Genomic DNA, 56,789 nt, shown 5'->3' with positions numbered 1-56,789 from the left:
TTCTCGAACTTGATGTAGAGCTCGCAGCCGGCGATGCGGGACAGGGTGTGCGAGAGCAGGCAGGGAGTACGCTCCACGCTGCCACGGATGCGTTCGGCGGCGGTGCGAATATCATCGAGAGTGACGCTCATGGCCAGGGTGGCTCCTGTTTCTTGTCCGGTTTTCATGATGCGGTCTCAGGGGGAGGATGTCGAAAGGCATGTCGAAATGGATAGCGAAACGGATGTTGCAAGGTCGATGTCTGGGATAGAGTCGACCCATGCCCCCTTGGGGCGAGTGATCAGCCATGAGGAGAGCGCGATGAATGCCAGCAGAATACTCGAGCAGCTGATGAAGCAGGCCGGTGGTTCCGGCAGTCGGTCGAACGAGGGCGGCCAGGGCCTGGATATCAAGGGGATGCTCGACGGCCTCTCCCGTCAGTTTGGCGGTGGCCAGGGCGGTGATCGTCAGGAGGACGATAATCGGGGCAGTGGCACGGGAATCGATGTCAAGAGCCTGCTGGGCGGTGGCGCCCTGGGGCTGCTGGTGGGCTCCAAGCGGGGCCGCAAGCTGGGCGGCAAGGCGCTCAAGTACGGCGCCATCGCCGGCGTGGGAGCGCTGGCCTGGAAGGCGTGGCAGAGCTCGCGCGACGGCTCCTCCCCGTCGAGCGGGCAGGGCAGTGCTGCGCCCGCCGAGGGTGAGCCGGTGGAGCAGCTGGGGGGAGAGGCGCGCGAGCGGCGCAGCCTGGAGCTGCTGCAGGCGATGATCATGGCCGCCCGCGCCGACGGTCATATCGACGAGCAGGAGCGGGAACTGATCGCCGGCCAGATCGATGCCCTGGGGGCCGACCAGGAGTTGCATGCCTGGGTGGAGCGTCAGCTCCAGGCGCCGCTGGACGCCGAGGCGCTGGCGGCGCAGGTCGATTCACCCCAGGCGGCCCGCGAGATGTACCTGATCAGCGTGGCGGTGGTCGACGAGCAGAACGCCATGGAGCGCGCCTGGCTCGACCAGCTGGGTCGTGCGCTGTCGCTGCCGGGGGAGGTGACCGCGGAGCTCGAGCACCAGGCCCGGGAGGCCGGTTGATGATCGACCCCTTGATGACCCTGGCCACCGGCTTGGGCCTGGGGCTCTCGCCCTGGGCCTCGGGCACGTTGGGCTCGCTGCTCGGCTTGCCGCTGGCCTGGTGGCTGCTGGGACGCACCCGGCGGATACAGGTCGTGGTCACGCTGGCGCTGCTGCTGGCCGCGGTGCCGGTATGTCACCTGGCCGAGCAGGCGCTGGGCGACAAGGATGACGGTCGTATCGTGCTCGACGAGATCGTCGCCTTACCGGTGGCGGTAGTGGGCCAGGCGGCGGCGCGTCAGCCCCTGGCGCTGGCGTCCGCCTTCGTGGTCTATCGTGTGTTCGACGCCACCAAGCCGCCGCCGGTGAGCCTGGTCGAGGCCATGCCCGGTGGTGTCGGCATCGTGCTCGACGACGTGATCGCCGCGGCCATGACCTGGCTGGTGATGGCCGGCGGCTTGATGCTCTGGCGGAGGCGTCAGGCTTCCTGCTGAGATCCCGGTGGAAAGTGCACCTCGAAGCCGCGGGCATCGAGCTGGCGGATGTCGCGGGGACGGCCCCGTTCATCGAAGTCGACCAGGCCGATCCCGCTGCCGTTCCAGAGCCGCTCGCCGGCGCGGGCGCGATCCGGGTCGCGTGGTGTGATCGCCAGACGCCTGCGCTTGGTGAACCAGTTGAGCGGCGACCAGGGGGCATAGAGCCAGCGATTCAGGCGGTCGAACCAGTCGAGCAGGGTATCGGGGAAGGCGTTCTTGATGCCGCTGGAGGTGATCTGCCAGAGCCGCGGTCCGTGGCTGCGCTGGCGGATGCGGATGTCGTAGGCGAACGAGTAATGCACGTCGCCGGAGAGGATGACGTAGTTTCCCGGGGTGCGCGAGTGGCGGAAGATATTGAGCAGCACGCTGGCGGCGCCGCGATGGGCCATCCAGTTCTCGGCATCGACCACCAGTGGCTTGCCGGCCAGGGTAAAGAGCTTCTGGATCACCTCGATCAGCTTGACGCCGAACATCGGCGCTGGCGAGACGATGATCGTCGAGGGGTGGCCCAGTAACGCCTGCTGGAAGTCGCTGAGCGCCTCCCAGTCCATCAGCCCCGAGGGGCGTTTGGGACTGCGCTCGCTGCGCCAGCGCCGGGTTCGGGTATCGAGCACCACCAGGGGTGGCTCCCCCGGCACCTGGTACTCCCACCCCTCGAAGCGCAGCAGACGCTGGATCAGGGCATCCAGGGCCTCGCCGTCGAGCCAGCCGTCATTCGCCCTGGCAGCCCTGAGCACACGCGTGCACTCATCAAGTGGCTCGGCCAGGCGTTCGGGGTCGTTGCCCCAGCCCTGGCACAGCAGGTAGCCCAGCAGGGCGTTGCCGATGATGCGCCGCGAGAAGGGGTGGCCGTAGGCGGTGTGTTCCCAGTCGGCGGTGAGGTTCCAGTCGTCGGTGATATCGTGATCATCGAAGATCATCAGGGTGGGCAGCCGCGCGAGCAGGCGCGCACAGGCCGGCAGTCCCGCTACAAAGCGCTCGATCACCGTCTGTTGTTCGCAAAACAGCGCCGTCTGCTCGACGTCGAGCGTCGGCGGTCCCATCTCGACCAGTTCCCATGGCGTCGGCGACCACACCAGCAGATACATGGCGATCATCTCGGCGAAGGTGGCCAGGTGGTTGTGAGCATTGGCCGAGGTGAATATCGGCTTGCGCACGCCGCCGAAGAAGCGCTCTCGCAGGTTCTCCGAACTCTCGACATCGGGCAGCAGCGACTCGCGGTCGTAGTAGTAAGCGGCGTCGCCATGCAACGCCCGGCTATCGGCCACCACGGCACCCTTCAGCGGCTCGTCGAACAGTTCCAGGCGATGAATCAGTGCATGAATCGCCACCAGCATGGGGCCGGCGACATCATCGGCATAGACCTGGTCGCCGGTCATCAGCAGCCAGGCGGGGCGCTCCTCGGGTGTCGCGAGACGCTCGGCCAGCCAGGCCTCGGCGCGCACCAGGCCGTCGCCGCCGTCGTGGTGGGGCTTGCGACAGGAGCCATGCAGCAGCCGGTGGTGGCGACTGGCGAGCACGAAGGTGGGCAGTTCGCCATCGGCATCGAGCAGATGTGGGCCCCAGTCGGCGATGCCGTGCTCCTGACCACCCTTATGCAGGCGAAGGTCGTAGGCGATCAGGGTATCCCGAGGCAGCGGGTCCTCCAGCGGCAGGTCGATCAGATACAGCCAGGCGAGTCGCCCCACCGGCACTCGGCGGCAATGCTCTTCGGCAATGGCTAGCCGGCGAGGCGGCTCATTCGTTGGAGCCAGCTCGAGCGATAGCGACAGGGAGCGGCTGGTGGCCAGCCACAGTACCAGGCGGTCGGGAGCCAGGCGGCGTAGCAGAGGGCCGGCGAGCACATCGGGCAGGGGAGTCGAATCTTGCGGCATGGCCATCCTTTGCTGATGTCAGTCTGTTCGGTGAGCCCCGGCGATCGATGTCCCTGGCCCCAGCCAAGTCAACCGACTACGCTGGCTGCGGCTTTGTTCCACGCCGCCCCTTTTTCATTGATGGAGATACGACCATGACAGTGCTGCTGATCGGCCTGTTGATCTTTCTCGGGACGCACTCGGTGCGCATTCTGGCCGATGACTGGCGAGGCGCCCGGATACGGCGAATGGGTGAGCTGCCCTGGAAGGCGGCCTACTCGGTAGTTTCGATTCTTGGTCTGGCCCTGGTGATCTGGGGCTATGGGCAGACGCGCCTGGATCCAGTGTGGATCTGGCAGCCGCCGGTGGCGCTGCGCCATGTGGTGGCGCTGTTCATGATACCCGCCTTCGTGCTGCTGGCGGCGGCGTATGTGCCGCGCAATCACCTCAAGGCGAGGCTGGGTCACCCGATGATCCTGGCGGTGAAGCTGTGGGCCTTCGCCCATCTGCTGGCCAACGGGCGGCTGGGGGATATCGTGCTGTTCGGCGCCTTTCTGGTATGGGCGATCGTCGATTTTCGGTCGGCTCGTCGTCGCCCACATGCAGAGGTGCCAGCCCCGAGTACGACCGGCACCGTCACGACCGTGGTGGTCGGCCTGGTGGCCTATCTCGTGTTCGCGTTCTACCTGCACACCTGGCTGATCGGCGTGCCGGTGATGTAAGGCGTTCAGCCGCTCTCGTGCAGAGCGCTGCCGGGGAGCCAGAGTCGGGCACGTAGACCACCCTGTTCGGCAACATCGAGGGTTAACCTGCCGCCGTGGAGTTCCGTCAGGTCCTTGACGATGGCCAGACCCAGGCCGCTTTTCGAGCGCTGCTCGTCGAGGCGCACACCACGCGCCATGGCGGCACGGCGCTGGGTGGGAACCATGCCCGGGCCGTCGTCCTCCACCGACAGCCATACACCCCCGGCTTCCTCTCCGCCGCTTAGCCGGACGCACGTTTCGGCCCAGCGCAGGGCGTTGTCGAGCAGGTTGCCGACCAGTTCCTGGAGGTCCTGGGCATCCATGCGCAGAGACAGCGGTGCCGGCAGCTCGGCATGCAGGGCGATGCCGCGACGCTCGGCCAGTCGGCCCAGGCCTTCGATGATCGGAGCCAGCACCTCCCCCACCATGATTCGCGGTGCCAGGCCGGCATCACCCGCTGCCGTGGCCCGGGCCAGATGGTGATGCACGGCGGTATCGATGCGCAGGAGCTCGGCGCGGAGGCGACTGCGGCGGGGCTCCTCGATGCCGTCGGTGAGCGTCATCAGCGTACTGACCGGGGTCTTGAGGGCGTGGGCCAGGTTGCCTGCCGCATGGCGGGCATGGGTCATCAGCCGTCGGTCGCGTTCCAGCACGCCATTCATGGCCGTTGCCAGGCGTGAGAGTTCTGCGGGCAAGCGGGTGTCGAGACGCTCGGTCTCACCATCCTCCACTCGGCGGAGGTTTCGGCGCAGGCGACGCAGCGGGGCCAGCCCCCAGTGGATCTGCAGCGCCAGGGCGACCAGCAGCAGCGCACCCAGGCCCGTCAGGGAGAGCGCTACCAGGCGGTCGAAGCGGGCCAGCTCGGCATCCAGTGGCTCACGCGAGATTGCCACGGCGACGTGCAGCGGTGAGGCCAGCGGGGCGAGCCGGATATCGCGCTCGATGGCGCGCAGCGAGCCATCGCGCGGCCCCTGGATATCACGCAGGAGAACCTCGTGATGGGGGGCGGTGGCGAGGCGCTGATCCCATAGCGAGCGCGAGGTGAGAGTGTGTTCTCCTCCGTCGCTTACTTGCCAGTACCAGCCCGAGAAGACGCGGGTGAAGCGCGGCTCGCCCAGGGTGCGCTGCTGGACCAGCATGCCCGCGACGTCATCCCAGGCAAGGCCGGCGATCACCACCTGCAGCAGCGATTCGAGTCGCTGGTCGAAGGCCGTGGTGGTGGTCGCCTGGAAGTGGCGGGAGAGGCCGATGCCGGCCAGGGGCAGTGACAGGATCAGGATCAGCAGGCTGGCCAGCATCAGCCGGGTGGCCAGGGAGAGGCGCCGCAGGTTCATGGGGCCGGAGCGTCGCCGACCAGACGATAGCCCTGGCCGCGCAGGGTCTCGATGCGCGGTGCGCCCAGCTTGCGACGCAGTCGACTGATCTGCACATCGATAACATTGGAGTCGGGCTCGTGGTCACGGTCGTAGACGTGTTCGGCGAGCTCGCTGCGACTGACCACCCGGGGGGCGGCATGGGCCAGGTAGGCGAGCAGGCGTGACTCCTGGGCGGTGAGGCTGATGGGGCGACCGGCCAGAGTGACGCTGCCGCTATGGGTATCGAAGGTGAGCTCGCCGATTCTCAGCACCGGGTGGGCATGGCCATGGCTGCGCCGGACCAGGGCGCGTAGCCGGAACAGCACCTCGGCGGTCTCGAAGGGCTTGGTCACATAGTCGTCGGCACCGGCCGAGAAGCCGGCGGCCTTGTCGGCCCAGCGGGTGCGTGCGGTCAGCACCAGCACCGGCAGCTCGATGCCATCCTCGCGCCATTCGGCGAGCCAGCGACTGCCGTCACCGTCGGGCAGGCCCAGGTCGAGAATCACCGCGTCATAGGCTTCGGTGCGCACCAGAAAGTCCGCCTCGCTGCCGTTCTCGGCACGCTCGAGCAGCAGCCCGGCGTCGCCCAGTGCCTCACCCAGGGCAGCGCTCAGGGCGCGATCGTCCTCCACCAGCAGCACCTTCATGGCGTCTCCGCCCGGCGGCGCATGGCATCGATCTTCACCCCCTCCATGCCCACCAGCTCGCCGCTCTTGGCGTCGAACTCGAACTCCACCACCTGGCCCTGGGGGCCCAGCATCTCGATCTCGTAGGTGAGGCGGCCGTCGTCGCGCTCCAGCTCTATCTCCAGTACCTGGCCCATATAGCGTGCCTCCAGCCAGTCGAGCAGCGAGGGGAGTGGCACGATTCGCTGCTCGCGTACCGCCTTGTGGAGATCCTGCCAGTGGTTATCCGCCGCTGCAGGGGCAGCGCCCTGGAGGAGCAGTAGGGCGACCAGCATCGGCAAGCCAGGGCGATGGGGGAAGGAAAAGGGCAGAGAGAGCGTCATCATGCTGACAGGGTGCCAGGCGGAACATGAACAGAGCATGAACGCTGGCGTCACCCTGGGGCAAGGTCACAGGGTGTTTAATAGTTCGGCAACCCGCAGAGAGGAGGTATCTATCATGCAACGCACCATGCAACACGCTATGCAACGAACCATGCAACGCCCCCTGATCCTGGCCGGCTCCCTGGCCGTCCTTATGAGTGCCGCCGGCCTGGTGCAGGCCGCGGGAGATCGTCTGGCGGCAGAGCGCCTCGATAAGGTGCTGGCCCAGGCCACTGATTTCGGTTTTCAGACCTTTGAGGAGATCGAGGCCAAGCGCGACGGCCGCTTCGAGGTGGAGGGCTGGCTCGACGACGAGTGGCAGGCCGAGGTGCGCTTCGATCTTGCCAGCGGCGAGAGCCTCAAGGAGGAGCGCAGGCGGCATGACAGCGGTGCCTGGGGGCTCAGTGAGGCCGAGGTGCGCGATGCCATGGCGCTGGCCGTGGCCGAGGGCCTGGTCGAGTTCGATGAGCTCCAGGCCGACCGTGATGGTCGCATCGAGATCGAGGGCTATGACGCCGATGGTCGTGAGCTGGAGGTCAAGATCCTCGATGGCGAGGTGCTCGAGATAGAACGCGACTGAACCTCCGTCGGGGAGCCGCCCGACAACCAAAGCAGGCATGCAGAAGAGGGCCCGGCGCATCAGGCGTCGGGCCCTCCTGTCGGATGGTGGAGTGGGCTAGTAGAGCTTGCTGTCGCGCAGCTTCGCCAGCGCCTCGGGTGGGGCGAAGCTATCGGCGCTGGCACTCTCCCAGTAGTCGCGAAATACCGGGTGGCGTTCGGCACCGCCCACCAGCAGCTCGCCCGGGGTCAGGAAGTCGTGGAGCTCGGCGAAGCTCTTTACCTCGTGGCGAGTGAGGCGGTGTGAGATGTGCTCGGGCCCCAGCTCGGAGGAGTGGTGAAGCCCCGCGGCGCCGAGCATCTCGGCCAGGGCGGCAACGGTGTTGGCATGGAAGCTTGCTACCCGGTGCGCCTTGGTCGGCACGTCCAGGCGGCTGCCGCGCAGGGTATCCTGGGTGGCCACGCCGCTGGGGCAGCGGTCGGTGTGGCAGCTGCGGGCCTGGATGCAGCCCAGGGCAAACATGAAGCCCCGGGCAGCGTTGCACCAGTCGGCTCCCAGCGCCATGGCGCGGGCGATATCGAAGGCATTGACCAGCTTGCCGGCCGCGGCCAGGCATACGCGATCTCTCAGGCCGGCCCCCACCAGGGTGTTGTGGACCAGCAGCAGGGCCTCGTCCAGCGGCATTCCCAGGCGGTTGATGAACTCCAGGGGGGCGGCGCCGGTGCCGCCTTCACCGCCGTCGACCACCACGAAGTCGGGGTGCTCGCCGGTGTCGAGCATCGCCTTGACGATGGCGAACCACTCCCAGGGGTGGCCGATGGCCAGCTTGATGCCCACCGGCTTGTCGCCGGCCAGTTCACGCAACCGCACGATAAAGTCGATCAGCTCGCGAGGGGTGGTGAAGGCAGTGTGAGCCGCCGGGGAGATGACGTCGCGCCCCGGGGGGACGCCACGGGTGCTGGCGATCTCCTCGGTGACCTTGGCGCCGGGCAGGATACCGCCGTGACCCGGCTTGGCGCCCTGGGAGAGCTTGATCTCGATCATCCTGACGGCGTTGTCTCGGGCGTTCTCGCGGAAGCGCTCGGGGTCGAAGTCGCCGGCCTCGTTGCGGCAGCCGAAGTAACCCGATCCGATCTCCCACACCAGGTCGCCGCCGCGACGATGATAGGGCGAGATGGCCCCTTCGCCGGTGTCGTGATAGAAGCCGCCTTCGCAGGCGCCATCGTTGAGGGCGCTGATGGCGTTGGCGGACAGCGCGCCGAAGCTCATCGCCGAGATATTGAACACGCTGGCCGAGTAGGGCTTGGCGCGTTCTGCTCCCACGGTGAGACGCAGGCTGGAAGGGTCGATATGAGCCGGCGCCAGGGAGGGACTCATCCATTCGTAGCCGGGGTGGCGCATATGGTGAAGCGAGCCGAAGGGGCGCTTGTCGCTGACATTCTTGGCGCGCTGGTAGATCAGCCGGCGCTGTTCGCGAGAGAAGGGCACCTCCTCGGTATCACTCTGGATAAAGTACTGGCGTATCTCGGGGCCGAACGACTCCAGGTTGTAGCGCAGATGGGCCAGGATCGGGTAGTTACGGCTGACCGTGCGGCCGCGCTGGCACACATCATAGGTGCCCAGCGCCGTGAGCAGACCGAAGACGAGCACGCCCCATCCCCAGTCGGCGTCGGCGGAGGTCAGGCCGATCAGGCTGACGATCAGGCCCAGCAGGCTGAGTGCGTAGGCGCTGAAACGCAGGGGAAACGATGCGAGAGGTGACAGGCGGAACATGACGCACTCCGGTTTTCGGTGATTCGGTGAGGGAGCTCACTGCAGGGGGCGTGCAGGGCAACATGAAGGGCAGCGTCAATCGGCCGGAGGCAGACGAGCGGCCAGGGCGAAGACGTGCTCATCCTCGACCTCGAGCTCGCGCAGTGCCGCGGCCAGGTTGACCAGGTAGTCGCGGTTGGGGCCACTGGGGCCATGAGAGGCGGCGATCTGTTCGGCGATGGCATCCAGTGGCGCCTCGCCGAGATAGGCGGCGTTGTCGGCGCCGGCCAGGTAGACCAGCCCCTGGGTGCTGCCGCCGAGCTCATCGTCGAAGCACAGCGTGGTGACCTCGCGCAGGTAGCCGTTCTTCTCGCGCACATCGAGCGGCGCGAGCACCTCCGGGGTGATGCGGTAGGCCATGCCGTGGCAGACCGCCTCCGGTTCGCGCACCAGGGTGGCCACGCGGCCCGGGGCCGCCTGGGTACCGCGATGGTCGTGGGAGCCTTGCCAGAAGCGTCGCACCCAGCCGTGAATATGTGCCGGGCGCCGCTCCAGATAGGGGAAGCCGGCCTTCCAGATCAGTGAGCCATAGCCAAACAGCCAGATGGCCTCGTGGCCGGCGAAGTGGTTTCGTTCGCGGTTAAGTCGGGTGGTGTCGTGACTCATTGCGCTCCTTATGGTTTGCTTAATTGCCTAACAATGACCACAACATATTGCGACAACTCACGCCATGGCTGAACAAGAATTCGACTATATCGTAGTAGGCGCCGGCACCGCCGGATGCCTGATGGCCAACCGCCTGAGCGCCGACCCCACCAACCGGGTGCTGTTGATCGAAGCGGGAGGGCGCGACAACTACCACTGGATCCATATCCCGGTGGGCTATCTCTACTGTATCGACAACCCGCGAACCGACTGGCGTTTTCGCACCGAGCCCGATGCCGGCCTCAATGGCCGTTCACTGATCTATCCGCGCGGCAGGACACTGGGCGGCTGCTCGAGCATCAACGGCATGATTTATATGCGCGGCCAGGCCCGAGACTATGATGGCTGGGCCGAGCTGACCGGCGAGCCAGAGTGGAGCTGGGAGAGCTGCCTGGAGGACTTCAAGCGCCACGAACACCACTACCGCCTGGACAGTGGCGGCGACGCCGATGCCGAACATGCCGATTATCATGGCCATGGTGGTGAGTGGCGTGTGGAGAAGCAGCGCTTGAGCTGGCAGGTACTGGACGACTTCGCGACCGCGGCGGTGGAGGCCGGCATCCCCCGCACCCGGGACTTCAACCGGGGTGACAATGAGGGTGTCGCCTACTTCGACGTCAATCAGCGCCGAGGCTGGCGCTGGAACACCGCCAAGGCCTTCCTGCACGGGGTCGAGAAGCGCAGCAATCTGAGCGTCTGGCACTCCAGTCAGGTGTTGGAGCTGGAGATTGCCCGCGACGCGGGGCAGCCGCGGGCCAGTGGAGTGCGCGTGCAGCGGGGCGGCAAGGAGCAGCTGGCCCGCGCCGCACGCGAGGTGATCCTGTGTGCCGGTGCGATCGGCTCACCCCAGCTGCTGCAACTCTCCGGTATCGGGCCGGCGAGCCTTCTCGCCGAGCACGATATCCCCGTGGTGGCCGATCTGCCCGGGGTGGGCGAGAACCTGCAGGATCATCTGCAGATCCGTTCGGTCTATCGCGTCAGCGGCGCCAGGACCCTCAACACCATGGCCACCTCGCTGATGGGCAAGGCAAGGATCGGGTTGGAGTACATGCTCAAGCGCTCTGGCCCCATGAGCATGGCACCCTCGCAGCTGGGCGCCTTCACGCGTAGCAGCGACGAGTACGCGCACCCCAATCTCGAGTACCATGTGCAGCCGTTGAGCCTGCCGGCGTTCGGTCAGCCCCTGGATGACTTCCCCGCGATCACCGCCAGTGTGTGCAACCTCAATCCCACCAGCCGTGGCACGGTGCGCATCAGGAATGCCGATCCGCGTCAGGCACCGGCCATCGCCCCCAACTACCTGAGCACACCCGAGGATCGCAAGGTGGCGGCGGACTCGCTGCGTGTCACGCGACGAATCGCCGCTCAGCCAGCCTTTGCCAGGTATTCACCGGAGGAGGTCAAGCCAGGGGTGGAGTATCAGAGTGACGATGATCTGGTGCGCCTGGCCGGCGATATCGGCACAACCATCTTTCACCCGGTGGGCACCGCGAAGATGGGGCGTGACGACGACCCTATGGCGGTGGTGGATGCCCACCTGCGGGTGCGCGGCGTGGCCGGGCTACGGGTGGTGGATGCCAGCGTGATGCCTACCATTACCAGCGGTAACACCAATTCGCCGACCCTGATGATTGCCGAGAAGGCCGCCCGCTGGGTTCTGAGAGGCGAATAAACGGGCCGCTCTCTGGTGAGCCAAGGCAAATAGTGTTTGACCTTCTCTCGCCAAGAGCGCATGCTGGGGGCAGTTGGTTAGCAAGTCGTAACACCCCAGGTAGGCATCGAACGCTCTAGCGCGACTCGATTTTCCCGGGAACGTTTCTTGTTTTACCCACTGCAACTCGGGTATTACCCGGCAAAATCAAAGTGCTATTAGAGGAATTCGATAATGGCTACCGGTACTGTCAAGTGGTTCAACGACACCAAGGGCTACGGCTTCATCTCTCCGGACGACAGCGGCGACGACCTGTTCGCGCACTTCTCCGAAATCCAGGCCGACGGCTTCAAGACCCTGCAGGACGGCCAGAAGGTATCCTTCGAGGTCACTCAGGGCAAGAAGGGCCTCCAGGCCTCCAACATCAAGGTCATCGACTGATCTGATGTAACTGCCCGGGCAGAGATGCCTGCAGTACGATGAAAGGCTCGCTTCGGCGGGCCTTTCTGCTGTCTGGGGCACCGACCCCACCATGGCCAGCCCGTGCACATTGCGCTAGGGTGAGCCTTTTTCCGCTGGAGACCCCTGACCATGAGCGAGCCCGGTGAGCTGATCATCGACCCCAAGGGCGGCAAGCCCGCCGACGCCTGCGTCTTTATCCTGCACGGCCTGGGCGCCGATGGGCGCGACTTCGAGCCGCTGGTGCCGGCGCTGTCGTTGCCGGCCGATGCCAGTGTGCGTTTTATTCTGCCCCACGCACCACGCCTCCCGGTGACCATCAATGGTGGCATGGTGATGCCGGCCTGGTATGACATCAAGGAGATGAGCCTCGACCGTCGTGTCGACGAGGCGCAGTTGATACATTCGGCCGAGCGCATTCAGGGGCTGGTGCGTGAGCAGATCGATCTCGGTATCGAGAGTCGGCGCATCATCCTGGCCGGCTTCTCCCAGGGGGGCGCGGTCGCCTATCAGGCGGCGCTCTCCTTCGAGCGGCCTCTAGGGGGGCTACTGGCGCTCTCCACCTACTTCGCGACCGCCGAGAGCATCTCCCTGGCCGAGGCCAACCGCGAGCTGGCCATTGAGGTGCATCACGGCAGTTTCGACCCGGTGGTGCCCGAGGCGCTGGGGCGCGCAGGCTTCGAGAAGGTCAAGTCACTGGGCTATCCCGCCCATTACCGTCAGTACCCCATGGCGCATGCCGTCTGCCCTCAGCAGGTGACGGATATTGGCCACTGGCTAAGCAAGCGGCTGGTGAACTGAGAGCCACTCTCTCACATCGGGCGTCGCCAAAGGTCGCCTCGACAGCCTGATCCCCTGCGGGCAGGATATCGGTAACGATTCCCATGCCCGCAGGACCCACACCATGAATGCTTCCCCCTATGCCAACCTTCCCGATGCACAGGGTTATTTCGGTCGCTTCGGCGGTCAGCTGATTCCGCCGGATCTCAAGGTCGTGATGGACGAGATCGATGCGGCCTACGAGGAGATCCGCCTGCGCGATGATTTTCGCCAGGAGCTGGCCGAGCTCTTCGCCGATTATGTGGGGCGACCTAGCCCGATCTTCCATGCCCGACGACTCTCCGCCACGCTGGGCGGTGCCCAGGTACACCTCAAGCGTGAGGATCTAAATCACACCGGCGCCCACAAGATCAATCACTGCCTGGGTGAGGCGCTGCTTGCCAGGTTCATGGGCAAGACCAAGGTGATTGCCGAGACCGGCGCCGGTCAGCATGGCGTGGCCCTGGCCACCGCCTGTGCCCTGGTGGGGATTCCCTGCGAGATCCACATGGGACAGGTGGATATCGAGAAGGAGCACCCCAACGTCACCAAGATGAAGATTCTTGGGGCCACCCTGGTACCGGTGACGCGCGGTACGGCGACTCTCAAGGATGCCGTGGACAGCGCCTTCGAGGAGTACCTCAAGGATCCTCAGAATTTCATCTACGCCATTGGTTCGGTGGTGGGGCCGCACCCCTTCCCGAAGATGGTACGTGATTTCCAGTCGATCATCGGCCGCGAGGCGCGTGACCAGTTCCTCCAGCGGCATGGTCACCTGCCCGAGCATGTAGTGGCCTGCGTGGGCGGTGGCTCCAATGCCATCGGCATGTTCACCGCCTTTCTCGAGGATGAAGGGGTGCATCTGGTAGGCGTGGAGCCCGCCGGTGAAGGACTCGACACCCAGCGCCACTCGGCCACCCTGACCCTGGGCAAGCCGGGTGAGCTGCATGGCATGGCCTGCTATGTGCTGGAGGACGAGACGGGCAACCCGATGCCGGTCCACTCCATCGCCTCGGGCCTCGACTACCCCGGGGTAGGGCCCCAGCACAGCTACCTCAAGGAGCTGGGGCGCGTCGACTACCAGAGCGTCAGCGACGACGAGTGCCTGGAGGCCTTCCTGACGCTTTCTCGAGTGGAGGGCATCATTCCCGCACTGGAGAGTGCTCATGCGGTAGCCTGGGCCATGCGTGTGGCACCGAGCCTGCCGGCCGATCAACATATCCTGGTGAATCTCTCCGGTCGGGGAGACAAGGATGCCGACTATGTGGCCGGGCGGCTAGGGCTCTAGCCACATTAAGCATTGCCGAGAGGGGGCGCCATGCTTGCCGATATGGCAAGGGGCGTGCCTGCCCAGGGGAAACTGGGCTAGGCTGGTAAAGGGCATGGAAAAGCCCGTTTAGCGTACAAGGAACATCGTGGGGTGATGAGATGGCAGCAACCGGGTCGAGATGGCGGCAGTGGTGGCGTGACAGACGCGGCAGGGAGCCTGCGATTGATGCTCTACTACTGGAGTACTATCCGGGAAGCGTCATGCTACTCGACGAGCAGGGAGTGGTGCGCCAGGTCAACCCTGACTTCGAGCGCCATGCCGGCTTCCCTCCCAGGCAGCTTCTCGGCAGGCGCGCCGTGACGCTCGACCTCGATCCATTGCATGGTGATTTTGCACAGGCCATCGAGCAGAGCATGACGACTCTGAAGCCTTGGCGAGGCCTGCTGCTGTGTCGGCGTGCCGATGGTTCACTGCGTCATCAGACTACGCTGATCCAACCACTGGTGCGCGATCATGCCCCCCTGCGGCTGCTGGTCATTCAGTATGATGTCACCGGCATGCGCCAGCGGGCGTTTTATGATCGTCAGCTGCTGGAGCGCCTTGAAGGTACTGCCTCCAGGGTGCCGGGCGTGCTGTTTCGTCTTCGACAGGATAGCGATGGTCGGCTCGAGTTCCTCTACTTCAGTGCGGCACTTCGTGTACAGTTCGGCTTGATACCGGAACAGTGCCTGGACGACCCCGAATCCCTGCTCGGCCGTTTGCCTGTGGATGATCGACAGCGCCTGGAGACCAGTCTGGCCCAGTCCACGGTATCACTTAAGCCCTGGCAACTTGAATTTCGCATTACGTTACCCCATGGGGAGCGTTGGGTTGAGGCTCGTGCTACGCCCCAGGTACGTGGCGATGGCGACGTGATGTGGGATGGTCTGCTGATCGATATCGATGAGCGCAAGCAGGTCGAGCATCGTGTGCAGCGGCTGGTGGCTACCGATATGTTGACCGGAGCCCTCAACCGGCGTGCCTTTTTCGAGCAGGGCGAGGCGGCGCTGGCCCGTGTCGCCCGCCACGGTGAGACGCTCTCGCTGGCCATGCTTGATATCGATCATTTCAAGAACCTGAACGACACCTACGGTCATGGTCTGGGGGACCTGGCGCTGCAGGCCTTCGCCACGACCTGTCGTGAATCGCTGCGCCCCTATGACCTTTTTGCCCGTATCGGTGGAGAGGAGTTTGCCGTGGTTCTGGTGGATAGTCAGCCGAAAGAGGCCTGGAACATGCTGGAGCGCGTGCGGCAAGCGGTGGCCGCCATTGCGCTGGAGACGGAGAGTGAGACGGTACGCTTTACCGTCAGCGTGGGGCTTGCGGTGTTCGGTGGCGATACCTCGCTGGAGTCGGGACTCGCCCAGGCGGATCGCGCGCTTTACCGCGCCAAGCGTGCCGGTCGAAATCGAATCTGCGGACCAGAGACGCTCGTACAGGCTCCCGAAGCTCAGTAAGAAAACGAAGGAGAGTTGGCAATGCGAATGCCACCTGGGCACGGTGGCATTACACCAGTCCCAGACAGAGGGAGAGCATTAGCATGACCGGACTATCCGAAGATCTGCGCCTGCCGGTGCCCTGTCCGAGCTGCGGCAGCCATTTGATGCGTGTCTCTCGGGTAAAGAATCCCGATGACAAGGTGCACTGTGCCTCCTGCGGCAAGATGATCTGCCTGTGGCATGAGGCCCAGACGGTACTCCGGCAAGGACCCGGCAGCCAGAGCGAGGCGCTGATCGAATCAGCCGTCAATCGCAACCGCTGAACACTGCTCTTGATGTAAGCACAGCTTCCGCGGTCACTCCACTATGAAGTGGAAGCGAGGCTTGCTGCACGAAGGTTAGATCTCCCGCCCTTATTGCCCCTCCCTCCGCGAACTTGAATTCGCGGAGAGAGAGCAGGCACTTATTTACGGCTCACGGCTTACAGTTTCCGGCATAGCCGGGCTAAAGCAGCTCCTCCCCGGCCAGTGCCAGGCGAGAGCGCTCCACGCTCTTGAGGGTTACGTGGCCCGCATGGGGCCAGTCGCGGAAGCGCTGCACCAGCGCCGCCATGCCACAGGTATTGGCGGTGAGATAAGGCGTATCGATCTGTCCCACGTTGCCCAGGCAGACAATCTTGGTGTTACGCCCGGCTCGAGTAACCAGTGACTTGAGCTGCTTGGGCGTAAAGTTCTGTGCCTCGTCGATGATCAGGAAGGTGTCGTTGAGGGTCCGTCCGCGCATGAAGCCGGGAGCCCGGATCTGAACACGGGCGCCAAGCAGCTGGCGAGTGGCGCCGTTGTCCCAGCTGGACTCGCCGTCTTCATTGCGCAGCAGGTTATCCATGTTGTCATGGAAGGCCCCCATCCAGGGCGACATCTTCTCCTCCTCGGTGCCCGGCAGGAAACCGATATCTTCGCTCATCGAGATGGGGGCGCGGGTAAAGACCATGCGCTCGAACCGCTTGCTGTCCAGGGTCTGTTGAAAGGCCGCGGCCAGGGTCATGAAGGTCTTGCCGGTGCCGGCGCTTCCGGCGATGGTGACGAGGTCGATGTCATCGTCCATCAGCAGGTTGAAGGCGAAGTTCTGGCGGCAATCACTGGCATGCACTCCCCAGACGCTGGCGCCGTGTCGATAGTTGGTCAACAGCTCCAGGCGAGCGTGCCTGTCGCCTACCTCGCGCACCACGGCCTCGAAGCCGGCCTCGTCTTCGGCGACCAGCATGCCAGGATGCCAGGCGACGGGGATCTGGCCGCTCAGATGGTAGGTGAGGTGTTGGTGATCGCGCTCCACCGTGACATCAAGGGCGAGGTCGTTCCATAGTTCACTTCCGGTATTGGAGTAGATCTTGACCCCTTCCAGCATGGCGTCGCTATCGGTGAAGACGCGATCGGTGAGGTAATCCTCCACTGGTACGCCGAGGGCAGCGGCCTTGACCCGCAGGTTGATGTCCTTGGTGATCAGGATCACCGAGGCGTCACTGCGTTCGCCATGTAGTCGGCAGGTTTCGGCGAGGATGCGGTTGTCGGGGCTGTCGTCCAGTGTTTCGAGGGTGGTCAGGTCGGTATAGCAGAGCAGGCGCAGCCGGCCCTCGGGGCCATTGAGGCGCGGTATGGGGATGCCATCGCGGATCTGGTCGAGACCGACATTGGCGGTGAGCTCTGACAGGGTGCGACTGACCTGACGAGCCGAGCGGGCGATCTCGCGAATGCCGTTCTTGTGCTTGTCGAGCTCTTCGAGCACGGTCATGGGGATGACGACTTCATGCTCATCGAATTGGTAGATGGCGGCGGGGTCGTGCAGCAGCACGTTGGTGTCCAGCACGTACAGCCGGGTGGCCTTCTTGTCGATGCGTACCATCGGCGCAGCTCTCCTGAATGTCGCTAGACGGGCGTCATGTGACACCCCGATGTCGACACTGTCAGCGCGCGATGTCAGGAAGGTGACAGCGGCCTGACGGTGTCAGTAGCGCTGAGATATCCCTCCTCTGGCCTGGACTGTGGCGGGGCGAGTGGTGCCCCCGCATTGCTGAGCATGGTGGGCCGTTCCGGTGCTGGCAAGGTGGGGGGCTTGCGGAGAGTCAACGCAGATCACGGCTCCTCAGTCTGATAGACCTGCTCCACATCCAGGGTGGAGTGGTGCCCGAGGGCTGAAAAGTGCTCTGCAAGCCACGCCTCGGCGGTCTTGCGTCCCGCGTCACGCAGATGACAGAGAAAGGGCCACTCCGCATTCATCTTGCTCGAGACGGAGAGCTCGTCCAGCACCTCATCGCCGATGATGCGGTGAAAGAGGGTGCCGGCATAGCAGCCGATATCCACCCCCTGGTCGCCCAGCAGGCGTTGGAGCATGGCGATCATTCGCACCTCCTTGATCAGCGAGGCGTTGAAGGTGATCTCGTTGAGACGGTTCATTATTGCCGCGGCGCTGGTGGGAAGTGCTTCCCGATAGATCGGGTTGATCTGCACGATGACGATATCCCGGGATTTGCAGCTCTCCATCAGTGGCATCAGCGAAGGGTTACCCATGTAGCCACCATCCCAGTAGGCCTCACCGTCGATCTCCACGGCCTTGAAGACCGTGGGCAGGCAGGCCGAGGCCATCACCGCATCGAGACTCATCTCCTCGCGCTTGAAGATGCGCTGCTTGCCGCTACGCACATTGGTGGCGGTGACGAAGAGATAGAGATCCTGGCAGCGGCGTACTCGCTCGAAGTCGACGCGCTCGGCGACGATGTCACGCAGAGGGTTGAGGTCGAAGGGATTGAGCTGATAGGGCGAGAGCAGCCGGCTCATCAGATCCATGGCCACATAGCCCGGCGAGTGGTCCAGGCTCCAGTTGTCGGTCAATATGTCCAGTGGGCCACGGCGGATAGGGCTGGCCATGCCGGCTCGGCTGACCGCCTGCCAGAAGTCATGCAGTGCCTGGCGGGCGGTGTCACGGTCGCCGCGGGTCAGGGCGTCGGCCATGACCACACCGTTCATGGCACCGGCGCTGGTACCACTGATCCCCTCGATCTCGATGCGGGGATCCTCCAGCAGGCGGTCCATGACGCCCCAGGTAAAGGCGCCATGGGCGCCGCCACCCTGTAGTGCCAGATCGATGCGTTTGGTCTCTTTCATGCTTCTCCTCGTCGGGTGTCGATAATGCGGCGATGTATCGCCGCAGCATAGCGGTAGCGATCGGCGAGGAACAGGCGGCTACGACATGGCCTGTGTACGAAGGTAAATCCCGATCTGGTGACCAATCTGCGGGAGCCAGAATGTTGTCATGTGTAGTGGCAAATGAGATCGACTGAAAAGTTAGTGATACTGCCTAATTGTCTTATAAATGCGGCACTTTTCAGAGTCTCCCAGAACCCTAAGTGGTGCGGGAAGTATCCAGATATAGGCCAATGTAGCCTCCGACTGTCTCATCAATTGGACAGTTTCTGTTCGTCTTGGCCAGGAGCAATGCCGCTATTGGCCAGGACGAACAGAGAAAAGTTTCTTTGTGTTGTCATGTGTTACAGGTCATGGCCGATTAGATGGCATGGTGGTTGCTTAATGATTGGTGACTGCGAACGCGAGCGTCATTCAGGGGACCGGAATGTATGTGGGTCAGAGCGGTGGCGCGGGTTCGTAGGCTGCAGCAGCAACAACCAATGGAGACATGATCATGAAAAAGCATCTTGTACTCGCGGGTACGCCTCTGCTGGCCCTGGTAATGGCCATTTCAGCGGCGCATGCCAACCCGACTGCCACCTTCTCTGATGGAGCTGATCAGGACGTGAACTCTACCGCCACTGCTGTGGGAGGCTCTAGCGGTAGTTCTACAGGAGGAGCAGGACTCGGCTTGGGCGCTGGTGGTGCTGGTACCGGCGGCAGTGCCGATGGCGGAGACGACAACGACAGCGGCCTGCTGGGCGGTGGCGGTTCCGGTGGAGCCGGTGGTACCGGCGGCGCAGGTTCGGGCGGCTATGGTAGTGGTACCGGCATGGGTGGCATGGGCGGCTCTACCGGCCGTGGCGGCGACGCCTGGGCCATGAGCGAGTCCTACAACACCTCCACCAGTGTGATCTCTCGCCAGGATATGACGTCAACCGTCACCGGAGCTCGCATCAATATCAATGGTGGTGCCGGTGCTGCCGGTGCTGCCGGGGGCGCTGGCGGAGGGGCATTCTCCCTCAACGTCGGGCTGGGTGTCGGCGGTAATGGCGGTAATGGAAATGGCGCTAGCGGTGGCAATGCCGGTGCGCTAGGTCTTGGCGGCGGTACCGGTGGTGCCGGTACCGGTACCGGTACAGGTACCGGAACAGGAACCGGCACTGGCTTCGGCGTAGGCGGTAGTGCCGATGCTGGCAGTGGCGCTCTTGCTGCCTCCAATGCCGACAACGACCAGAACGGTGATGGCGGCTCAGGCGGCTTCCTCGCTCCCGGTGGTGCGGGTGGTTCCCAGAATGCCAACTCCTCGGCGGGTGCCTCTTCCGGGGCGACGGCCGGCACTGGAGGTGCAGGCAGCGGCACCGGCAACGGTAGCGGTAGCGGCAGCGGCACTGGTTCCGGTACTGGCGGCGACGGCACCGGTACCGGCTGGGCCAGCGCAGTGGCCGGCGCCGGCGGCGACGGCTACGGCGGCGGCGGCGGTGGCGGCAGTGCTGCCACAGGTGACGCCTACGCTTATGCAGGTGGTGGCGGTGCCGGCGGCAACGGCGGTAACGGCGGTGCGGCATTCCTGACCACAGGCGCGGCCAACGTCGCCGTGGGAGGCGGGGTGTTCGGTGGCATCAACAACATGAACGTGTCCACCGGCCTCTATAACTCGCAGCTGTCCGGTACCAGCGTGGCGGCTCACAGCAACGTGAGCATCGGCAACTGATCCGGAGCGCGTGACGCGCTGCAACGACGCAAGAGTCGGGAGCCGGTGGAGGAACCTCCACTGGCTCCTTGATGAAGCGCCCTGGGGATTGGAGTTCGAGAGTTCACGGAGTTCGGGAGTTCGCACCATGAAAAGCTTGATTGTCAGTTCATACCCCGGCAGGTGGCGTCATCGCCATATGGTCACAGCACCATTACTCCTTTCGGTGCTGTTGGTGGTGGGTGCGCCGAACAGCCACGCGGAGACAGGCATCAATATCTATCAAGAGATCTTTGTGTCTGGTTCTGGTGGGGACGTTAGTCAGAGCCTGTCACAGGGCTTTTCCGCCATGGAACATCTGGATCGCACATCAATGGAGCAGGCCAGGGCCCGTGAAGGGCAGATGACCGTCAACGTCAACACGGTCAAGAGCGTTCAGAAGATGAAGGCATCGGTAAACGACACCTCCTTCGATATCGGAGGCAACATGGTGTCGGGAAACATTACCTTCGCGCCGGACGCGCTGGGCAGCTATAGCGGTACGGGCATCTTCAGTGCCGTGTCCGGCAACGGAAACTCTATCAATAACGCGGTGGGGATCAGCGTGTTCATCGCTAATTGACGCTATGACATAAACCGTCATATGACACGCCCATCAAGGGATGATTCGCCATGAACGTGTTTCGGAACCTCTGCTGTGGTATGGCATCACTGTTGCTCATCCTGAGCAGCATGAACGTCATTGCCGGCCAGGTGACCATCGCCAGTCGATTTGGAAACTTCCAGGTAGAGGCCAAGAGTCTTCAGGAGAAAGGCTGGGACAGGGTGGTCCGGCAAGAGTATGACTTCAGTTGCGGATCGGCCGCCGTGGCAACGCTACTGACCTATCACTACCAGCGTGACACGACAGAGGCCGAAGTCTTCGAGACCATGATTCGCGCCGGTGACGCAGAGAAGATTCAGCGTTACGGCTTTTCCATGCTGGACATGAAACACTATCTGGATGGACGTGGACTCAATGCCGACGGGTTTCGGATCACGCTGGATGACTTCATTCGCATCGGTGTTCCGGCCATCACCATGGTGAACACCGCCGGCTACAAGCACTTCGTCGTCGTCAAGGGGATAGATGACGATAATATCCTGGTGGGAGACCCTGCCGCCGGTACCCTGGTGGTGACTCGTGAGCAGTTCGAGCAGTTGTGGAGCGGCACGGTCCTCGGTGCCCGCGCCGAGCTCGAAGTGGCCCGCCAGCACTTCAACCATGATCAGGACTGGGCCGTGCGCCCCGAATCTCCGCTCTCCAGAGGCGTGAACCGCTCGAGCGTCGGTGCCAGCCTGCTGACCCTGCCCGCCTATAATGAGCTGGGTCGGTAGCGAGGAGATAATACGATGAACTCTCGGGCTTTTCGACAAGGTACGGCAAGCCGGCTTGGGTGGGGGTGTGCGGCCGCGCTATTCCTGGCGGCTGGCTCTCAGGCCGCAACGCTTTCTACAGAACTTTCTACAGAGGTGCTGGCAGAGGCCTCCGGGACGACTACCTATCAGCGCCTCGAGTCTGCATCACTCCTCGATGGGGACAGGCTCTATGCCGAGGTATCGCAGTCCCGTGCCGCTCACGACGGATTTTATCGCGGTGACGTGATCGCGGATGGGGAAATGGGCCAGATGCGCGCCGGCTTCAATATTGGTGGGCTCGATGTGGACTTCGGCGCCCGCCTGCAGACACAGATCGACGACAGGGTAGAGCTGGTCTCAGTGGTCAACTTCACTCCGGCAGGCCCCAATCTCGTCTCGCAGACCCTGCGCGACCCCGGCGGGATGGCGGCTCAGGTTGGTAACGGTACGTTATCGGTGACCGACGTGACACCGGGTGGTGTAGACCTGGCAGGCCTCGCCGACTTTTCGGGTATTGCCTTGAACGATGCCAAGGGTTTTACCTCCGCCCTGCATAATATTACCAGGGGGGCCATCGTCAGCGGCGTGGTCAGCAATGCATCGAGCCGGAACATCCAGCAGAGAATCGATATCAGTGTTCGTCTCAACAATATCGGTGCCCTGGATGCGGCCAGAAAACGGGCCGCGATCCTGGATTCATTCTCCGGTATTCTGCGCTGACACCGGTTTTTCCACCGCTCTCGCATCGATCATCTCCATAACGAGAAGTCATAAACCATAAACCATAAGGAGTGAGGCTGCCTGTAAGTGGCAGCCTCACTCTTTTATACCTGTTAGGTGTTTTCGGTCTCTGGTCTCTGGTTTCTTGGCGTCGTGCCACACGCGTCAGCCTAGAAAACATTCATGCCGATAGGCATGCGAAAGGTCAAGGTGGTATCCGGGGCGTCTTCTGTGATACCCAGCTCGAGCCCCACGTTGATATTGACATCCGGGTTCAACGAGTAATTCCAGCCCAGCAGGAGAGAGCCGACGTTCAACGTCTGTGACTGTACCGAGGTGGTGGTGCCAGTGTCGACATTGACATAGTCGGTCTTGGTCTTGCCGATAAAGTCGTTCTTGTAGCCCAGGGTAAAGGAGGTGCGCGGGTTGATCGAGTACGCCATGCCGAAGCTGAGGCGTACGGCATCGCCTGGATCGACGTCGCCGACAACGACATTGAGTGGGTTACCACCATCATCATTAACGTTGGATAGACTCTGATTCACACTATCCTCCAGGTGAAAGACATAGCCAAGATTGGCGAAGTAGACCGCCGGTGCCGAGGGCAGCAGCATGGTGATGCTGGGCTCGATCGAGTGGAAGCCCGTGCCCGTCGAGAGTTCCAGTGGGTTACCTTCGCTATTGCGGTCGATGTCGAAGGGCCCATTGCCGGTGGTGGTCTTGTAGCGCAGGTTGCCGATAAAGAAGGGCATGCCGTTCTGCCCACGGTTAAGCTGATAGTGGGCGGCCAGCTCGATATCCCCCAGACTGTCGCCGGAGAGCTCTCGGTCTAGGCTGAAGACACCGTCCTCGCCATCCTCGATGGGAACGTTGACCCTCTCGTTCTCGTCCCGGTAGACATAGGGCACCTTCATCTCGAGTTCCAGGCGATCGGTCACGCCCAGGCGACCGGTCAGTGAGGCGGTGTAGTTGTCGCGATCGACATCCTGAGCCGTGAATACGCCGATCAGCAGTGTACTGAGTACACTGACCCCTTCGAAGGTCATTCGGTTGATGCTTTCGTGGGAGTATTGGAACTCTGGCTCGAGTATCAGGCGTCCACGCGGGGTGAGGACACCGCCATACTCCGCCATGGACTGAACATTGAACTGAGGCTCGGCTTCCGGTGGCTGCTGACCGACTGGCTGAGTGGCTTCCTGGGCCATGAGAGGCGAGACGCTGATGAACAGAAAGGGGGTTGTAACACCAATAAGTACACGCTGATATGAAGTCATGGGTGCATTTCCTGTGGTGGTTAGGCTCGGCTATCGAGCGGTCGAGGAACGCAGTGCTTGTCTATCAGGCGGTACAGGGTGGCTCGAGAGATGCCGAGATCCTGTGCAGCGTGCAGCGCATGGTTCCTGTTGCGAGCCAGTGCGGCAGCAATGGCCTCACGTTCGGCGCAGTTCCGAATATCCTCCAGGGAAGGGCGTGTTCTGACGAGGTCCTTGCGTCTTTCCAGGCCAAGGTCATCAGGCGTGATCAGTCGCTCCTCACACATCACCATGGCACGACGGATTCGGTTGACCAGCTCTCGCACATTGCCTGGCCAGTGATGCTGACGCATGGTGACAAGACTGTCATGGCTGAAGCCGCGTACCCGGCAGGGTGACTCGGCTCGAAACTTCTGAAAGTAGTGAGAGGCCAGGGCCTCGATATCCTCTGGCCTTTCACGTAGTGGTGGCATTCTGGCTTGCAGAACGTTGATGCGATGATAGAGGTCCTCTCGAAAGTCGCCCGACTGTATGGCGTGCTCCAGGTCGACATGGGTCGCGGTGAGTATCCTGACATCCACCGCTATTTCGCGCAGACTGCCGAGCCGTTGGATACGGTGATCTTCCAGGAAGCGTAGCAGGTTGACCTGAAGTTCCAGCGGGAGGTCGCCGATCTCGTCGAGAAACAGGGTGCCACCCGATGTCGACTCGATGATTCCTACCTTGCACTTGCCTGCGCCGGTGAAAGCTCCTTTCTCATGGCCGAAGAGCTCAGACTGGATAAGACCGGAAGGTAAGGCGCCGCAGTTAACGGCGTTGAAGGGGCCTCCATGCCTGGGCGAATTCTCATGAATTAGTCTAGCCGTCAGCTCCTTCCCAGTACCAGATTCACCAGTAATAAGTACCGGTGCATCTACCAAGGCAATTTTCTCGATATCCTTGAGCAGTTTCTGGATAGCATGGGACCTGCCGATCATCTGCGCCCTATGACCGGGCGCTGCAGGGGAGTTACAGTCCCCAAAATGGGCTGAAAGCACCTCCGAAATGGTGAGCGTGCTCTCCAGCACATGGTTGGCTTTCCCGGGATCCAGGGGCAGCAGGAGACAGGCATGGCAGTGCCTGGCGACAAATGCACGCATTTGATATTCCTGCAGGCTGTCAGTGCTTAACAGTGCTACCCAGAGGGTGTATGGCACCAGGCTGACCAGCCTCTCCAGTTCAAGGGAGGGCCTGGTATAGGCCGGCTCCATAAGAATGATTCCGAGTGGAGGGGGAGATGTAAGAAGAAGCTGCTCAGCCTCTACCGGGCAGCTGGTCCGTTGAAACTGCCATGCATATTGCTTCAGTGATAGTGCTGCGCTGGCCGTAAAGCGCTGGTCACCTATCATTAGAACATGGCGTGATTTATCCATCATCACCCTTTAGATGTTGCTTATTATTTGATATTGGCCGCCTCGACGATCAATATCACCCGCCATGGGAGCCATGTTTCTGTATTACTCAGCATTTCTCAGCATTCCATACTGTCAAAATGTCGCCATTTGGCGTCATTGGTCTGACAGGAGTGAGGCCCTATGACGTTGAAATCGTAGAATAGAGAAAGTGTTGTTGGTAGATTGATTTTTGTAAAGGATAAGGACCAAAAGGTTGCTTTGTGTGTTTGTCAGCGCGATAGCGAGATGCCCTTGTTCGGGCGATCTCACGCCTTGCTTACCTTCTATTCGTCGCAGGCCCTGGCTGGGTTAGCCTCAAGTCATGTTCCGAGCATCATCCATGGCCGACAAGCTCCATAGAGCTTAGTCAATCCGCGTTGCTGCTGCGTCTTCCAATTTTCGTTAGCCGCAACGGCTAACGCTTGTCATATGACTGCATGGCCAGCCGTCGTCCTTGATCGCGGTCGCAGCCGAGGTAGGCGGAGCTCGTTAACCACTCCGGATCGGGATAGTAGGCGAACAGGTACTGCTCCTCCTTGAGGCTGTCGATCAGTGGGTAGGTAACTTCCTGGCGTACGGCCGGGCAACCAAGGCTACGCCCTAGTCGGCCGGTCTGTTCGATAAAGGACTCGCTAACATAGTCAGCGCCGTGCATCACGATGGCGCGTTCAAAGGCCAGGTGGTTGACGCCTGGCTCGAGGCCCTCGAGTCGAAGCGAATAGCCGTTGCTCCCGTAATAGGTGTTCATGGTGCGAAATAGACCGAGGCTCGATTGGTGGCTCTCCGGTGTATTTGAGAAATGCGTGGCCAGTGCATCGCCAGATCCCCGGCCATGGGAGACCAGTTCCTCGAAGAGCAACTGCTTGCGACGCAGATCGAAGACCCACAGGCGTGGCTCGTTTGAGGGCAGCGAATAATCGATCACCGCCAGACGCTCGGCATCAGGATCGGCACACGATAGAGCATTGGCGGCCAGTGTAAGCATCTCGCGATTGGCATTCGGTGCCAGGCGCGTCAGAACCCGGGCCAGGGGGACCCCATCCACCATGCGTGGGCTTGCATCCTGGGTGGCGGGAGTGTCGGCGCAGGCGCTGGCTAACAGGCCGCTCGCGCAGAGCAACCAGACGGTAAGGGTTGATCGCATCATCACATCGAGTCTCATGGTTTCTCGCTATGATGTAAGGACGAGCCAGCTTGATCAAGTTAGCAATTAGCGATAATGGAGGTGAACATGCGGCGATCTGTCGCGATAGCTGGGTTGATGCTGATTATCTTGTCGATGTCTGGCACGGCCATCGGACAGCCGTCGGCGCCGCAGGAGCGCAGCATGACCGCGGTGGAGCAGGTCCTGGTGCCGCGGGGGGGAAGCCTGGAGGCTTTCTATGCGGCGCGCGCATTCCAGGTGGCCTGGATGCGAGAGGAGCAGGTGCAGGGGCTGGTCGAGGCGTTGAAGGGGGTGGCCAGTGATGGCCTGAATCCCGGCGACTATGGTGCCGACCGTCTGCTGGCAGGGTATCGCCAGGCTCTGATCAGCGATGAGCATGCACAGGCACGCTTCGATATCCGGGCGACCCGCGCCCTATATACGGCGTTGCGTCACCTCCATCATGGCAAGGTGGACCCGCACAGCATCGACCCGCAATGGGAGGTGCCCATCAATGAGCGGCTTCCTCCTCTGGACAGGATCATCCAGGCGGTGGAAACAGGGCAGTTGGCGGCACTGTTCGACTCGGTGCGTCCGGCCTATGCCCCCTATCAGCGGCTGCGCCAGGGGCTGACCCGCTATCGGAACATCCAGCGCCTGGGGGGGTGGCCCATGCTTCCCGATACTGGGCCCGTCCTCGAACGTGGTGTGACTCATCCGGATGTGGCGATTCTGCGTAAACGACTGGCCCAGATAGGCGAACTGGAGGTCATGGCGGCGGATATCACGATCCTGCCGGAGGCCAAGCTTGAGGCGCCTGATCCGCAGTATTTCGATGCCAGTCTCGAGGCGGCGGTAAGGCGTTTCCAGGATCATCATCTGCTTGAGATGGATGGCATTGTCGGTCCGCGTACCCGTGAAGCGTTGAATGTGCCGGTGGACAGGCGCATCGACCAGATTCGTCTTAATCTTGAGCGCGCTCGCTGGCTGATGCATGGCTTGCCCGAGGCATTTGTGCTGGTGGATATCGCCGGCTACCGTGTCAGTTACTTTCGTCCCAATGGTGATGTCTGGCGGTCACGTATCGTGGTGGGTCAGCCCTATCGACGGACGCCCTCGCTGCGCTCTGAGATCACTCACCTGACCGTCAACCCGACCTGGACGGTGCCGCCGACCATCCTGCGTGAAGATGTGATTCCCAGTGTGCGTCGAGACCCGAACTACCTGGATAGGCGCAATATGCAGGTGCTGACGCCGTCGGGTCAGCGCCTCAGCCCGGGCCAGGTCAACTGGTCAAACCCGGGTAATGTGATGATTCGTCAGGCCGCGGGGCCGGGCAATGCCCTGGGTCAGGTGGTGATCCGCTTTCCCAACGACCATCTTGTCTACCTGCACGATACTCCGGCTCAGGGGCTATTCGCTCGTCAGCGTCGCGCCTTCAGCTCGGGGTGTATTCGAGTGCAGGGGGTGCTGGAGCTCGCCCAGCTTCTCCTGGATGATACTGGCAGCGATCGCGATCTTCGCGCTTTGCTGGCGGATGGTCGTACTCGAAATGTGTCGCTGGTCGAGCCGATGCCGGTCATCCTGCACTACTGGACGGTGCATCCGGGTGCCGGCGGTCGACTGGTCTTCCGCCCCGATATCTACGCGCGTGACGACGCCCTGCTGCGTGCACTGGACCGTCCGCTGGCATCCTTGTAGGTGCGCGATCTGGACTATTCGTATCCCTTGGCCTGGAGCCTGAACAACCTGGCATAACGGCCGTTGGCGGCCATCAGACTGGAATGATCGCCCTGTTCGAGGATCTCGCCGCCATCAATCACCAGAATCTGGTCGGCGGCGCGCACCGTGGAGAAGCGATGTGAGATGAGGATGGTCATCTTGCCCTGGCTATGATCGCGAAAGTCGGCGTATACGGCCGCTTCGGCAGCGGCATCCATGGCCGCGGTGGGCTCGTCGAGTACCAGGATGTCGGCACTCTGGCGCATATAGGCACGCGCTAGCGCGACCTTCTGCCACTGGCCACCGGAGAGCTCCTGCCCCCCCTTGAACCAGCGTCCCAGCTGGGTGTGATAGCCGTCTGGCATGGTGGTGATGAAGTCGTCGGCCAGTCCGCGGCGGGCGGCTTCCTGCCAGCGAATCTCATCCTCGAAGGCGGTCACGTCACCGGCCCCCAGGTTCTCGCCGACCTTCATCTGGTAGCGCACGAAGTCCTGGAAGATCACTCCGATGCGGCGGCGCAGTGTCTGGATATCCCAGTCGCGCAGGTCGTTGCCATCGAGCAGGATCCGCCCCGCGCTCGGCTCATAGAGGCGGGTCAACAGCTTGATCAGGGTGGTCTTGCCCGAGCCGTTGGCGCCCACCAGCGCCAGACTCTGGCTAGGGCATAGGTGCAGCGAAATGTTCGAGAGGGCGGGCGTTTTCGCACCGGGGTAGGTGAAGCTCACGCCCTCGAAGCGAATGCCGTCGCCAGGGCGGGAGCCTGTGGTCAGCTTGCCCGCCTCCGGTGCCACCGGCTGCTCGAGGTACTCGTAGAGGTTGGAGAGGTAGAGGTTGTCCTCGTACATGCCGCTGATCGAGGTCAGACTCGCCGAGAGCGCCGCCTGTCCTTGCTTGAAGACCATCAGGTACATGGTCATCTGGCCCAGGCTCAGGGTGCCAGTGATGGTCTCCACCACGACCCAGGCGTAGGCGCCGTAAAAGGCCAGAGTACCGAGCAGACCGAGCGCGAAGCCCCAGCTCTCTCGGCGCAGGGTAAGGCGACGGTCCTCCGCGTAGAGGGTGTCGAAGATCCTCCGATAGCGCTCCAGCAGCAGCGGCTCCAGGCCGAACAGCTTGACCTCCTTGATGCTGTCCTCGCGGGCCAGCACGGTCTCCAGGTACATCTGCATGCGGGTCTGGGGCGAGCGCCAGCGGAACAGCCGGAAGGCATCGCCGGAGAACTTGGCCTCGGAGATAAACACCGGCAGGGCCCCGATCACCAGCACCAGCAATGCCCAGGGGGAAAACTGCACCAGCAGGACGCCGAAGCTGATCAGCGAAATGCCATTCTGGGCCAGGGCGAAGGTCTTGTTGACCAGCCCCAGGGGACGGGTCGATGCCTCGCGACGGGCCCGGGTGAGCTTGTCGTAGAACTCGGAGTCCTCGAACTGGGCCAGGCTCAGGGTGCCGGCCTTCTCGAGGATCATCACGTTGACCTTCTGACCGAGCAGGGCTCTCAGCAGTGACTGCTGAGCGGAGAGCGCGCGTTGCGCCAGGGCGATGGCGGCGATCACTCCGCCTTCGGCAATCACGTAGCGCAGCACCGGCCACCATGCCACGCTGCCCGTCTCGGCGTGCTGCTCCATGGCGGCCACCACGGCATCGACGATCAGCTGACCGAGCCAGGCCGCCACCGCCGGCAGTACGCCGGCGACCAGAGTGGCAATCGCCAGGCCCACGGTGAGGGCTCGCGAGGTCTGCCACACCAGAGCAAGTGCGCGACGGCTATAGCGAAATACGTTCAGAAAGGCCGTCAGGCGGTTTTCAGGCGGAGGGGCGGGTTGGGGTGAGCGCGATGACACGAGGCTCTCCGTCAGGGAACAGAATCGAGACGCCCCGCACAATGGCGGGGCGCAGTGGCGTCAAGAAGGAAGAACCAGGCGTGGTCAGCCCTCGTTTGACTCCTGCTTGGCATCACGCTCGCCGGTGCTGGCGACGACCGGACCGACCTCGCCGGACTGCAGAGCGGCCAAGAGCGGTTCGGCTTCGCGCTGAAACGCCACCAGTCGGTCGCCCGAGAGGCTCTTGTTTTCGGGCAGCTTGACCTGCATGGCGTCGACCTGGTTGTCGTTGACCAGCACCTCGTAATGCAGATGAGGCCCGGTACTGCGGCCGGTATTGCCGGAGAGAGCGATTCGTTGCCCCATGGTCACGCGCTCGCCACGGCTGACCAGCGGTCTGGAAAGGTGCAGATAGCGAGTGCGGTAGCCGTTGTCGTGGCGGATCACGATGTAGCGGCCAGCCGCGTAGTGGCTGCGCACCGACTCGACCACACCGTCGGAGGGGGCGGTGATCGGCGTGCCGATCGGCATCGCGAAATCGGTCCCCTTGTGTGGACTGATGCGCCCGGTCACCGGGTGCTTGCGGCGGGGATTGAAGTTGGAACTCAGTCGATAACGCCCCTCGAAGGGATAACGATTGAAGGCGGGGTCGAGGCTTTCCCCCTCCGGGGTGTAGAAGTTGTTGTCCGCACTGTTGCGGACCAGGGTCAGGCTGGCGCGCTCTCCCTCATACTGCACCGCAAGAACACGTGGGTCGAAGCTTTCCCCGTTGATCACGTCGGACTCGACCAGCACCTGAAAGCGATCGCCGCGACGGGTGTCGCGGCGAAAGTCGAGTTTCTTGCCGAGCACGTGTACCAGTCGCGAAACTTCGGCACTGGAGAGGCCGGTAGCCTGAGCGGAGCGAGTGAAACTGCCGCTGACGGTGCCGGCAAACAGCCTCTGGGCGGCCTCACCGGTATACTCGATGCTGGCGACCTCGAAGGCGCCACCGTCGCGCTCTGCCACGAAGCCGCTACGGGCGTTGCGCATCATGCGCAGCGAGATCAGCTTGCCATCCTCGTCAAGCTTGTAGTCTAGCCGGCTGCCGACCTGCCAACGCTCGAGCATGTCACGGTCGGGTAGTTGCTCAAGCAGTGCCAGGGCTTCGCTGTAGCCCAATCCCAGGTGCTCCTGGGCCATACGTGTGAAGGCATCTCCCGGCTCCACGGTGTAGGTTTCCCACTCAGGAACATAGGGGTCGCGAGCGGCGATTTCTCGCTCGAGCAGCACCGGGCCATCGTCGAGCAGAGTCAGCTCACTTTCGGGGATATCCTCATAGGAGGTGGCATCCGCTACCAGGCTGCCGTCGTGATCGAGCATGCCGCTGCCGATGGTGCCGATAAGTGTGGCGATGTGTACGGCGTCGCGGTTCAGCGTCTTGGCGTCAGGGGCCGTGATCTCCGTAGCCACCGTTATTGCCTGTTCATTCAAGGAGCTGCTGGCCGGGTTCTTGGCCACCAGCGGTGGCCGCTCGCCTGGTGGCGTCGTGTCGTCGCTGAGACGGGCCAACAGGGGCGGTGCCGTCTCGGCGCTGCCGGCATTGGCCTTGTCGATCAGCTCCAGGTCGACCACTTCGCTGACCTTCAGCTGAGTAATGGGCACACGCTGTCGTGTGGCGTCCAGCGCCTGGTTAGCCATCTCGATGGCATCTCCGACGGGCCCACGCTGAAGATCCAGCGAAGGCAGTCGGGAGGTGGCGTCGGCGGCGAGGGGAATGACGACAGTTTCCAGCGATCGAGAATCGCGCTGGATATCGTGATAGGTAGTGACGATCTTCTGAGTGCCCAGCACGGTGACCATGGTGGCGACCGGTAACAGCAATAGCTTGTGCGCGCGGGGCAGCGAATGTAGGACTCGCAGCATGGGTAAAAGGCCGATGAAAAAGAAAAAAGGCGAATAAAGTCGTACGAACGATAGCGCAAGACCAGGATGTTGCCTAGGCTGTATGGATGCACAGCATTACAGCCCCGGGCGACCTTTTACCAGTATCGCAGGGTAGGTGGGAGATAGGTGAACGCTGTTTGGTAACAGTTTGTCTATTGGAACCAAGACGCCTCGGGATTTCAACCCCCCTGCGGCTTGAGGGTCACATGGATTGCCCTTTCCTCGCCGACGCTATTCCACTGTTCCGCCCTCCCCAGCGAGAGAAGTTTGCCGCGATAGAAGCTCCCTGCCTGGCCCTGCTGACCCTGTTTATGGCATCTTTCCCTCGCTCACCTGCTTCGGAGGAAGGGTGGTATTTTGTGCGATTTTTTCGGATATTGGACCGCTTACTAGCGTTCTGTGTTCGAGGGTTTCGAAATGTCTCGTGTCACCCTGAATCAATGGCAGATGTTGGCGGCAGTCGTCGATCATGGCGGTTTCGCGCGAGCCGCCGAGGCCATCCACAAGAGTCCCTCCACCCTCAATCATGCGGTCCACAAGCTTGAGGAGCAGCTGGGGGTCCAGGTCCTGGAGCCGGCCGGGCGCCGGGTGCGCTTGACCGAGGCCGGCGCGATGCTGTTGCGGCGAGCGCGACAGCTGATCGAGAGTGCCGAAGCCCTGGAGGAGGTGGCGGGTAGCCTTGCCGAAGGGCTCGAGGCCGAGGTGGTGCTGGCGGTGGACCAGGTGTTTCCCCCCGACGCCCTGGCCAGCGCCCTGGCGACCTTCTCCGAGACCTACCCCCATGTGCGCGTGCAGCTTCATGAGACGGTGCTCAACGGCGGCATCGAGATGCTTTACGACGGCAGTGCCGACCTGGTGATCTCGGGGGTCGCCGCTCAGGGATTCCTGGGCGAGCCACTGGCCAGCATACGCTTCGTGGCAGTTGCCCACCCTGACCACCCGCTGCATCGGCTGGAGCGACCGCTGGATCTGCGCGACCTGGTGCAGCACCGTCAGCTGGTGGTGCGTGACTCGGCACTACGCCAGACCATGGACGAGGGGTGGCTCAAGGCCGAGCAGCGCTGGACCCTGAGTCATCTGGAGACCTCCATCGACATGGTGGAGCGGGGTCTCGGCTTCGCCTGGCTGCCCGAGACACGGATTCGTCAGGCACTCGACGCCAAGCGTCTTGTCCCGCTTCCGCTTACCGCCGGCGGCATCCGCGAGACCCCAGTGCAGCTGATCCATCGTGACCGCGATCGTGCCGGACCGGCGACCCGGGCGCTGGCCGAGGCCCTGACGACAGAGGCCCTGGCGACAGAGGCCCTGGCGGCAGAGGTGGAGGGTGACAGAGGAGCAGGGTGACCCAATTAAAGATTATTTCGATTTTATCGAATTAAACTGCCCATAATATGCGCTGAAGAGTCGACAGCTTAATACTATGCTGGAAGCGAATTTATCAATCGGCGGTGTCGCCCGCCTTTTCGAGGAGGACTTCCATGGGGCTGTTGATCGACGGCAGATGGCACGACCAGTGGTACGACACCGACAAGCATGGCGGCGAGTTCGTGCGCGAGTCCGCGCAGCTTCGCGACTGGGTCACCCGCGAGGGGGAGAACGGTCCCGATGGCCAGCCGGGTCTGCCTGCCGAGGCCGGACGCTACCATCTCTACGTCTCTCTGGCTTGCCCCTGGGCTCATCGGGTAATGATCATGCGCAAGCTGAAGGGCCTCGAGGATCTTGTCGGCCTCTCCCATGTCAGTCCGCTGATGCTCGATCAGGGGTGGAGCTATCATCAGGACGAGGGGGCGAGCGGCGATCCGGTCAACGGCGTGACCTATCATCGTGAGCTCTACACCCTGACCGACCCCCACTACACCGGACGAGTCACGGTGCCGGCGCTGTGGGACAAGCAGGCAGGGCGAATCGTCAACAACGAGTCGGCCGAGTTGCTGCGGATGTTCAACGGGGCCTTCGATGAGCTCACCGGCAACCGTCTGGACTTCTATCCGGCCGAGCTGCGCGAGACCATCGATGCGATCAATGCCGATGTCTATGACCATATCAACAACGGCGTCTACAAGTCGGGCTTCGCCACCGATCAGCGGGTCTATGAGAAGCACGTGGTGGCTCTGTTCGAAGCGCTGGATCGCATGGAGGCACGCCTGGCAGAGCACCGCTATCTGGCCGGTGAGTGGCTGACCGAGGCCGATATCCGGCTGTTCACCACCCTGGTGCGTTTCGATGCCGTCTATCACGGCCACTTCAAGTGCAACCTGCGGCGCATCGAGGACTACCCCAATCTCTCCCACTATCTGCGCGAGATCTACCAGTGGCCGGGAGTGAAGGAGACGGTGGACTTCGATCATATCAAGCGTCACTACTACTGCAGTCACGAGACCATCAACCCCACCCGAATCGTGCCCCATGGCCCCATTCTGGACCTGGAGCGCCCTCACGACCGTGAGCGCCTGCCGGGGCAGGGAATAAGAGGCAATGATTCCCAGTAAAGTGAGAAGCGCTGGGGGCAGGCCGTAGAGGAGGTCCGAGGACCAAGGATGGCCGAGGTAGCGTACAAGGAGGTATTCACAGCGCCTCCTCGAAGGCCTACCGCCGGAAAAGCTTCGAACGTTTTTTGCTAGAATGCCCCCAACTTCCCGACCCGATACGAGACCCATGACCGACCAGATCCAGCGCTTCCTGTTCGACAACACCAATGTGCGCGGCGAGCTCGTGACCCTCGAGCAGGCCTACGCCGAGGTTCTCGACCGCCACGATTACCCCGCCGCGGTGAATCGCCTGCTCGGCGAGCTGCTCGCCGCGGTGGCCCTGCTGACCGATACCGTCAAGCTCGACGGCACCCTGAGCATCGAGGTGCGCGGCAACGGCGCCCTGGCCCTGCTGATGGCCGAGTCCAATCCGGGTGGTGAGCTGCGTGCCATTGCCCGCATGGCCGAGGGCGCGATGGCCGTCGACGAGCAGGCCGGGTTTCGTGAGCTGGTGGGAGAGGGTCAGGTCATGATCACCCTGGACCCTCGCGAAGGGCACCGCTACCAGGGCATCGTCGCCCTGGATCGCGATAGCCTGGCCGACTGCCTGGCCGACTACTTCGCCCAGTCCGAGCAGCTGCCTACTCGACTGTGGCTGGCCGCCGATGGTCGGTGCGCCGGTGGCCTTTTGCTGCAGCGCATGCCCGACGAATCGCAGAACCAGGATGTCGACGCCTGGGATCGCACCGTGCATCTGGCCGCGACCATCAAGGACGCAGAGCTGCTGCATCTTGACCCTCACGAGATTCTTCAGCGTCTCTATCATGAGGAGACGGTGCGGGTCTTTGATCCCAAGGCGCTACGCTTCGGCTGCACCTGCTCCCGAGAGCGTATCGCCGACGCCCTGGTGGGCCTGGGCGCCCAGGAGCTGCGCGAGGTACTGGCGGAGCAGGGCGGCATCGAGACCCTGTGCCACTTCTGTCATACCCGCTACGCCTTCTCCATCGCGGAGGTCGAGGCGCTGCTGACGGAGGGTGACGAGCCGCCCCCGGTAGTGCACTAGCCGCTCGATGAGGCCGCTGCTCGCGACAAGGATACGCCGGCAGCGGCTCATGCCTGGAGGATTCTGAACTTCCCTTGGTGTGGTGATGTTGCGATGCGATGTTGCGATGCAGTGTTGGTGTGTAGCGAATTTTCTTCATGTTGTAGAAAAACTACATGAATTTCGCCTAAAAAGGGCGTTCCCCGCCGAGATGCTTTTTGCCATAATGGCGCCGCCTTTCAGAGGCGATCAAGACCAGTAGTCGGGTAACCGCACGTCATGATCGCCACAGCCCCCTTGCTCTTCGCGTCACCGCCGACGCCAGGCACACGAGAGAATCGGCCGACGGCCCAGGAAACGACATGACCACACCCCAAGCTTCTCACGCCCACGTCAACCTCAGCAGCGCCGAACTGATCGAACGGTCGGTGGCCAGCGGCGAAGGCCGGCTGGCCGCCAACGGCGCCCTGGTGGTGAGCACCGGCGTCCGCACCGGTCGCTCGCCCAAGGATCGCTATATCGTTGACGAGCCGACCACCAGCGCGAAGATCGACTGGGGTAGCGTCAATCGCCCCTTCGACGCCGAGAAGTTTGCCGCGCTCTGGGCGCGCGTCGAAACCTACCTGACCGGCAAGGAGCACTATGTCTCCGAGCTGCATGTGGGCAGCGATCCGGACTACTATCTGCCGGTTCGTGTGCAGACCGAGACCGCCTGGCAGAACCTCTTTGGCCGCACCATGTTCGTTCGCCCCGAGGCCTATAACCCCTCCGCCAAGGAGGAGTGGACCATCCTCAATGCCGCCAGCTTCGAGTGTGACCCGGCTCGTGACGGCACCAACTCCGATGGCTGCGTGATCATCAACTTCGCCGAGAAGAAGGTGCTGATCGCCGGCATGCGTTACGCCGGCGAGATGAAGAAGGCGATGTTCTCGGTACAGAACTTCCTGCTGCCGGGCTTCGACGTGCTGCCGATGCACTGCTCCGCCAACGTCGGCGAGGATGGCGAGACCTGCCTGTTCTTCGGTCTCTCCGGCACCGGCAAGACCACGCTCTCCGCCGACCAGGCGCGCTACCTGATCGGTGATGACGAACATGCCTGGGGGCCGGGCACCGTCTTCAACATCGAGGGGGGCTGCTACGCCAAGTGCATCGACCTCTCCGAGAAGAACGAGCCGGTGATCTGGAACGCCATCAAGTTCGGCACCGTGCTGGAAAATGTGGTGCTCGACGACCGTCGCGAGCCCGACTACGCCGACGACAGCCTGACCCAGAACTCGCGTGCCGCCTACCCGCTGGAGCACGTCGATAAGCGGGTGCCCGAGAATCGCGCCGGCGAGCCCAATGCCATCGTCTTCCTGACCTGCGACATGTCCGGCGTGCTGCCCCCGGTCTCGGTACTCTCCAAGGAGGCGGCGGCCTATCACTTCCTCTCCGGATACACCGCCAAGGTAGGCTCCACTGAGATGGGCTCCTCCGAGGGGCTGTCCGCCACCTTCTCCACCTGCTTCGGTGCCCCCTTCTTCCCGCGTCCGGCTCGCGAGTATGCCGATCTGCTGATCAAGCGCGTGGCCGAGAAGGATGCCCAGGTCTATCTGGTCAACACCGGCTGGACCGGTGGTGCCTATGGCGAGGGTGGTGCGCGTTTCTCGATTCCGACGACCCGCGCCATCATCAGCGCCATTCAGTCCGGTATCCTGCGCGAGGTCGAGACCCAGCATCTCGACGGTCTCAACCTCGATGTGCCCACCGCGGTGCCGGGTGTCGACTCCAGCCTGCTCAACCCGCGCGACACCTGGGAAGACAAGGATGCCTACGACCGTCAGCGCCAGGAGCTGGCCGCCAAGTTTGTCGACAACTTCAAGAAGTTTGATGGCGTCAGCGATGAGATCGTCAAGGCCGGTCCCAGCCTGACCTGACCGCCTTGGCAGGGCCAGCTTCCGGCTCAATGTCATGACCAACAAGAACCCGGCACCGCCAAGGCGGTGCCGGGTTCTTTGAATCGCGCGATAAATCGCGCTCCTACGGTGTGCGATGGCATCCGTTCTACGGTGCGCGATGGCTTCCATCGCTGGTATGCCGGACCACGCATAAACCCGGCCCCTACGGCGGGCTCACACCTTCCGCTAGCCCTTCAAATCCGGAAAATCATCCTCGAAGAATTCCAGTTCACCTCGCTGATCGCTGGCCTTGTCGGCTTCGGCCTGACGCAGCTCCACACGACGAATCTTGCCCGAGATCGTCTTGGGCAGATCGGCAAACTCCAGGCGCCGGATACGCTTGTAGGGCGCCAGGCGCTCACGGGTGAAGGCGAAGATATCCCGGGCCAGCTCGGCACTGGGCTCATGGCCGGCGGCGGGAATGATATAGGCCTTGGGTATCGAGGTGCGCACCGGGTCCGGACTCGGCACGATGGCCGCTTCCCCCACCGCCGGATGCTCGATCAGCACGCTCTCCAGCTCAAAGGGGCTGATACGGTAGTCGGAGGCCTTGAAGACATCGTCGGCTCGGCCCACGTAGGTGATATAGCCCTGCTCATCGATGCTGGCGACATCGCCGGTGCGGTAGTAGCCCCCCTGCATGGCGGCGGCGGTGCGCTCCGGGTCGTTGGCATAGCCCACCATCAGGCCGGCGGGGCGATCCTCGCCCAGCGCCAGGGCGACTTCCCCTTCGCCGGCCGGCTTGCCCTCGGCGTCGAGCATCGCCACCCGGTAACCGGGAAGCGGGCGCCCCATGGAGCCAGACTTGAGGGGCTGGCCGGGCGAGTTGCCGATCTGGGCGGTGGTCTCGGTCTGGCCGAAGCCGTCGCGGATGGTCAGCCCCCAGGCCCGACGCACCTGCTCGATGACCTCGGGGTTGAGCGGCTCACCGGCGGCGACCGCTTCGCGCAGGGCGACCCGATGGGCCGCCAGATCCTGCTGGATCAACAGGCGCCAGACGGTGGGCGGGGCGCACAGGGTGGTGATCTCGTAGCGCGCCAGCACATCGAGCAGGGCGGGGGCGTCGAAGCGGCTGTAGTTGTACAGGAAGACGCAGGCGCCGGCGTTCCAGGGCGCGAAGAAACAGCTCCAGGCGTGCTTGGCCCAGCCGGGGGAGCTGATGTTTAGGTGACGGTCCCCCGGCTGCAGGCCAATCCAGTAGAGGGTTGAGAGATGCCCCACCGGATAGGATTGGTGGGTATGGGTGACCAGCTTGGGCTGCGAGGTGGTGCCGGAGGTGAAGTAGAGCAGCATGGGGTCGTCGGCGGGCGTCGGGCCGTCAGGCGTGAAGGCCTCACTGCTCTGGTGCGAGTCGGCAAAATCATGCCAGCCGGGTTCGGCGCCACCCACCGCAATACGCGTCAGATCTCGATGCCGGCCCTCGAACTTGGCGAGGTGCTCGGTGCCGATGACCAGGTGCTTGACCTCGCCGCGGACGATACGGTCGTCGAGATCCTCGGCAGTCAGCATGGGGGTGGCGGGAATGATCACGGCGCCCAGCTTGATGGCGGCCAGCATCACCTCCCATAGCGGCACCTCGTTGCCCAGCATCAGCAACGCCCGCTCGCCGCGCCTCACCCCAAGCGAACGCAGCCAGTTGGCGACCTGGTTGGAGCGGCTGGCCAGTTCGGCGAAGCTCAGGCGTGCCTCGCGGCCATCCTCCTCGACGATCCACAGCGCCGGGGCATCGTTGTCGCGGGCCATGACATCGAAGTAGTCCAGCGCCCAGTTGAATTCGGTGAAGCGTGGCCAGCGAAAATCGCGGCAGGCGGTGGTGTAGTCCTCGCGGTGCTCGATCAGGAAGTCGCGGGCGGCAAGAAAGCTGGCAAGGTTGGACGCGCTATCGGCGGTCGGCATGGCACGGCTCCTTTATTGTGATGGTTGAGCTGCAGTGATGGTTGAGCTGTTGAGCTGTTGAGCTGTTGAGCTGTTGAGCTGTTGAGCTGTTGAGCTGTTGTGGTGTTGGCGTGGACGTTGGCGTTTATCGTTTTTCTGGTCCGTCGAAGGGGGCTCCCCCGCGGTGAGTCGTTGCTTTCCTCAGGCGTCTCAAGAATCTAGCCGGATTCGATGCCGGCTGTCCAAGAACCAAGCGAACGCTTGGACTAAAGTCGTTGGGCGACCCATGCGTGGCTCGCTTCGGCGTTTGTGATACCTTGTCGCGATTGATTATCGAGCATCAGTGAAGGGGTTACATGGACGCCACCAAACGCATTACCGCGCGCCTCGCCGAAGAGTTATCCATTCGTCCACAGCAGGTCTCCGCCACGCTGGAGCTGCTCGACGGCGGGGCGACCGTGCCCTTCATTGCCCGCTATCGCAAGGAGGTCACCGGTGGTCTCGACGATACCCAGCTGCGCCACCTCCATGAGCGTCTGAGTTATCTGCGCGAGCTGGAGGAGCGCCGGGCCACGGTGCTGGCGACCATCGACGAGCAGGGCAAGCTGACCGACGAGCTGGCCGGGTTGATCGAGGCCGCCGATACCAAGCAGCGCCTCGAAGACCTCTACCTGCCCTACAAGAAGAAGCGCCGCACCAAGGCCCAGATCGCTCGGGAGGCCGGGCTCGAGCCACTGGCCGATACCCTGCTGAGTGATCCGACCCTCGACCCCGAGGCCGAGGCGGCGGGCTATCTGCGCCCCGCGGAGGGTGATACCCCTGCAGTGGAGGACACCAAGGCGGCCCTGGACGGCGCCCGCCAGATCCTGATGGAGCGCTTCGCCGAGGATGCCGAACTGGTCGGCCGACTGCGCGAGCGGCTGTGGAGCGAAGGCGAGCTCAGTGCCCGAGTGATTCCGGGCAAGGAGCGTGAGGGCGCCAAGTTCTCCGACTACTTCGAGCATGATGAGCGTCTGGCCAAGGTGCCGTCGCACCGGGCCCTGGCCATGTTCCGCGGCCGCAACGAGGGCGTGTTGACGCTGGCGATCCGCCTGCCGGGTGAGGAGGAGGCACCGATCCATCCCGCCCAGGTGGCCATTGCCAAACACTTTTCCATCCATGATGAGGGGCGTGCCGCCGACAAGTGGCTGCGCGACGTGGTGCGCTGGACCTGGCGGGTCAAGCTCTATACCCATCTCGAGACCGAGCTGCTGGGCCGGCTGCGTGAGCGGGCCGAGCTCGAGGCCATCGAGGTCTTCGCGGCCAACCTCAAGGACCTGTTGCTGGCGGCTCCGGCGGGCCAGAAGGCCACCCTTGCCATCGACCCCGGCCTGCGTACCGGCTGCAAGGTGGCGGTGGTGGATGCCACCGGTCAGTTCCTGGCTCACACCACCATCTATCCCCATGCGCCCCGTAATGCCTGGGACGCCTCGCTGGCCGAGCTGGCCCAGCTGGTGGAGCGCCACGATGTGGCGCTGATTGCCGTGGGTAACGGTACTGCCAGCCGCGAGACCGACCGTCTGGCGGGCGACCTGGTCAAGCAGCTGGCCGGCAGGCGCTCACTCGCCAAGGTGATGGTCAGTGAGGCCGGTGCCTCGGTCTATTCGGCCTCGGAGTATGCCGCCCGGGAGCTGCCCGATCTGGATGTCACCATCCGCGGTGCGGTCTCCATCGCCCGGCGCCTGCAGGATCCCCTGGCCGAACTGGTCAAGATCGAGCCCAAGTCCATCGGGGTGGGCCAGTACCAGCATGATGTCTCCCAGGTGCAGCTGTCGCGTAGCCTGGAGGCGGTGATCGAGGACTGCGTCAACGCCATCGGGGTCGATCTCAACACCGCCTCCAGTGCGCTGCTCTCCCGGGTGGCGGGCCTCTCTCCGGCACTGGCCGAGGCCATCGTCGCGCGGCGTAATGCCGAGGGCCCCTTCGCTAGCCGCAAGCAGTTGCTCGATGTCAGCCGCCTGGGCCCCAAGACCTTCGAGCAGTGCGCCGGTTTCCTGCGCATCATGAACGGCGATAACCCGCTGGATGCCAGCGCCGTGCACCCTGAGGCCTATCCCCTGGTCGAGCGCATCGCCGAAAGAAGTGGCCGCGAGCTGGGTAGCCTGATCGGCGACAGCGCTACCCTGAAGGCCGTCAGGCCTGCCGACTTCGCCGACGAGCGCTTCGGGCTGCCCACGGTCACCGATATTCTCGTTGAACTCGACAAGCCGGGCCGTGACCCGCGGCCCGAGTTCAAGGCCGCCGAGTTCCGCGAGGGGGTCGAGACCCTCAAGGACCTGGAGCCCGGCATGGTGCTCGAGGGCAGCGTCACCAACGTGACCCACTTCGGTGCCTTCGTGGATATCGGTGTCCACCAGGATGGCCTGGTGCATATCTCGGCGCTCTCCGACAAGTTTGTCGAGGACCCGCGCACGGTGGTCAAGGCCGGCGATATCGTCAAGGTCAAGGTGATGAGCGTCGATCTGGAGCGCGCGCGCATCGGCCTCACCATGCGCCTCGATGACCAGCCGGAGGAGCAGGGCGCCGGCCGCCGCGGCGGTGAGCGGGCCCGGCAGGATGCCAGGCCCGGTGGCCACAAGCCGCCTCGCAAGGGCGGGCGCGGCAAGGGAGGGAACCCCCGTGACGACGACAAGGGGCAGATGGGGGCCCTGGGGGCCGCACTGCTCAAGGCCAAGCAGAAGCAATGATGATCCATCATGCCTGACTCAGAAGCCGGCTAACCTTTGCATGGCAGCGTTCAGGTACCATAATCAGCATATTGACGGGCGCCGCACGGGCGCCCGTCTCACTATCCGCGTTACTATCCGCGTGGCATGCCGCCTCGGCGCCTTCCACCGCGCCTTTCCAACACAAGGGGTGTTACCTTGTCCGATACACTCACCAGTCTCGTTTCCCGCCTGGAGGGTCCCGCCCGCCAGGGTGAGTTCAGCCGACTGCGCCGTGGCCTCGAGAAGGAGGGGCTGCGCGTCGACCGCGAGGGGCACGTCGCCCAGTCGCAGCACCCCCATGCGCTGGGCTCCAAGCTGACTCATCCGCATATCACCACGGACTACTCCGAGGCGCTGCTGGAGTACATCACGCCGGTGACCAGCCGGCCCGCCGATGCCATGGCGTTTCTCGGCGACCTGCACCGCTTCAGCTATCGCTACCTGGGCGACGAGCTGATCTGGCCGGCCAGCATGCCGGCGCGTCTCGACGGCAACGACAGCATCCCGATCGCCGACTACGGCAGCTCCAATGTGGGCACCATGAAGCGGGTCTATCGTCAGGGGCTCGACGTACGTTACGGGCGCATCATGCAGGCCATCGCCGGGGTGCACTACAACGTCTCGCTGCCCGACGACCTCTGGACGCTGCTGCGTGATATCGATGGTGCCGGCGACACCCCGTTCAACGACTATCGGTCGCAGCGCTACTTCGGCCTGATCCGCAACTTCCGGCGCCACAGCTGGCTGCTGCTCTATCTGTTTGGTGCCTCGCCGGCCATCGACCGCAGCTTCCTGCCCGACGGCAGGGTACCCGACAAGCTCGAGGCCCATGGTCAGGAGACATTGATCTCGCGCTACGCCACCAGCCTGCGCATGTCGGATCTGGGGTACCAGAACAAGGTGCAGCAGCAGCTCAAGATCTGTTTCAACTCCCTCTCCAATTACGTCAACACCCTGCGCCATGCCATCTCCACGCCATGGCCCGCCTACGAGGCCCTTGGCGTCAATGAAAATGGCGAGTGGCGCCAGCTCAACGCCAATATCCTGCAGATCGAAAACGAGTACTACAGCGATATCCGCCCCAAGCGGGTAGCCCGTCACGACGAGACCCCGAGCCAGGCACTGGAGGCCCGTGGCGTGGAGTATATCGAGGTTCGCTGCCTCGACCTCAACCCGCTGCTGACCCTGGGCGTGGACGAGACACAGATCCACTTCATCGACACCTTCGTGATGTGGTGCCTGCTCTCCGAGAGCCCATGGATCCCCGATGCCGAGTGCGAGGCGCTCGACGATAATCGACAGCTGGTGGTGGAACGCGGCCGTGATCCTGCGCTACGCCTCTGTCACGCCGGCAAGCCGCGCAGCGTGGCCGACTGGGGGGGCGAGATTCTCGACGAGATGCGCGGGGTCGCCGAGCTGCTCGACCGGCTGGAGGAGGACACGCCGCATGCCGACGCCGTAGCCGCCATGGCCCCACGCCTGGCTGACCCGACGCTGACCCCTTCCGGCCAGCTGCTGGCGCGCCTGGAGGAGAGTGGCGAGGAGCTCTCCGATGTCATCCTGGCGATCGCTCGGGATCAGGCCGAGCAGCTGCGCCATGAACCCATGGCCTCCGGTCGTGAAAGACTCCTTGCCGAGCTGATCGAGACCTCCCATCAACAGCAGGCCCAGATCGAAGCCGCGGACCGCGTCTCCTTCGCCGACTTCCTGAGCGGCTATTTCAAGCGGGCGCGGGAGTCACGGGTGACCGATGGGGCCGGCCGATGAGCGTACTTTCACGGCTCGAGGTACGCCACTGGAGCCTCGTCGGGTTGGCCTTCTGTGTAGTGATGATGGCGGTAGCGCTGGGCCTCGAGCATCTTGTCGGTCTCGAGCCCTGCCCGTTGTGCATCTTCCAGCGGGTGGCGGTCATTGCCGCAGGGCTGGTGTTCGCCGTGGCGGCCATCCATAACCCCGTCGGTCGCCTCGGGGCGGCACTCTACGGCCTGCTGGGCCTGGGGGCGGTCGGCGCCGGCATCGGGGTGGCCTGGCGACATCTGTGGCTGCAGTCGCTGCCTGCCGATGAGGTGCCCAGCTGCGGCCCGGGCCTCGACTACATGCTGGATATCCTGCCGCTGCAGGAGGTGGTCAACATGGTGCTCTCGGGCTCCGGCGAGTGCGCCGATATCGACTTCCTGTTCCTGGGCGTCTCGCTGCCGGGCTGGACGCTGGTGGGCTTTATCGTGCTGGCGCTGGCGCCACTCGGCCTGCTGTTCAGGGCCTTCCGCGAGCGATAATCCTCAGCGATAACCTTCAGTGAGAACCGTCATGCTCTACCGGGACTTCGCCACCCAGGAAACCATCGACGCCGCCTATGATCCCATGCGTGGTCGCGACGGGGCGGCGCTGGTCGCCGACTGGCGGGCGCGCAGCGAGGCTTCACGGGTCCGCCACCGCGTCTCCCTCGATGTGCCCTATGGGCCGAGCCTGGCCGAACGGCTGGATATCTACCATGCCGAGGGGCTCAGGCAGGGCGAGAGGGCGCCGCTGCATCTCTTCTTCCACGGTGGCTACTGGCGCTCGCTCGACAGCCATGAGTTCGGCTTTATCGTCGATGACCTGGTGGCGTCCGGCATCACGGTCGGCGTGGTCAACTACGCGCTCTGCCCGACGGTGCGCTTCGGCGAGCTGGTGCGTCAGGCACGGGCCGCGCTGGTCTGGGCCTGGCGCCATGCGGATGAATTGAACTGTGACCCCGCCGAGATCAGCGTCTCCGGCCACTCCGCCGGTGGCCACCTCAGTGCCATGCTGCTGGCCACCGACTGGGCAGGGGAGTATGGCCTGCCGGAAAGCCCGCTGCGCGGGGCACTCTGCATCAGTGGTCTCTATGATTTGAGGCCATTTCCCTGGTCGTGGTTGCAGCCCAAGCTACAGCTCGATGGGCGCGACGTCGCGGAATTCAGCCCCACCTTCCTGCCCTGCCGGGTACCCACACGGGTCAGCCTCATCGCGGGCGGCGAGGAGTCCACCGAGTTTGCCCGCCAGATGGAAGCGTATGCCACCCATCTGGAGAGACAGGGCATCGGTGTGGAGCACGCCGTGCTGCCCGACGACGACCACTTCTCGATCCTCGAGCACTATCTCGATGGCGGGTGCCTGGCCGAGACGATCAAGAGATTCCATCGTTAGCGGGTGCAAGGGGTGCCTCCCAATGCTCACTGCCGAACGGTTTCACGGCGCGATGCGATGGACCCGAGAAAGGGTGTGCGAGTTATCACACCCCCAGATAGCGGTCGCGAAGCGACTCGGTGAGTGCTTCGGGCGCGCCACTCCAGGCGCTGCGCCCCTTCTCCAGCAGCACGCAGTGATCGGCCATTGGCAGCAGCTCCGACAGTGTCTTGTCGACAATCAGGATCGCCTGGCCCTGAGCCTTGAGGCGCCGGATGGCGTGCCAGATCTCCTGACGAATCACCGGGGCGAGTCCCTCGGTGGCCTCGTCGAGCACCAGCAGGCGTGGGTTGGTCATCAACGCTCGGCCAATGGCCAGCATCTGCTGCTCGCCGCCGGAGAGGGTCGCGGCGGATTGACGGTCGCGTTCGCCCAGGCGCGGGAAGAGCCCTTCGACCCTCGCCAGCGTCCACTCACCGGGGCGCGCGGCCACCAGCAGATTTTCGCGCACCGTCAGGTTGGGAAAGCAGCGTCGCCCCTCTGGCACCAGCCCCAGTCCCAGGCGAGCGATCCGCTGGGGCGGTAGCCGGCGCAGATCATGCCCCTCGAACAGGATGTTCCCGGCATGGGCCGGGGTCAGGCCGAAGAGCGAACGGATGGTGGTGGTCTTGCCCATGCCGTTGCGCCCCATCAGCGCTACCATCTGGCCGGCCCGAACCTCCAGGTCCACGCCGAACAGGGCCTGGGCGGGGCCGTAACGGGTCTCGATGGCCTCCATCTTGAGCATCAGGGTCACTCTCCCAGATAGGCGTCGCGGACCCGCGGGTCGCGACGGATGGTATCGACATTGCCATGGGCGATGACCCGGCCCGCGACCAGCACCGAGAGGCGTTCGGCGAGCCGAAATACCGCCTGCATATCATGCTCGATCAAGAGGATGGGCACCTCCTGCTTCAACGACTCGAGTAGTTCGGTGAGCCGGGCCGAGCCCTCGGGTCCCAGGCCGGCCATGGGCTCGTCCAGCAGCAGGGCGCGGGGCTCGAGGGCCAGGGCGCAGGCGACCTCCAGGGCGCGGCGTTCCCCGTGAGATAGCGCCGCCACCGGCGTCCAGGCGCGATGCTCAAGCCCCATGCGGGCGAGGGCCGCCATGGCGGGCTCCAGCAGGCGACGGTCGCGGTGAACCGGCGTCCAGAACCGGAAACTATGGCCACTCACCGCCTGTACGCCGATCATCACGTTACGGATCACCGTCAACGGTTCGGCCAGCGACGAGACCTGGAAGCTGCGGCCCAGCCCCCGTCGGGCACGGGCGGCGACGCTCAGCTCGGTGACCTCCTCGCCGTCGAGCAGCACGCGCCCGGCGTCGGGGCGCAGGTTGCCGGCGATCTGGGCGATCAGCGTCGACTTGCCGGCCCCATTGGGGCCGATCAGGGCATGGATCTCGCCGCGACGCAGGGTGAGCGAGACATCATCGGTGGCCGTCAGGGCGCCGAAGCGCTTGTGCAGCCCCTCGAGAGTCAGCACCGCCTCACTCATGGGGCTCTCTCCCAGGGCTCTCACTCCCGTCCAGCCAGCCCATCACGCCGTGACGGGCGAACAGCACCACGCCGAGCAGCACCAGGCCGAGAAACAGCTGCCAGTACTCGGTCACTCCACCGAGCAGGGTCTCCATGCCGATAAACAGCACGGCCCCGGCCAGGGGGCCGTAGAGGCGGCCGACCCCGCCGAGGATGACGATCACCATCAGCTCGCCGGACATGTGCCAGCTGAGCATGCTGGGGCTGACGAAGCCGTTGAGATCGGCATACAGCGCACCGGCCAGGCCGGTGATCACCGCTGAGACCACGAAGGCCAGCAGGCGGATGGGGTAGGGGGAGATGCCGGCGGTGGCCAGGCGGGTCTCGTTGAGCCGTGCCATGGTCAGCGCCGCACCGAAGCGTGAGCCCATCAGCCGCGAGGTGAGCGCCATGGCCAGCACCAGGCCGGTGAAGCAGATCAGGAAGAAGGTCAGCGGGTCCTGGGTGTCGAGTCCAGGCAGTTGGTTGCGCAGGTAGATGGGCAGGCCATCCTGACCGCCGTAGGTGGGCCAGGAGTTGGCGAAGTAGTAGACCATCTGGGCGAAGGCCAGGGTGATCATGATGAAGTAGACCCCGGAAGTGCGCAGCGAGACGGCACCGATCAGCAGCGCCAGCAGGCCACAGGCGAGCATCGCCAGCGGCCACAGCACCAGCAGGTTGTCGCTGCCGGGCAGCAGGCCCATGAAGGCGGTGGCATCGAAGGCGTGGTAGGCGCCGATGCCGGCGATATAGCCGCCGAGGCCGAAGTAGGCGGCGTGACCGAAGCTGATCATGCCGCCATAACCCAGTGCCAGGTTGAGGCCTACCGCGGCCATGGCGATCAGCGTCAGGCGTGAGGCGAGGCTCACATAATAGGGGTGCCCCAGCAGGTCGGCGGCCACCGGCAGTACCAGCAGCAGGGCGAGCATAAGGAGTTGCACCACGCCTCGTCGGCCGAGGCGGCGAGGCGAGGAGGGGGACGGGTCCTCGAGAGCGGTGCTGGAAGGTGTCGGGTCAGTCATTGACGGTGAAGAGTCCCTTGGGCTTGAAGGCCAGGATGACGGCCATAAGGATATAGATCAGCATCGAGGCGAGAGCGGCACCCACATCGGTGGCCTCGGAGGGGGGCAGGAAGCCGCGGAAGAACAGCGGCAGGAAGACCCGGCCCAGGGTATCCACTACCCCGACCAACAGGGCGCCCAGCAGCGCGCCCTTGATGGAGCCGATACCGCCGATCACGATCACCACGAAGGCGAGGATCAGCACCGGCTCGCCCATGCCCACCTGCACCGACTGCAGCGCTCCGACCATGGCCCCGGCCAGGCCGGCGAGTCCCGCCCCGAGGGCGAAGACCGCGGTGTAGAGGCGGGAGATATCGATGCCCAGAGCGCCGATCATCTCGCGGTCGCTCTCCCCGGCGCGCACGCGCATGCCCAGCCGGGTCCGCGAGATCAGCAGATAGAGCCCCACGGCCACCGTGATGCCCACGCCGATGATCACCAGCCGGTAGAGCGGGTAGCGGGCGTCGCCGGGGAGGGTGACATAGCCCGAAAGCCACTCCGGCGTGCTCAGCCACAGAGGCGAGGCACCGAACAGCCAGCGGGTGCCCTCGGAGAAGATCAGGATCAGGGCGAAGGTGGCGAGTACCTGATCGAGATGCGAGCGGTGGTAGAGGCGGCGGATCACGATCAGCTCCACCAGTGCCCCCACTGCGGCGGCCCCGAGCAGCCCCGCCCCCAGGCCGAGCATAAAGGAGCCACTGGCGGCGGTGACCGCGGCGGTCAGGTAGGCCCCCACCATGTAGAAGGAGCCGTGGGCCAGGTTGATCAGCCCCATGACCCCGAACACCAGGGTCAGGCCACTGGCCATTAAAAACAGCATGGTGCCCAGCTGCAGGCCGTTGATCAGTTGTTCGAGAAACAGGGTGGCTGACAAGCGCTTAAATCCGTGAGTGGTGAGTGGTGAGCGGTGAGTGGTGAATGGTGAGTGGTGAGTGGTGAGGCGTAAGGAGTTACCCCTCACCAGCCGCGCAGCGGCGCTTACCCCTCACTCCTCACAAGCGAAGCGCTTACCACTCACAAGCGCGAAGCGCGCTCACCCCTCACCAGCCGCGCAGCGGCGCTCACCTCTTACATCTTGCAGTCGGGATAATAGATATCCTGGATATCCTCGACGGCGATATCGAGCAGGCGGTTGGTCGGCTCGCCATCCTCGCCGGCGACCACCTCACGCACATAGATATCCTGGATGGGGTGCTGATTGGGGCCGAAGCGGAATTCACCGCGCACCGAGTCGAAGTCCGCCTCACGCAGCGCCTCGCGGAAGGCGTCCTGGTCGTCGGGATGGGCCTGCTCCAGGGCGGAGAGGATCAGGTTGGCGGTATCGAAGCCCTGGGCGGCATACAGGGTCGGCATGCGATCGTAGGCTTGCTGGAAGCTCTCGACGAAGGCGCGGCTGGTGTCGTTGTCCAGGTCGTAGGCCCACAGCGACGTATTCCTGGCGCCGATGGCGGCCTCGCCCACCGCCTTGATCAGGGTCTCGTCGAAGGAGAAGGCGGCGCCGAATACCGGCAGGTCTACCCCGGCGTTCTGCCACTGCTTCATGAAGGAGATGCCCATGCCGCCGGGCAGGAAGAAGAACAGGCTGTCGGCATCGCTGGCGCGGATCTGGGCGATCTCGGCGGCGTAGTCGGTCTGGCCCATCTGGGTGTAGAGCTCGTCGGCGACCTCCCCTTCGTAGAGGTGCTTGAAGCCGGCCAGGGCATCGGTGCCTGCCGGATAGTTGGGGGCCATGATCAGCGGTCGCTCATAGCCCTGCTCCTTCATCCAGGCCCCCATGGCACCATGCAGATTGTCGTTCTGATAGGCGACGTTGAAGTAGTTCTCGTGGCACATCCGGCCAGCGAGGGCCGAGGGGCCGGCATTGGGCGACAGGTAGAACGTTCCCTGGCGCACCACGGAGGGCACCACGGCCATGGCCAGGTTGGACCAGATGATACCGGTCATCAGGTCCACTTCGTCGCGCTGCATGAACTCGTTGGCCAGGTTGCGCGCCAGGTCCGGCTTGCGGGCATCGTCCTTTACCAGCACCTCGATATCGTCGCGCCCCGACTGCTCGATGGCCAGCAGGAAGGCATCGCGCACATCGACACCCAGGTGCGAGCCACCCCCGGAAAGGGTGGTGATCATGCCGATCTTGACCTCTTCGGCGTGGGCGGTGGCAAGGCCGGTGGAGAGCAGCAGGCCGAGACCCAGGCGAGCGAGCTGTTTCATGAAGAACCTCAGGAGTAGCGTGGTGTTGTTGGCATCGACATAGACTACCAAGGAAACATGATCGTAAGGCAATGGAATATGGTCGCAATGGTCCTCTTGACGATGAGGGCCCTGCGCGTTTATTCCGACAGGATTGACAGCCCACCTCGGTAGCGCGACTCTGTTGCTGACCCGGCCGGGCGCTGGACGCCCTCGGTACCTTGCTCGACCCAACGAACGGAGGCCCCCATGCTGGAAGACTGCAAGAGCGCTCTTGAGCGCTGGGGTGGTGTACACAAGTTGATCGATCGCTGGCTGGATCAGCGTCGTGAGCTGCTGGTCGACTTCGTCGAGCTCAAGGAGATCAGTGATGCCGAGCTGGAAGCGGTCACCAAGGAGCGCATCGATGTCTTCAGCGAACTGCTGATGGACTATATCAGCGCCGGCCACTTCGAGATCTACCCTCAGTTGCGCGAGGAAGCCCGTGCCTTCGAGGATGACTCGGCGCTGGACCTGGCCGATCGCCTGCTGGAACGTCTCGAGATGTCCACCGGGCTGGTGCTCGACTTCGATGCCGAATATGCCAGCCCGGGCCGTGTCCGCCAGAATCTCGGGCGCCTGCCCGCCTGGCTGGAACGCCTGGCCCACGGCCTGAGCGAACGCTTCGCCCTGGAGGATGAGCTGATCGGCCGGATTCACGCCCGCCATGCGCCGGATGCGGCCCGGGCCGAGGCCGCCTCCCGCCCGTAGGAGCGCGATTTATCGCGCGATAGTTTTCGTTCGGTGCTCGAAGCGTCCGCCAAGCACCAGCATGCACGGCGTCAGCAGCAGCGTCAGCCCGGTGGCGAAGGTCAGTCCGCCGGCGATGGCGCTGGAGAGCTGGGTCCACCACTGGGTGGAGGGGGCGCCGATCCCCAGGCTGGGGGCGAACAGGTCGACGTTGATCCCCAGTACCATGGGCAGAAGGCCCAGCACCGTGGTGACCGCGGTCAGCAGTACCGGTCGCAGGCGCAGGCTACCCGCCTCCAGGGCGGCATCGAAGGGCGCCAGCCCCTCGTCGCGCAGCTGGTTGTAGGTGTCGATCAGCACGATATTGTTGTTCACCACGATCCCCGCCAGGGCAATGATGCCCATCCCCACCATCACGATGCCAAAGGGCTGGGCGTTGGCCAGCAGCCCCAGCAGCACGCCTGCGGTGGAGAAGATGATCGCCGAAAGCACCAGCCCCGCCTGATAGAAACTGTTGAACTGGGTCACCAGGATCAGCGCCATCAGCCCGATGGCGACCATAAAGGCGCCCGCCAGGAAGCGGCTGGCCTCCTGCTGATCCTCCTGCTCTCCGGCAACATTCACCTGCACCCCCTCGGGCGGCTCACCCGCGGCCTCGAGCAGGGCGCCCAGACGCTCGTCGGCGCCGGCATCGGGCGTCACGTCGGCCTCGAGAGTAATGGCGCGACGCCCATCGATGCGGTGCAGGGTGCCCACCTTGGGTGCCGGCTCCACCGAAACGAAGTGCGACAGTGGCACCTGGCCCCGGGAGGTATTCAGGCTCAGCCGGCTCAGCTGGTCGAGGGTGCGGTCGCCTTCCGGCAACCGGATCCGGATATCGACCTCGTCGTCGACCCCCTCGGGGCGGTAGCTGGCGACCTGAACGCCGGTGGTCAGCAGCTGCACCGCGCTGCCCACGCTGCTGACGTCGGTGCCGAAGCGTGCCGCCGCCTCGCGGTCGACGATGACCCGCCACTCCACTCCGGGCAGGCTGCGATTATCCTCGATATCGCGAAAGCCCCCCAGCTCGTTCATCAGCTGGCGTAGCCGCTCCACCGCCTGGTCGGCCAGCTTCGGCGTCTGGCCGCTGATTTCCAGCACGATCGGCTTGCCCTCGCCGGGGCCCATCTGCTGTTCGCGGAACTCCAGTGCCAGGCCGGGCAGGCCGGCGGTGCGCTCACGCATCTCGGCGAAGATCTCGGTCAGCGGGCGGCGGCGGTGCCAGTCGATCAGCTGGAACTGCAGCACGCCGATGACGTCGGCGCCGAGCTGCGTGCCGGGGTTGGCGAAGGAGCGCGCATAGAGCGCCTCGACCTCGCTCATGCCGGCCAGCCGGGCCTCTACCCGCCGCACCATGGCGTCCTTCTCCTCGATGGAAAAGTCGCCGCGGGTGCGCACCACCACCTGGGCGGAGTCGGGTTCCACGCTGGGAAAGAACTCCACGCCATGATTGAAGCGTGCATAGGCGGTATAGATCAGCGCCATCAACAGCAGCGTGAACAGCAGGGTCAGTGCCGGGTGGGCGAGCAGCCGCGACAGGGCGCTGCGGTAGAGGCGGCCGCCGGCGGTGGCTCCAAGCGGTGCGGCATGAGACGAGGCCTGGCGGGCGCCGAACACGCCACCCAGGGTCGGCAGAAACACCAGGGCCATGGCCAGGGAGGCGAGCAGGCACAGAATCACCGTGGCCGGCAGATACTTCATGAATTCGCCGACGAGGCCCGGCCAGAACAGGAGGGGCATGAAGACCGCCAGGGTGGTGGCGGTGGAGGCGATCACCGGCCAGCTCATGCGACTCGCCGCCTCCAGCCAGGCCTGGCGGGGCGCCATGCCCTGGTGCAAATGCCGGTCCGCCAGCTCGCTCACGACGATGGCACCATCGACCAGCATGCCGGCCACCAGGATCAGCGCGAACAGCACCACGATATTGAGGGTGTAGCCCACCGCCCAGATCATCAGGATACCGCTGAGGAAGGCGCCGGGAATCGTCAGGCCGACCAGCATGGCGCTGCGCGCCCCCATGGCGGCCAGGATCACGATCAGCACCAGCACCACGGCGGTGACCACATTGTTGAGCAGCTCCGAGAGCATGTCCTCGACGAACTCGGACTGGTCGGTGATGGTGGTGATCTCGAGGCCCTCGGGGATCAGCCCCTCGGCCTGGGCGAACAGAGCCTGTACCTGCTCCACGGTGGCGATGATATTGGCGCCGGCGCGCTTGGAGATCTCGAGCACCAGCGCCGGTTGACCATCGATGCGGGCATAGCCCTCGGGGTCCTTGAAAGTGGGGCGGATGATGGCCACGTCGCCGAAGGTGACCACCCGGTCGGCATCCACCTTCACCGGCATGGCCATCACATCCTCCAGGGTCTCGATCACCCCGGGCACCTTGATGCCCAGCCGGCCGGCGCCGGTGTCCAGGCTGCCGGCGGCCACCAGGCGATTGTTGCGGCTGACCAGGTTGAACAGCGTGGCAAAGTCGACGCCATAGCTCTCCAGCACCAGGGGATCGACCACGATCTCGAGCAGCTCCTCGCGGTCGCCGCCGATATCCACCTCCAGCACCTCGGCGATGCCCTCGATCTCCTCCTGGATGCGTCGGGCGATGGCCACGCGCTCAGTCTCGGCTACGGATCCCGAGATGCCGATGGAGAGTACCGGGAACTGGCTGACATTGACCTCCACGACGCGGGGCTCGTCCGCCTCTGAGGGCAGCTCCGCCTTGGCAATATCGACCTTTTCGCGCACATCGGTGAGGGCCTGGTCGGCATCGAAGCCGGCGTCGAACTCCAGGGTCACCGAGGCATGGCCCTCGCTGGACTGGGAGGTCATCTTGCGTAGTCCCTCGATGCTGCGCAGCTCCTGTTCCATGGGGCGCACCAGCAGCCGCTCGCCATCCTCGGGGCTGACCCCTTCCAGGCTCATGGCGACATAGATGATCGGGATGGCGACGTCGGGGTTGGCCTCCTTGGGGATCGCCTGCCAGGCGGCCAGGCCCGCCAGCAGCAGGGCGCTCAACAGCATCAGGGTCGTGCGGGCACGTGCTTGAGCGGCCGCGATCAGCTGGCGCATCTTAGCGATTCCTTGTGCCGCTGGTGGGCTTTTCGCCGTTACCCTCAGAGGCATCGGGCGTGACCGGGGTGACGGGCTCGCCGACCTCCACCATGCCGGCCCCCAGGGTGATCAGCCGAACGGTATCGGGCAGCCCGGCCACCCGGGCGCTCTCGAGATCGGCGTCCACCAGCGTGACCGGGGTCTGCACCACCCGGTTATCAGCGTCGAGGTGCTTGACGGCCAACTCCCCGTCGGGATTGAGCGCCAGCAGGGCCGGCGAGAGGCGATGCACGCGACGCTCGGGCAGGGTGATCGCCAGGGTGGCACTGGCGCCGGCCAGGCGGCGTCCCTCGGGATTGTCGGCGTTGACCTCGACCCGGAAGCTGCGTGTGGCCTCATCGGCGCGGCGGGCTACCATGCTCACCTCCCCACTCAACCGCGAGCCATCCAGCAGCCGCAGCTCGGCGGGCTGGCCCGCCTCGAGGGCCAGGGCGTCCTGCTGCGGCGCCGACGCCACCGCGGTGAGCCGCGAGTCGTCTACCAGTCGCCCCCAGTGCTCGCCCGCTTGCAGCAACTCGCCGGGCTCAACATCGAGCCGGTCCAGGGTGCCGGAGAAGGGCGCGGTGAGGCGGGTGTCGTCGCGCTGGCGCCGCAGGACGGCCAGCTCCGCGGCGGCAGCGCTGACATTGGCCTTCAGGCGCAGGTAGTCGGTGCGCGAGATCAACCCGCGCTGGCGCAGGGAGTCGGCGCCGGCCAGTTCGGCCCGCGCCAGCGTCAGGGCATCCTCGGCCTGGGCCAGCCGCGCGGGCAGTTCCTCCTGGGCCTGTTCGAGCAGCAGCTCTCCTGCCTCGACCGAACTGCCCTCCGCCACCGGCAAGGCGGCCACGCGCCCGGTGTGGCGCGCGCGCAGCTCCAGCGTGCGGTGCGCCTCCAGCTCGCCCTGCAACACCAGGGTGGGGGCATGGGTCTCGGCCTCACGGAGCGCCACCTCCACCCGGGGCGGCTCGGCGTCTGCCTCGGCGGCCGAAGGGGGCTCCGGCGGCGCATCACGAAAGCCCTGAATGTCACCCAGCAGCAACCAGGCGAGCAGCAGGATGACCAGTCCGATGGCGAGCAGGGCGGGGAGTGGCGGAAGGCGGTCGCGGGGCATGCGGGTGGTCCATCAACGAGCATGAAGCCGCCAGCATACTATTCCCGGGAGCTATTCTCATACACTCGTTTGTCGCACCCTGCTTGCTCACTCCTCACCTTTGGTGCATTGAGTTTTGTGCACTGCAGGCATACCATCTTGGCGGTTTGTTTTCAGGCCAGAGCGGGCTCGTTGCCCGCCCGGCTCGTCCTCACGGCGACAACCCGCGCGTTGACAACCCAAGGAGCCACCATGAAAGAACCCGTTCGCATTGCCATTACCGGCGCCGCCGGCCAGATCAGCTACTCCCTGGCCTTCCGCATCGCCTCCGGCGACATGCTGGGCAAGGACCAGCCGGTCATCCTGCAGCTGCTCGAGATCACCCCGGCCATGGACGCCCTGAACGGCGTGGTCATGGAGCTCAACGACTGTGCCTTCCCGCTGGTGCAGGAGATCGTCGCCACCGACGACCCCAATGTTGCCTTCAAGGACGCCGATTTCGCCCTGCTGGTGGGAGCGCGTCCGCGTGGTCCGGGCATGGAGCGCAAGGACCTGCTGGAAGCCAACGCCGCGATCTTCTCCGTGCAGGGCAAGGCCCTGAACGATAATGCCAGCCGTGATGTGCGGGTGCTGGTGGTGGGCAACCCGGCCAACACCAACGCGCTGATCGCCTCCTGCAACGCGCCGGACCTGAACCCGGGTCAGTTCACCGCGATGATGCGTCTGGACCACAACCGCGCCAAGACCCAGCTGGCCCAGAAGGTCGGCAAGCATGTCACCGACGTGGAGTCGATGATCGTGTGGGGCAACCACAGCGCCACCCAGTACCCGGACCTGGCCCACTGCAAGGTGGACGGCAAGGCGGCCCTGGAGCTGGTCGATCAGGCGTGGTACGAGAACGACTTCATCCCCACCGTGCAGCAGCGCGGCGCCGCCATCATCAAGGCCCGTGGTGCCTCCTCCGCGGCCTCCGCAGCCTCGGCGGCCATCGACCACATGCGTGACTGGGCGCTGGGCAGCGACGGTATCGTCAGCATGGGTATCCCCGCCGACGGCAGCTACGGTGTCGAGCCGGGCATCATGTACTCCTACCCGGTGGTGTGCAAGAACGGTCAGTACGAGATCGTGCAGGGCCTGGAGATCGGTGAGTTCAGCCGCGAGCGCATGAACGCCACCGAGCAGGAGCTGCGTGAAGAGCGTGCCGCCGTGGAGCACCTGCTGGGCTAAATCCAGCCATACGCCTTACGCGGTAAGCCGCAGGTGCGCAATTTATCGCGCGAAAAGCCCCGCCAGGTTCTTTTCCTGGCGGGGCTTCGTGTTTTTCTGATCTCTACGGCGGGCTATGGCGCCATCCATGTAAGAGCGCGATTTATCGCGCGATAGGCGTGGCTGAAGTTCTCGCCGGATAAATCCGGCTCCTACGTCTGATCCGGCGCAGCCGGATCAATCGCGCAGGCTCATGATCCGCCAGCCACGGGCCTCGGCGGCCTCGCGCAGGGTGTCGTCGGGGTCGACGGCCACCGGGTACTCCACCACCTCCAGCAGCGGCAGATCATTGTGAGAGTCGCTGTAGAACCAGGCCTCGTCGAGGGTCAGGTCCTTGTCGCTCAGCCACTCATCCAGGCGCTTCACCTTGCCCTCGCGATAGCTGGGCGTGCCGCTCACCCTGCCGGTGTAGTGGCCGTCGATGATCTCGGGCTCCACTGCGATCAGGTCATCGACCCCCAGACGCTCGGCGATGGGGCCGGTGATAAAGCGGTTGGTGGCGGTGATGATCAGCAGGGTATCGCCCCGTGAGCGGTGGCGGGCCAGCAACTCCTCCCCCTTGGGCAGGATATTCGGCTCAATCTTGCTGACCATGAACTGTTGGTGCCAGGCGGCGAGCTGTTCCGGGCTGTTCTCGGCCAGGGGCCTGAGCGCCACCTCGAGAAACGCCTGCATGTCCAGATTGCCGGCCTCGTAATCGGCCAGGAAGCGGTCGTTGGCCTCACGGTAGGCCACAGGGTCGACGGCGCCCTGCTCGAGCAGGAACTCGCCCCAGGCATGGTCGCTGTCGATCGACAGCAGCGTGTTGTCCAGGTCGAAGATGGCCAGACTCACAGAGACTCTCCAGGGTTGCTGACGGGATGGAAGCAAAGCCGGCGATTATGGCAGATGCCGTGTTCCGCTGCATCTTGCGGCACAAGGCGTATTGATTCCCCATTCCCGGATAGCAGCCATTACATAGCAAGGCCTTGAACGAAAAAGGCGCAGCCTGTTGG

General features: G+C 64.1%; 48 protein-coding genes (1 of these 48 running past the window's edge). 25 read left to right on the top strand and 23 right to left on the bottom strand.

The genetic code is table 11. From position 1 onward, the window contains the following. Positions 1–167: the 5' end (the start) of a threonine ammonia-lyase gene (locus tag E0702_RS04845; RefSeq protein WP_237561947.1), read on the bottom strand. The gene continues 1,117 nt to the left of window position 1, outside the view; only the first 167 of its 1,284 coding nucleotides appear in the window; it begins with the start codon at positions 165–167; the stop codon falls past the left edge of the window. Between the two features lie 133 nt (positions 168–300). Here E0702_RS04845 and E0702_RS04840 point away from each other — a divergent pair, with 133 nt between their 5' ends. Next, positions 301–1,062: a tellurite resistance TerB family protein gene (locus E0702_RS04840; protein ID WP_132041852.1), complete on the top strand. Its 762-nt coding sequence runs from the start codon at positions 301–303 to the stop codon at positions 1,060–1,062. Then, entirely contained in the window at positions 1,062–1,535 is a 474-nt protein-coding gene (locus E0702_RS04835; RefSeq protein ID WP_132041851.1) for a phosphatidylglycerophosphatase A family protein, read from the top strand. The genes E0702_RS04840 and E0702_RS04835 overlap by 1 nt, the downstream gene beginning before the upstream one ends. Here the strand turns inward: E0702_RS04835 and E0702_RS04830 are convergent. Beyond that, entirely contained in the window at positions 1,520–3,451 is a 1,932-nt protein-coding gene (locus E0702_RS04830) for an alkaline phosphatase D family protein (RefSeq protein ID WP_240721672.1), read from the bottom strand. The genes E0702_RS04835 and E0702_RS04830 overlap by 16 nt on opposite strands. 134 nt (positions 3,452–3,585) lie before the next feature. Here E0702_RS04830 and E0702_RS04825 point away from each other — a divergent pair, with 134 nt between their 5' ends. Then, positions 3,586–4,152 carry an NnrU family protein gene (locus E0702_RS04825; RefSeq protein ID WP_132041849.1) on the top strand — a complete coding sequence of 189 codons (567 nt, stop codon included), beginning with the start codon at positions 3,586–3,588 and terminating at the stop codon, positions 4,150–4,152. 5 nt (positions 4,153–4,157) lie between these two features. On the opposite strand, the gene E0702_RS04820 is transcribed toward E0702_RS04825, so the two are convergent. Genes E0702_RS04820 through E0702_RS04810 form a run of 3 tightly spaced genes read right to left on the bottom strand, consistent with a single transcriptional unit; the run spans position 4,158 to position 6,576 of the window. Further along, positions 4,158–5,507, bottom strand: coding sequence for a sensor histidine kinase (locus E0702_RS04820; protein ID WP_132041848.1), 1,350 nt, complete (start codon positions 5,505–5,507; stop codon positions 4,158–4,160). After that, the gene (locus tag E0702_RS04815; protein ID WP_132041847.1) at positions 5,504–6,175 is read right to left on the bottom strand and encodes a response regulator transcription factor; all 672 of its coding nucleotides are present in this window, start codon (positions 6,173–6,175) and stop codon (positions 5,504–5,506) included. The genes E0702_RS04820 and E0702_RS04815 overlap by 4 nt, the downstream gene beginning before the upstream one ends. Next, positions 6,172–6,576, bottom strand: coding sequence for a PepSY domain-containing protein (locus E0702_RS04810; RefSeq protein ID WP_240721671.1), 405 nt, complete (start codon positions 6,574–6,576; stop codon positions 6,172–6,174). The genes E0702_RS04815 and E0702_RS04810 overlap by 4 nt, the downstream gene beginning before the upstream one ends. Before the next feature lie 76 nt (positions 6,577–6,652). Here E0702_RS04810 and E0702_RS04805 point away from each other — a divergent pair, with 76 nt between their 5' ends. After that, complete coding sequence (locus E0702_RS04805; RefSeq protein WP_165927483.1) at positions 6,653–7,156, top strand: PepSY domain-containing protein; 504 nt, start codon at positions 6,653–6,655, stop codon at positions 7,154–7,156. Positions 7,157–7,252: 96 nt separating this feature from the next. Here E0702_RS04805 and E0702_RS04800 read toward each other — a convergent pair whose 3' ends face one another. Together E0702_RS04800 and E0702_RS04795 are read right to left on the bottom strand one after the other, a co-directional pair. Next, entirely contained in the window at positions 7,253–8,908 is a 1,656-nt protein-coding gene (locus E0702_RS04800; protein WP_132041844.1) for an FMN-binding glutamate synthase family protein, read from the bottom strand. Positions 8,909–8,983: 75 nt separating this feature from the next. After that, complete coding sequence (locus tag E0702_RS04795; protein ID WP_132041843.1) at positions 8,984–9,553, bottom strand: gamma-glutamylcyclotransferase; 570 nt, start codon at positions 9,551–9,553, stop codon at positions 8,984–8,986. A gap of 64 nt (positions 9,554–9,617) precedes the next feature. Here E0702_RS04795 and E0702_RS04790 point away from each other — a divergent pair, with 64 nt between their 5' ends. From E0702_RS04790 to E0702_RS04765, 6 genes are all read left to right on the top strand, one after another. Beyond that, complete coding sequence (locus E0702_RS04790) at positions 9,618–11,264, top strand: GMC family oxidoreductase (RefSeq protein WP_132041842.1); 1,647 nt, start codon at positions 9,618–9,620, stop codon at positions 11,262–11,264. A gap of 213 nt (positions 11,265–11,477) precedes the next feature. Further along, positions 11,478–11,684 (top strand): cold-shock protein, encoded by a 207-nt coding sequence (locus E0702_RS04785; RefSeq protein ID WP_023005734.1) that lies wholly within the window; start codon positions 11,478–11,480, stop codon positions 11,682–11,684. 150 nt (positions 11,685–11,834) lie between these two features. After that, the gene (locus E0702_RS04780; protein ID WP_132041841.1) at positions 11,835–12,503 is read left to right on the top strand and encodes an alpha/beta hydrolase; all 669 of its coding nucleotides are present in this window, start codon (positions 11,835–11,837) and stop codon (positions 12,501–12,503) included. A 103-nt stretch (positions 12,504–12,606) separates the two neighbouring features. Further along, positions 12,607–13,809, top strand: a complete 1,203-nt coding sequence (gene trpB / locus E0702_RS04775) for a tryptophan synthase subunit beta (RefSeq protein ID WP_132041840.1) — start codon at positions 12,607–12,609, stop codon at positions 13,807–13,809. A gap of 140 nt (positions 13,810–13,949) precedes the next feature. Continuing rightward, positions 13,950–15,287, top strand: coding sequence for a sensor domain-containing diguanylate cyclase (locus E0702_RS04770; protein ID WP_132041839.1), 1,338 nt, complete (start codon positions 13,950–13,952; stop codon positions 15,285–15,287). A gap of 83 nt (positions 15,288–15,370) precedes the next feature. Continuing rightward, positions 15,371–15,592, top strand: a complete 222-nt coding sequence (locus E0702_RS04765; RefSeq protein ID WP_132041838.1) for a hypothetical protein — start codon at positions 15,371–15,373, stop codon at positions 15,590–15,592. A 181-nt stretch (positions 15,593–15,773) separates the two neighbouring features. Here E0702_RS04765 and E0702_RS04760 read toward each other — a convergent pair whose 3' ends face one another. Further along, positions 15,774–17,168, bottom strand: coding sequence for a PhoH family protein (locus E0702_RS04760; protein ID WP_132041837.1), 1,395 nt, complete (start codon positions 17,166–17,168; stop codon positions 15,774–15,776). 230 nt (positions 17,169–17,398) lie between these two features. Further along, positions 17,399–18,427 (bottom strand): patatin-like phospholipase family protein, encoded by a 1,029-nt coding sequence (locus E0702_RS04755; protein ID WP_132041836.1) that lies wholly within the window; start codon positions 18,425–18,427, stop codon positions 17,399–17,401. Between the two features lie 535 nt (positions 18,428–18,962). On the opposite strand from E0702_RS04755, the gene E0702_RS19015 reads away from it, so the two are divergent. The 4 genes from E0702_RS19015 (at position 18,963) to E0702_RS04735 (ending at position 22,259) form a co-directional block, all read left to right on the top strand. After that, positions 18,963–20,162: a hypothetical protein gene (locus E0702_RS19015; protein ID WP_165927482.1), complete on the top strand. Its 1,200-nt coding sequence runs from the start codon at positions 18,963–18,965 to the stop codon at positions 20,160–20,162. A 127-nt stretch (positions 20,163–20,289) separates the two neighbouring features. Further along, the gene (locus tag E0702_RS04745) at positions 20,290–20,763 is read left to right on the top strand and encodes a hypothetical protein (protein WP_132041835.1); all 474 of its coding nucleotides are present in this window, start codon (positions 20,290–20,292) and stop codon (positions 20,761–20,763) included. Between the two features lie 50 nt (positions 20,764–20,813). Next, positions 20,814–21,518, top strand: coding sequence for a C39 family peptidase (locus E0702_RS04740; protein WP_132041834.1), 705 nt, complete (start codon positions 20,814–20,816; stop codon positions 21,516–21,518). 15 nt (positions 21,519–21,533) lie between these two features. Next, positions 21,534–22,259, top strand: a complete 726-nt coding sequence (locus E0702_RS04735; RefSeq protein ID WP_132041833.1) for a hypothetical protein — start codon at positions 21,534–21,536, stop codon at positions 22,257–22,259. A gap of 170 nt (positions 22,260–22,429) precedes the next feature. On the opposite strand, the gene E0702_RS04730 is transcribed toward E0702_RS04735, so the two are convergent. The 3 genes from E0702_RS04730 to E0702_RS04720 form a co-directional block, all read right to left on the bottom strand. Beyond that, positions 22,430–23,533 carry a transporter gene (locus E0702_RS04730; RefSeq protein ID WP_132041832.1) on the bottom strand — a complete coding sequence of 368 codons (1,104 nt, stop codon included), beginning with the start codon at positions 23,531–23,533 and terminating at the stop codon, positions 22,430–22,432. 20 nt (positions 23,534–23,553) lie between these two features. After that, positions 23,554–24,924 carry a sigma-54 interaction domain-containing protein gene (locus E0702_RS04725; protein WP_306766903.1) on the bottom strand — a complete coding sequence of 457 codons (1,371 nt, stop codon included), beginning with the start codon at positions 24,922–24,924 and terminating at the stop codon, positions 23,554–23,556. 436 nt (positions 24,925–25,360) lie between these two features. Then, complete coding sequence (locus E0702_RS04720) at positions 25,361–26,092, bottom strand: murein L,D-transpeptidase catalytic domain family protein (protein ID WP_205741880.1); 732 nt, start codon at positions 26,090–26,092, stop codon at positions 25,361–25,363. Between the two features lie 84 nt (positions 26,093–26,176). Between E0702_RS04720 and E0702_RS04715 the strand changes: the two genes are divergently transcribed. After that, positions 26,177–27,790, top strand: a complete 1,614-nt coding sequence (locus E0702_RS04715) for a L,D-transpeptidase family protein (protein ID WP_240721670.1) — start codon at positions 26,177–26,179, stop codon at positions 27,788–27,790. A 14-nt stretch (positions 27,791–27,804) separates the two neighbouring features. On the opposite strand, the gene E0702_RS04710 is transcribed toward E0702_RS04715, so the two are convergent. After that, on the bottom strand, positions 27,805–29,652 hold the full coding sequence (locus E0702_RS04710; protein WP_132041830.1) for an ABC transporter ATP-binding protein: 1,848 nt from the start codon (positions 29,650–29,652) through the stop codon (positions 27,805–27,807). Positions 29,653–29,736: 84 nt separating this feature from the next. Beyond that, positions 29,737–31,536 carry a peptidoglycan DD-metalloendopeptidase family protein gene (locus E0702_RS04705; RefSeq protein WP_132041829.1) on the bottom strand — a complete coding sequence of 600 codons (1,800 nt, stop codon included), beginning with the start codon at positions 31,534–31,536 and terminating at the stop codon, positions 29,737–29,739. A gap of 438 nt (positions 31,537–31,974) precedes the next feature. Here E0702_RS04705 and E0702_RS04700 point away from each other — a divergent pair, with 438 nt between their 5' ends. The 4 genes from E0702_RS04700 (at position 31,975) to E0702_RS04685 (ending at position 36,983) form a co-directional block, all read left to right on the top strand. Further along, positions 31,975–32,901, top strand: coding sequence for a LysR family transcriptional regulator (locus E0702_RS04700; protein WP_132041828.1), 927 nt, complete (start codon positions 31,975–31,977; stop codon positions 32,899–32,901). Between the two features lie 134 nt (positions 32,902–33,035). Further along, positions 33,036–34,046 (top strand): glutathione S-transferase family protein, encoded by a 1,011-nt coding sequence (locus tag E0702_RS04695; protein ID WP_132041827.1) that lies wholly within the window; start codon positions 33,036–33,038, stop codon positions 34,044–34,046. Between the two features lie 166 nt (positions 34,047–34,212). Continuing rightward, a complete protein-coding gene (gene hslO / locus E0702_RS04690) occupies positions 34,213–35,088 on the top strand; it encodes an Hsp33 family molecular chaperone HslO (protein WP_132041826.1) in 876 nt (291 codons plus the stop codon). A gap of 341 nt (positions 35,089–35,429) precedes the next feature. Further along, positions 35,430–36,983 (top strand): phosphoenolpyruvate carboxykinase, encoded by a 1,554-nt coding sequence (locus E0702_RS04685; RefSeq protein WP_132041825.1) that lies wholly within the window; start codon positions 35,430–35,432, stop codon positions 36,981–36,983. A gap of 207 nt (positions 36,984–37,190) precedes the next feature. On the opposite strand, the gene E0702_RS04680 is transcribed toward E0702_RS04685, so the two are convergent. Further along, positions 37,191–38,900 carry an AMP-binding protein gene (locus tag E0702_RS04680; RefSeq protein ID WP_132041824.1) on the bottom strand — a complete coding sequence of 570 codons (1,710 nt, stop codon included), beginning with the start codon at positions 38,898–38,900 and terminating at the stop codon, positions 37,191–37,193. A gap of 335 nt (positions 38,901–39,235) precedes the next feature. Between E0702_RS04680 and E0702_RS04675 the strand changes: the two genes are divergently transcribed. From E0702_RS04675 to E0702_RS04660, 4 genes are all read left to right on the top strand, one after another. Further along, entirely contained in the window at positions 39,236–41,605 is a 2,370-nt protein-coding gene (locus E0702_RS04675) for a Tex family protein (protein WP_132041823.1), read from the top strand. Between the two features lie 126 nt (positions 41,606–41,731). Further along, positions 41,732–43,393, top strand: a complete 1,662-nt coding sequence (gshA, locus tag E0702_RS04670) for a glutamate--cysteine ligase (protein WP_132041822.1) — start codon at positions 41,732–41,734, stop codon at positions 43,391–43,393. Next, positions 43,390–43,902 carry a disulfide bond formation protein B gene (locus tag E0702_RS04665; RefSeq protein ID WP_132041821.1) on the top strand — a complete coding sequence of 171 codons (513 nt, stop codon included), beginning with the start codon at positions 43,390–43,392 and terminating at the stop codon, positions 43,900–43,902. The genes gshA and E0702_RS04665 overlap by 4 nt, the downstream gene beginning before the upstream one ends. 31 nt (positions 43,903–43,933) lie before the next feature. Next, positions 43,934–44,794, top strand: a complete 861-nt coding sequence (locus E0702_RS04660; protein WP_132041820.1) for an alpha/beta hydrolase — start codon at positions 43,934–43,936, stop codon at positions 44,792–44,794. A gap of 85 nt (positions 44,795–44,879) precedes the next feature. Here E0702_RS04660 and E0702_RS04655 read toward each other — a convergent pair whose 3' ends face one another. The 5 genes from E0702_RS04655 to E0702_RS04635 form a co-directional block, all read right to left on the bottom strand. Beyond that, positions 44,880–45,560 carry an ABC transporter ATP-binding protein gene (locus tag E0702_RS04655; RefSeq protein WP_132041819.1) on the bottom strand — a complete coding sequence of 227 codons (681 nt, stop codon included), beginning with the start codon at positions 45,558–45,560 and terminating at the stop codon, positions 44,880–44,882. Between the two features lie 5 nt (positions 45,561–45,565). Then, entirely contained in the window at positions 45,566–46,309 is a 744-nt protein-coding gene (locus tag E0702_RS04650; RefSeq protein WP_132041818.1) for an ABC transporter ATP-binding protein, read from the bottom strand. Beyond that, complete coding sequence (locus E0702_RS04645) at positions 46,302–47,270, bottom strand: branched-chain amino acid ABC transporter permease (RefSeq protein ID WP_306766902.1); 969 nt, start codon at positions 47,268–47,270, stop codon at positions 46,302–46,304. The genes E0702_RS04650 and E0702_RS04645 overlap by 8 nt, the downstream gene beginning before the upstream one ends. Before the next feature lie 73 nt (positions 47,271–47,343). Next, positions 47,344–48,264, bottom strand: coding sequence for a branched-chain amino acid ABC transporter permease (locus E0702_RS04640; RefSeq protein ID WP_132041816.1), 921 nt, complete (start codon positions 48,262–48,264; stop codon positions 47,344–47,346). Positions 48,265–48,458: 194 nt separating this feature from the next. After that, positions 48,459–49,601 carry an ABC transporter substrate-binding protein gene (locus E0702_RS04635; RefSeq protein WP_132041815.1) on the bottom strand — a complete coding sequence of 381 codons (1,143 nt, stop codon included), beginning with the start codon at positions 49,599–49,601 and terminating at the stop codon, positions 48,459–48,461. Between the two features lie 228 nt (positions 49,602–49,829). Here E0702_RS04635 and rsd point away from each other — a divergent pair, with 228 nt between their 5' ends. After that, positions 49,830–50,330 (top strand): sigma D regulator, encoded by a 501-nt coding sequence (gene rsd / locus E0702_RS04630; protein WP_132041814.1) that lies wholly within the window; start codon positions 49,830–49,832, stop codon positions 50,328–50,330. A gap of 9 nt (positions 50,331–50,339) precedes the next feature. Here rsd and E0702_RS04625 read toward each other — a convergent pair whose 3' ends face one another. Both E0702_RS04625 and E0702_RS04620 read right to left on the bottom strand, forming a co-directional pair. Beyond that, complete coding sequence (locus E0702_RS04625; protein ID WP_132041813.1) at positions 50,340–53,417, bottom strand: efflux RND transporter permease subunit; 3,078 nt, start codon at positions 53,415–53,417, stop codon at positions 50,340–50,342. Between the two features lies 1 nt (position 53,418). Continuing rightward, positions 53,419–54,549 (bottom strand): efflux RND transporter periplasmic adaptor subunit, encoded by a 1,131-nt coding sequence (locus E0702_RS04620; protein ID WP_132041812.1) that lies wholly within the window; start codon positions 54,547–54,549, stop codon positions 53,419–53,421. 231 nt (positions 54,550–54,780) lie between these two features. On the opposite strand from E0702_RS04620, the gene E0702_RS04615 reads away from it, so the two are divergent. Then, positions 54,781–55,755 (top strand): malate dehydrogenase, encoded by a 975-nt coding sequence (locus E0702_RS04615; RefSeq protein ID WP_132041811.1) that lies wholly within the window; start codon positions 54,781–54,783, stop codon positions 55,753–55,755. Positions 55,756–55,971: 216 nt separating this feature from the next. Here E0702_RS04615 and E0702_RS04610 read toward each other — a convergent pair whose 3' ends face one another. Continuing rightward, positions 55,972–56,628: an HAD family hydrolase gene (locus E0702_RS04610; protein ID WP_132041810.1), complete on the bottom strand. Its 657-nt coding sequence runs from the start codon at positions 56,626–56,628 to the stop codon at positions 55,972–55,974. Between the last annotated feature and the right edge of the window lie 161 nt (positions 56,629–56,789).

It is taken from the genome of Halomonas marinisediminis (assembly GCF_004347715.1).
Taxonomy (GTDB): domain Bacteria; phylum Pseudomonadota; class Gammaproteobacteria; order Pseudomonadales; family Halomonadaceae; genus Halomonas; species Halomonas icarae.
Note: the sequence above shows the minus strand (reverse complement) of the source record. Positions and strands in the feature narration are given on the sequence as shown.

Excerpts from the sequence above, each read along its gene's own strand:
- E0702_RS04840 (WP_132041852.1), top strand. The coding sequence starts at position 301 with ATGAATGCCAGCAGAATACTCGAGCAGCTGATGAAGCAGGCCGGTGGT.
- E0702_RS04835 (WP_132041851.1), top strand. The coding sequence starts at position 1,062 with ATGATCGACCCCTTGATGACCCTGGCCACCGGCTTGGGCCTGGGGCTC.
- E0702_RS04830 (WP_240721672.1), bottom strand. The coding sequence starts at position 3,451 with ATGCCGCAAGATTCGACTCCCCTGCCCGATGTGCTCGCCGGCCCTCTG.
- E0702_RS04825 (WP_132041849.1), top strand. The coding sequence starts at position 3,586 with ATGACAGTGCTGCTGATCGGCCTGTTGATCTTTCTCGGGACGCACTCG.
- E0702_RS04820 (WP_132041848.1), bottom strand. The coding sequence starts at position 5,507 with ATGAACCTGCGGCGCCTCTCCCTGGCCACCCGGCTGATGCTGGCCAGC.
- E0702_RS04815 (WP_132041847.1), bottom strand. The coding sequence starts at position 6,175 with ATGAAGGTGCTGCTGGTGGAGGACGATCGCGCCCTGAGCGCTGCCCTG.
- E0702_RS04810 (WP_240721671.1), bottom strand. The coding sequence starts at position 6,576 with ATGCTCTGTTCATGTTCCGCCTGGCACCCTGTCAGCATGATGACGCTC.
- E0702_RS04805 (WP_165927483.1), top strand. The coding sequence starts at position 6,653 with ATGCAACGCACCATGCAACACGCTATGCAACGAACCATGCAACGCCCC.
- E0702_RS04800 (WP_132041844.1), bottom strand. The coding sequence starts at position 8,908 with ATGTTCCGCCTGTCACCTCTCGCATCGTTTCCCCTGCGTTTCAGCGCC.
- E0702_RS04795 (WP_132041843.1), bottom strand. The coding sequence starts at position 9,553 with ATGAGTCACGACACCACCCGACTTAACCGCGAACGAAACCACTTCGCC.
- E0702_RS04790 (WP_132041842.1), top strand. The coding sequence starts at position 9,618 with ATGGCTGAACAAGAATTCGACTATATCGTAGTAGGCGCCGGCACCGCC.
- E0702_RS04785 (WP_023005734.1), top strand. The coding sequence starts at position 11,478 with ATGGCTACCGGTACTGTCAAGTGGTTCAACGACACCAAGGGCTACGGC.
- E0702_RS04780 (WP_132041841.1), top strand. The coding sequence starts at position 11,835 with ATGAGCGAGCCCGGTGAGCTGATCATCGACCCCAAGGGCGGCAAGCCC.
- trpB (WP_132041840.1), top strand. The coding sequence starts at position 12,607 with ATGAATGCTTCCCCCTATGCCAACCTTCCCGATGCACAGGGTTATTTC.
- E0702_RS04770 (WP_132041839.1), top strand. The coding sequence starts at position 13,950 with ATGGCAGCAACCGGGTCGAGATGGCGGCAGTGGTGGCGTGACAGACGC.
- E0702_RS04765 (WP_132041838.1), top strand. The coding sequence starts at position 15,371 with ATGACCGGACTATCCGAAGATCTGCGCCTGCCGGTGCCCTGTCCGAGC.
- E0702_RS04760 (WP_132041837.1), bottom strand. The coding sequence starts at position 17,168 with ATGGTACGCATCGACAAGAAGGCCACCCGGCTGTACGTGCTGGACACC.
- E0702_RS04755 (WP_132041836.1), bottom strand. The coding sequence starts at position 18,427 with ATGAAAGAGACCAAACGCATCGATCTGGCACTACAGGGTGGCGGCGCC.
- E0702_RS19015 (WP_165927482.1), top strand. The coding sequence starts at position 18,963 with ATGAAAAAGCATCTTGTACTCGCGGGTACGCCTCTGCTGGCCCTGGTA.
- E0702_RS04745 (WP_132041835.1), top strand. The coding sequence starts at position 20,290 with ATGAAAAGCTTGATTGTCAGTTCATACCCCGGCAGGTGGCGTCATCGC.
- E0702_RS04740 (WP_132041834.1), top strand. The coding sequence starts at position 20,814 with ATGAACGTGTTTCGGAACCTCTGCTGTGGTATGGCATCACTGTTGCTC.
- E0702_RS04735 (WP_132041833.1), top strand. The coding sequence starts at position 21,534 with ATGAACTCTCGGGCTTTTCGACAAGGTACGGCAAGCCGGCTTGGGTGG.
- E0702_RS04730 (WP_132041832.1), bottom strand. The coding sequence starts at position 23,533 with ATGACTTCATATCAGCGTGTACTTATTGGTGTTACAACCCCCTTTCTG.
- E0702_RS04725 (WP_306766903.1), bottom strand. The coding sequence starts at position 24,924 with ATGGATAAATCACGCCATGTTCTAATGATAGGTGACCAGCGCTTTACG.
- E0702_RS04720 (WP_205741880.1), bottom strand. The coding sequence starts at position 26,092 with ATGATGCGATCAACCCTTACCGTCTGGTTGCTCTGCGCGAGCGGCCTG.
- E0702_RS04715 (WP_240721670.1), top strand. The coding sequence starts at position 26,177 with ATGCGGCGATCTGTCGCGATAGCTGGGTTGATGCTGATTATCTTGTCG.
- E0702_RS04705 (WP_132041829.1), bottom strand. The coding sequence starts at position 31,536 with ATGCTGCGAGTCCTACATTCGCTGCCCCGCGCGCACAAGCTATTGCTG.
- E0702_RS04700 (WP_132041828.1), top strand. The coding sequence starts at position 31,975 with ATGTCTCGTGTCACCCTGAATCAATGGCAGATGTTGGCGGCAGTCGTC.
- E0702_RS04695 (WP_132041827.1), top strand. The coding sequence starts at position 33,036 with ATGGGGCTGTTGATCGACGGCAGATGGCACGACCAGTGGTACGACACC.
- hslO (WP_132041826.1), top strand. The coding sequence starts at position 34,213 with ATGACCGACCAGATCCAGCGCTTCCTGTTCGACAACACCAATGTGCGC.
- E0702_RS04685 (WP_132041825.1), top strand. The coding sequence starts at position 35,430 with ATGACCACACCCCAAGCTTCTCACGCCCACGTCAACCTCAGCAGCGCC.
- E0702_RS04680 (WP_132041824.1), bottom strand. The coding sequence starts at position 38,900 with ATGCCGACCGCCGATAGCGCGTCCAACCTTGCCAGCTTTCTTGCCGCC.
- E0702_RS04675 (WP_132041823.1), top strand. The coding sequence starts at position 39,236 with ATGGACGCCACCAAACGCATTACCGCGCGCCTCGCCGAAGAGTTATCC.
- gshA (WP_132041822.1), top strand. The coding sequence starts at position 41,732 with ATGCCGCCTCGGCGCCTTCCACCGCGCCTTTCCAACACAAGGGGTGTT.
- E0702_RS04665 (WP_132041821.1), top strand. The coding sequence starts at position 43,390 with ATGAGCGTACTTTCACGGCTCGAGGTACGCCACTGGAGCCTCGTCGGG.
- E0702_RS04660 (WP_132041820.1), top strand. The coding sequence starts at position 43,934 with ATGCTCTACCGGGACTTCGCCACCCAGGAAACCATCGACGCCGCCTAT.
- E0702_RS04655 (WP_132041819.1), bottom strand. The coding sequence starts at position 45,560 with ATGCTCAAGATGGAGGCCATCGAGACCCGTTACGGCCCCGCCCAGGCC.
- E0702_RS04650 (WP_132041818.1), bottom strand. The coding sequence starts at position 46,309 with ATGAGTGAGGCGGTGCTGACTCTCGAGGGGCTGCACAAGCGCTTCGGC.
- E0702_RS04635 (WP_132041815.1), bottom strand. The coding sequence starts at position 49,601 with ATGAAACAGCTCGCTCGCCTGGGTCTCGGCCTGCTGCTCTCCACCGGC.
- rsd (WP_132041814.1), top strand. The coding sequence starts at position 49,830 with ATGCTGGAAGACTGCAAGAGCGCTCTTGAGCGCTGGGGTGGTGTACAC.
- E0702_RS04625 (WP_132041813.1), bottom strand. The coding sequence starts at position 53,417 with ATGCGCCAGCTGATCGCGGCCGCTCAAGCACGTGCCCGCACGACCCTG.
- E0702_RS04620 (WP_132041812.1), bottom strand. The coding sequence starts at position 54,549 with ATGCCCCGCGACCGCCTTCCGCCACTCCCCGCCCTGCTCGCCATCGGA.
- E0702_RS04615 (WP_132041811.1), top strand. The coding sequence starts at position 54,781 with ATGAAAGAACCCGTTCGCATTGCCATTACCGGCGCCGCCGGCCAGATC.